Annotated in this window: 36 protein-coding genes (2 of these 36 running past the window's edge); 29 read left to right on the forward strand and 7 right to left on the reverse strand. The window is 42.6% G+C overall.

Features of this window, described 5'->3' with window-relative positions:
- The 10 genes from FXV77_RS01825 to FXV77_RS01870 all read left to right on the forward strand — a co-directional run.
- Window positions 1–441, forward strand: partial view of a TIM barrel protein gene (locus FXV77_RS01825; RefSeq protein ID WP_148917511.1) — the 3' portion only. 834 nt of this gene lie to the left of the window's left edge; 441 of the gene's 1,275 nt are visible here — the last part of the coding sequence; its start codon lies beyond the left edge, outside the window; it ends in the stop codon at window positions 439–441.
- Window positions 442–522: 81 nt separating this feature from the next.
- Entirely contained in the window at window positions 523–1,869 is a 1,347-nt protein-coding gene (locus FXV77_RS01830) for an FGGY-family carbohydrate kinase (protein WP_148917512.1), read from the forward strand.
- 65 nt (window positions 1,870–1,934) lie between these two features.
- Window positions 1,935–2,354: a glycoside hydrolase family protein gene (locus FXV77_RS01835; protein WP_187443973.1), complete on the forward strand. Its 420-nt coding sequence runs from the start codon at window positions 1,935–1,937 to the stop codon at window positions 2,352–2,354.
- 31 nt (window positions 2,355–2,385) lie between these two features.
- A complete protein-coding gene (locus FXV77_RS01840; protein ID WP_148917513.1) occupies window positions 2,386–3,951 on the forward strand; it encodes a rhamnogalacturonan lyase family protein in 1,566 nt (521 codons plus the stop codon).
- A gap of 121 nt (window positions 3,952–4,072) precedes the next feature.
- The gene (locus FXV77_RS01845) at window positions 4,073–4,612 is read left to right on the forward strand and encodes an RNA polymerase sigma-70 factor (protein ID WP_148917514.1); all 540 of its coding nucleotides are present in this window, start codon (window positions 4,073–4,075) and stop codon (window positions 4,610–4,612) included.
- A gap of 55 nt (window positions 4,613–4,667) precedes the next feature.
- Window positions 4,668–5,828 carry a FecR family protein gene (locus FXV77_RS01850; RefSeq protein ID WP_148917515.1) on the forward strand — a complete coding sequence of 387 codons (1,161 nt, stop codon included), beginning with the start codon at window positions 4,668–4,670 and terminating at the stop codon, window positions 5,826–5,828.
- A gap of 194 nt (window positions 5,829–6,022) precedes the next feature.
- A complete protein-coding gene (locus tag FXV77_RS01855; protein ID WP_246162158.1) occupies window positions 6,023–9,637 on the forward strand; it encodes a SusC/RagA family TonB-linked outer membrane protein in 3,615 nt (1,204 codons plus the stop codon).
- 24 nt (window positions 9,638–9,661) lie between these two features.
- Window positions 9,662–11,257, forward strand: a complete 1,596-nt coding sequence (locus FXV77_RS01860) for a RagB/SusD family nutrient uptake outer membrane protein (protein ID WP_148917516.1) — start codon at window positions 9,662–9,664, stop codon at window positions 11,255–11,257.
- Window positions 11,257–12,159: a zinc-binding metallopeptidase gene (locus tag FXV77_RS01865; RefSeq protein WP_246162160.1), complete on the forward strand. Its 903-nt coding sequence runs from the start codon at window positions 11,257–11,259 to the stop codon at window positions 12,157–12,159. The genes FXV77_RS01860 and FXV77_RS01865 overlap by 1 nt, the downstream gene beginning before the upstream one ends.
- A gap of 6 nt (window positions 12,160–12,165) precedes the next feature.
- On the forward strand, window positions 12,166–13,479 hold the full coding sequence (locus FXV77_RS01870) for a DUF4302 domain-containing protein (protein ID WP_148917517.1): 1,314 nt from the start codon (window positions 12,166–12,168) through the stop codon (window positions 13,477–13,479).
- An 865-nt stretch (window positions 13,480–14,344) separates the two neighbouring features.
- Here the strand turns inward: FXV77_RS01870 and FXV77_RS01875 are convergent.
- On the reverse strand, window positions 14,345–15,463 hold the full coding sequence (locus FXV77_RS01875; protein WP_148917518.1) for an ATP-binding protein: 1,119 nt from the start codon (window positions 15,461–15,463) through the stop codon (window positions 14,345–14,347).
- Between the two features lie 172 nt (window positions 15,464–15,635).
- Window positions 15,636–16,229, reverse strand: coding sequence for a hypothetical protein (locus tag FXV77_RS01880; RefSeq protein WP_148917519.1), 594 nt, complete (start codon window positions 16,227–16,229; stop codon window positions 15,636–15,638).
- A 610-nt stretch (window positions 16,230–16,839) separates the two neighbouring features.
- On the opposite strand from FXV77_RS01880, the gene FXV77_RS01885 reads away from it, so the two are divergent.
- From FXV77_RS01885 to FXV77_RS01910, 6 genes are all read left to right on the forward strand, one after another.
- Window positions 16,840–17,373, forward strand: a complete 534-nt coding sequence (locus FXV77_RS01885) for an RNA polymerase sigma factor (RefSeq protein ID WP_148917520.1) — start codon at window positions 16,840–16,842, stop codon at window positions 17,371–17,373.
- 47 nt (window positions 17,374–17,420) lie between these two features.
- Window positions 17,421–18,617, forward strand: a complete 1,197-nt coding sequence (locus FXV77_RS01890) for a FecR family protein (RefSeq protein ID WP_148917521.1) — start codon at window positions 17,421–17,423, stop codon at window positions 18,615–18,617.
- A 213-nt stretch (window positions 18,618–18,830) separates the two neighbouring features.
- Complete coding sequence (locus FXV77_RS01895) at window positions 18,831–22,469, forward strand: SusC/RagA family TonB-linked outer membrane protein (protein ID WP_222867683.1); 3,639 nt, start codon at window positions 18,831–18,833, stop codon at window positions 22,467–22,469.
- An 11-nt stretch (window positions 22,470–22,480) separates the two neighbouring features.
- Complete coding sequence (locus FXV77_RS01900; protein WP_148917522.1) at window positions 22,481–23,980, forward strand: RagB/SusD family nutrient uptake outer membrane protein; 1,500 nt, start codon at window positions 22,481–22,483, stop codon at window positions 23,978–23,980.
- Between the two features lie 17 nt (window positions 23,981–23,997).
- A complete protein-coding gene (locus FXV77_RS01905) occupies window positions 23,998–25,428 on the forward strand; it encodes a substrate import-associated zinc metallohydrolase lipoprotein (RefSeq protein WP_148917523.1) in 1,431 nt (476 codons plus the stop codon).
- Between the two features lies 1 nt (window position 25,429).
- On the forward strand, window positions 25,430–26,752 hold the full coding sequence (locus tag FXV77_RS01910; protein ID WP_148917524.1) for a DUF4302 domain-containing protein: 1,323 nt from the start codon (window positions 25,430–25,432) through the stop codon (window positions 26,750–26,752).
- Between the two features lie 187 nt (window positions 26,753–26,939).
- Here FXV77_RS01910 and FXV77_RS01915 read toward each other — a convergent pair whose 3' ends face one another.
- Window positions 26,940–27,125 (reverse strand): hypothetical protein, encoded by a 186-nt coding sequence (locus FXV77_RS01915; RefSeq protein ID WP_148917525.1) that lies wholly within the window; start codon window positions 27,123–27,125, stop codon window positions 26,940–26,942.
- 523 nt (window positions 27,126–27,648) lie between these two features.
- On the reverse strand, window positions 27,649–28,314 hold the full coding sequence (locus tag FXV77_RS01920) for a hypothetical protein (RefSeq protein WP_148917526.1): 666 nt from the start codon (window positions 28,312–28,314) through the stop codon (window positions 27,649–27,651).
- A 52-nt stretch (window positions 28,315–28,366) separates the two neighbouring features.
- Here FXV77_RS01920 and glk point away from each other — a divergent pair, with 52 nt between their 5' ends.
- Entirely contained in the window at window positions 28,367–29,410 is a 1,044-nt protein-coding gene (gene glk / locus FXV77_RS01925; RefSeq protein ID WP_148917527.1) for a glucokinase, read from the forward strand.
- A 7-nt stretch (window positions 29,411–29,417) separates the two neighbouring features.
- On the opposite strand, the gene FXV77_RS01930 is transcribed toward glk, so the two are convergent.
- Entirely contained in the window at window positions 29,418–30,482 is a 1,065-nt protein-coding gene (locus tag FXV77_RS01930) for an Mrp/NBP35 family ATP-binding protein (protein ID WP_148917528.1), read from the reverse strand.
- Window positions 30,483–30,615: 133 nt separating this feature from the next.
- On the opposite strand from FXV77_RS01930, the gene FXV77_RS01935 reads away from it, so the two are divergent.
- From FXV77_RS01935 to nagA, 11 genes are all read left to right on the forward strand, one after another.
- Complete coding sequence (locus FXV77_RS01935) at window positions 30,616–33,522, forward strand: two-component regulator propeller domain-containing protein (protein WP_148917529.1); 2,907 nt, start codon at window positions 30,616–30,618, stop codon at window positions 33,520–33,522.
- Between the two features lie 288 nt (window positions 33,523–33,810).
- Entirely contained in the window at window positions 33,811–36,870 is a 3,060-nt protein-coding gene (locus FXV77_RS01940; RefSeq protein ID WP_148917530.1) for a SusC/RagA family TonB-linked outer membrane protein, read from the forward strand.
- 25 nt (window positions 36,871–36,895) lie between these two features.
- Complete coding sequence (locus FXV77_RS01945) at window positions 36,896–38,446, forward strand: RagB/SusD family nutrient uptake outer membrane protein (protein WP_148917531.1); 1,551 nt, start codon at window positions 36,896–36,898, stop codon at window positions 38,444–38,446.
- Between the two features lie 22 nt (window positions 38,447–38,468).
- On the forward strand, window positions 38,469–40,517 hold the full coding sequence (locus FXV77_RS22295; protein WP_148917532.1) for a glycoside hydrolase family 16 protein: 2,049 nt from the start codon (window positions 38,469–38,471) through the stop codon (window positions 40,515–40,517).
- A 207-nt stretch (window positions 40,518–40,724) separates the two neighbouring features.
- Window positions 40,725–43,808, forward strand: a complete 3,084-nt coding sequence (locus FXV77_RS01955) for a SusC/RagA family TonB-linked outer membrane protein (RefSeq protein WP_148917533.1) — start codon at window positions 40,725–40,727, stop codon at window positions 43,806–43,808.
- A 13-nt stretch (window positions 43,809–43,821) separates the two neighbouring features.
- Complete coding sequence (locus tag FXV77_RS01960; protein ID WP_148917534.1) at window positions 43,822–45,363, forward strand: SusD/RagB family nutrient-binding outer membrane lipoprotein; 1,542 nt, start codon at window positions 43,822–43,824, stop codon at window positions 45,361–45,363.
- 44 nt (window positions 45,364–45,407) lie between these two features.
- On the forward strand, window positions 45,408–47,402 hold the full coding sequence (locus FXV77_RS01965) for an alpha/beta hydrolase family protein (RefSeq protein WP_187443975.1): 1,995 nt from the start codon (window positions 45,408–45,410) through the stop codon (window positions 47,400–47,402).
- A gap of 20 nt (window positions 47,403–47,422) precedes the next feature.
- Entirely contained in the window at window positions 47,423–48,850 is a 1,428-nt protein-coding gene (locus tag FXV77_RS01970) for a Gfo/Idh/MocA family protein (protein WP_148917536.1), read from the forward strand.
- 32 nt (window positions 48,851–48,882) lie between these two features.
- Window positions 48,883–49,614 (forward strand): glucosamine-6-phosphate deaminase, encoded by a 732-nt coding sequence (locus FXV77_RS01975; protein ID WP_148917537.1) that lies wholly within the window; start codon window positions 48,883–48,885, stop codon window positions 49,612–49,614.
- Between the two features lie 21 nt (window positions 49,615–49,635).
- Window positions 49,636–50,934, forward strand: a complete 1,299-nt coding sequence (locus FXV77_RS01980; RefSeq protein WP_148917538.1) for a sugar MFS transporter — start codon at window positions 49,636–49,638, stop codon at window positions 50,932–50,934.
- Window positions 50,935–50,950: 16 nt separating this feature from the next.
- Complete coding sequence (gene nagA, locus FXV77_RS01985; protein ID WP_148917539.1) at window positions 50,951–52,135, forward strand: N-acetylglucosamine-6-phosphate deacetylase; 1,185 nt, start codon at window positions 50,951–50,953, stop codon at window positions 52,133–52,135.
- On the opposite strand, the gene FXV77_RS01990 is transcribed toward nagA, so the two are convergent.
- The gene (locus tag FXV77_RS01990) at window positions 52,123–53,145 is read right to left on the reverse strand and encodes a LacI family DNA-binding transcriptional regulator (RefSeq protein WP_148917540.1); all 1,023 of its coding nucleotides are present in this window, start codon (window positions 53,143–53,145) and stop codon (window positions 52,123–52,125) included. The two genes, nagA and FXV77_RS01990, sit on opposite strands and share 13 nt — an antisense overlap.
- Window positions 53,146–53,216: 71 nt before the next feature.
- Here FXV77_RS01990 and FXV77_RS01995 point away from each other — a divergent pair, with 71 nt between their 5' ends.
- Window positions 53,217–55,289: a transglycosylase domain-containing protein gene (locus FXV77_RS01995; RefSeq protein ID WP_148917541.1), complete on the forward strand. Its 2,073-nt coding sequence runs from the start codon at window positions 53,217–53,219 to the stop codon at window positions 55,287–55,289.
- Here the strand turns inward: FXV77_RS01995 and FXV77_RS02000 are convergent, their stop codons facing one another.
- Window positions 55,290–57,671, reverse strand: partial view of a PD-(D/E)XK nuclease family protein gene (locus FXV77_RS02000; RefSeq protein WP_148917542.1) — the 3' portion only. 495 nt of this gene lie beyond the right edge of the window; 2,382 of the gene's 2,877 nt are visible here — the last part of the coding sequence; the start codon falls outside the window, past its right edge; its stop codon occupies window positions 55,290–55,292. It abuts the gene before it with no gap.

A 57,671-nucleotide genomic window follows, 5' to 3' on the forward strand; every position in this document is an offset into this window, starting at 1 on the left:
AGTAAATATGCCGATGATGATTTGACGGCGGGTAGCATCAAACCCTATCAATTGTTCCTGATTTTCAGCGAGCTGGTGGAAGGAATGGATGCTCGTGGAATCGACCATGCTTCTGGCTTGGGTTGGATGATAGACGCATCACATAACTTAAAAGATCCATTGGTAGACTTACTGCAATCTGTAGAGGCCATTAAAATCGCGTATGCACAAGCGTTGTTGGTAGATCGTAAAGCGTTGAAAGAGGCGCAGCAACAAAACAATATTGTGCGTGCACAGGAAATTTTGCAAGATGCATTTCGCACGGATGTGCGTCCATTGGTAGCAGAGGCGCGCTTGCGCCAAGGTGCAGCACTGAATCCTGTTGCGTTATTCCATGAATTGGAGATTCGAAATAAGTTAATTGAAGAACGGGGCAGCAATACTGTAGCGACGGGATTATAATCTGATCCCGATCAATAAATCACATTTTTTCAATAGATCCGCCTATTGGCGGATCATCTTTAGATAATTTAAATTTTCAAAATGCGTACACCTGTTGTCGCTATTTTCGATGTAGGGAAGACAAACAAAAAATTATTTTTGTTTGATGAACATTACGACATTGTTTTTGAGCGTTCAGCCAGATTTTTAGAGACAGTGGACGAAGACGGAGATCCATGTGAAAACCTGGAGAGCTTACGCCTTTCGGTGTTTGATTCCCTCCATGAAGTATTCCGTTTGGATGAGTTTGATATCAAAGCGATCAACTTCACTTCCTATGGTGCCAGTTTGGTGTATCTAGATGAAAGTGGACGACCACTGACACCTTTATATAATTACCTCAAAGCTTATCCAAAAGCATTGGAAGAGCGCTTGCATACTGCATATGGAGGTGTCGAGGAGTTTTCTCTTGCTACAGCTTCTCCGGCACTAGGAAGCTTGAATTCAGGATTACAACTCTATCGTTTGCAACAAGAGAAACCGGACGTATACGAAAAAATGAAATATGCCGTACATCTTCCGCAGTATCTCAGTTTTTTGGTTTCGGGACAGATATATTCGGATATGACGAGTATCGGTTGCCATACCGCGCTATGGGATTTTGCAAAGAATGGGTACCATCAATGGGTTAAAGATTCCGGTATTGAAAATAAATTAGCACCGGTTGTAAAAGGAGATGAAGTGTTTTCAGCCGCGTTTCCGGGAAGTACCTACAAAGTAGGGGTAGGATTGCACGATAGTTCCTCGGCGTTGATTCCGTATTTACTGAATTTTCACGAACCCTTTATTTTGATTTCTACCGGTACTTGGTGCATTTCGTTAAACCCGTTTAATGAGAAGGGTTTGACGAGAGAACAATTGGAAAAAGATTGTTTGTTTTATATGACCTATGCGGGTACACCAGTGAAAGCTTCCCGTTTGTTTGCAGGCTATGAACATGAAGTTCAGACAAAACGTATTGCAGAACATTTTCAGGTAACGACCGGTCGTTTTAAACATATAGAGATTGACTGGAAGATTATCGACAAGTTAAGTGGCGGCAAGGAGATCCCAGCTAACCTGGACGCTTTTGGGCAGGTAAATTTGAGTAGCTTTGTGGATTATGTGGAAGCCTATCATGCTTTTATGACATACTTGGTTGCAGCACAGATTGCATCTACCCGTCTTATTTTGGCAGAAAAGAGAATTAAGCGGATTTTCGTGGATGGTGGGTTTAGTAAAAACAGCATTTTTATGAATTTGCTTGCCAGAACGTTTGGTAATATCGAAATATACGCAGCTTCCATGGCACAGGCTACGGCTATCGGCGCTGCCTTGGTGATTCACGACCAATGGAATACGCAACCCGTGCCAAGTGATATTATCGAGTTACGCTATTACCGTGCTTAAATAAGATTTTTATTAGAGAACCTATGGTTTAACTCGATACCATATAAATGGAAAATAAAGGATATATGAAAAGTCGAATCTTCGTAATTGCCATGTTATCTGTATGTCTTATTTCGCTGAATGTAGTAAGTGGACAGGATCGTTTTCCGGATGGAACACCCATTTCTGACTGGTTCAAAAGGGTGGAACCTACTCGTATGGAGTCATTGGGGAAATCATTTCGTATTACGGATTTTGGTGTTGTGTCAGATAGCACCATACTTCAAACGCAAAAAATTCAGGCGATAATAGACAAAGCACATGAAGCCGGAGGAGGAGTAGTGGTTATACCGAAAGGAATATTTCTAAGTGGTTCTTTGTTCTTTAAACCTAAAACCCATCTGCATTTAGAAGAAGGCGCTGTGCTGAAAGGAAGTGACGATATCAGTCATTTTGAGCTGTTGATGACACGTATGGAAGGACAGACGGTTGTTAAAAACAGATGATGAAGCTGTTGCGTTTAATATATATCGTTCTGTGAATAACAAAGAAACGAAGCTGAATCAAAAACCTATAATAGCGACAACAGATTTTGTGGATACACATATCAAAGATCATCATGCTTCCTATTGGATAGAAGTCGTCAATGGTAAAGAGAAAAAACAAAGTGAAAAGAAATCCTTAACACAAGATGTTGCCGAAGAAGCCAATTATCACCTTATAAAACTGAAAGATCCAAATGTGACAGCTGGTCGGGTAGCTGTTGCCGACCTCAACGGTGATGGCAAGTATGATTATATTATTCGCCACCCACATAGTAATGTAGATCCTGGCGTTCCCAATCCCGATGATGGCACAACGTATAAGATAGAAGCCTATTTGCACGATGGAACGTATTTATGGACGAAAGACTTAGGACCGGGTATCGAACCCGGCGTATGGTATTCACCCTTTATCGTGTATGATTTTGATGGAGACGGAAAAGCAGAGGTGGCGTTAAAAACAGCCGGAGACGATTATCTAAAGAATGATGCTGCACGGATATACGGAGGTAGTGAATATTTATCGGTATTGGATGGTATGACTGGAGAAGAAATTGCCCGTGTGGACTGGCCGGAGCGGAATGATCGATATGGTAATGTAAACCGTCAAAATCGAAATCAAATTGGCATGGCCTATTTAGATGGAAAGACACCTTGTATTCTTGCCGCACGGGGTACCTATAAATTGATGGTGGTAGATGCATGGCAATTGCACAATGGTAAATTAGAAAAGCTGTGGCGATGGGATGGTGACGAAGAGAATCCCATTGTGCGAAGCCAGGGCGCTCATAATATGGTTTGTGGCGATGTGGATGGGGACGGAAAGGACGAGATTTTACTTGGCTCCTGTATGCTCAATAACAATGGAACGTTGAGGTGGTCAACCGGTCTTGGACACTCGGATAAAGCCTATCTGACGGATATCGATCCAAATCGGGAGGGAATGGAAGTGTTTTTGGCTATCGAACCTTGGATAGACAACGGTTATGGGGTGAGTATAGTGGATGCAAGTACCGGAGCACGGATCTGGGGTGTCGGACACAAAACGTTTCATGTGGGAGATGGGATGGTAGCAGATATAGATCCTGACAGTCCGGGATTGGAATGCTTCGCTGCGGAGGATAAAAAGGGAGGTTCTACTGATAAATATATGTTGAGCGCCGACGGAAAAAAATTAGCTTCCAATGCGGATGTGCCTCCTTGCAGAAATTGGATATGGTGGGATTCCGGAAATATCCGTCAATTGTTTTTTGGCGATGATAACCATTGGGGTGCAGAATCGATGTCAGGTGGAAGAAGTCAGTCGATAGGCTACTGGAAAGGTGAGAAAATTACAAAGGACATCTATGGAGATATCCTTATGATTGCAGACTTGTTCGGCGATTGGCGTGAGGAAGTGGTGACAGCGCTGCCTGGCGAATTACGAATTTACCACACGGATATCCCGGCAAGGGATCGCAAAGTGACCTTAATGCAAGATCCTATTTATAGGAGCTATGTACTTCAGCGTTCGCAAGGTTATCCGCAAGCACCAGTTCCGTCATATTACTTGGGTGATTAGAAATATAGCTATCCCATAGATATTTTTTTACAAAAATTAGGATAAGGCATATTATTTTGTATATTTAGCTTTGAATTGCAACTAACTTACTAACTTTTTTCAGTTGTTAAGCAACTTGTCTATGAAAGCGACAGATCAAGATAGACACCTTTTCAATAAGCATTACCGTGCATTATGCTATTTTGCCTGCCAAATGGTGCAGAATGAGCGGGTTGCTGAAGATTTGGCACAGGATGCTTTCGTTGCCTACTTAAACAACAAAACTGAACTGCCAGATGATGAAAATGCGATAAAATCTTTTCTGTATAGTTCGATAAAATATGCGGTATACAACTTAAGCCGCCACAACAAGGTTGTGCAAAAATTTTGGCGGCGTACATCTTTTACCGAGCTGGACGATATTGATTATGAGCACCAGATTATTCGGGCGGAATTTACAACAGCTATTCATGAAGCATTAGAAAAACTCCCCGAGGGTTGTCGAAAAATCATGACCATGAGTTATGTAGATGGTTACTCCAATGAAGAAATTGCACAGGAATTACAGGTTAGTATGAATACCATAAAAACACAAAAACGCCGCGGGCTCGGTGTATTGCGTGAAAAGCTGAATTTCGATTATTTCTCCCTGTTTATTCTCACTTTTTATATCAATTTTTAAAAAATTTCATTTTCTTGTCACCCCAAATCCTGATTTAGGTTTCTTAACTTAAATTATGGATACTAACCCATTCAATATCGCCCATATAATTACCAAGCGTTTCAAAAATGATCCGCTCGACAGCTATGAACAACAAATATTGGATGCATGGATACAGGCCCATCCCAAGAACAAAGTGTTGTTTGATGAACTAATGGCAAAAGACGTGTCCATGAAACTGGATTGGCTCGACAACCTGGATGAAGAATCTGCATGGCAGCGTATAGAACAGAAACAAGGCAAAAAACACAGTAATTATTTTTTATGGCGTGTGGCGGCAACTATTGCACTCATTTGCTCTTTAAGTTTATGTTTATGGTTTCTTAGGACGGATATCAACGATGAAAAAGAAGCTGCTGCTCCAGCGCTCCATATAGCGGCAGATGATGTAAGTCCAGCTCTTTTAGGAGCTAAAATCATCCTCGCAAATGGTAAAGAGGTGAAAGTAGACGATACGCTTAATATCGCTTCGAGTTCAGCTATTATAGAGAATGAATTAGACTTTTCTAATGAGTCTGTTACACGCGAACTCATTTTCCATACGTTGGTCGTTCCTGCAGCCAATTTCTTCAAGATAACCTTATCGGATGGAACAGCCGTGTGGGTCAATGCCGCGAGTGAACTCCGGTTTCCGGAGCATTTCGGAGCTGCTGAACGACGTGTATATCTAAAAGGCGAGGCCTATTTTGAAGTGGCAAAAGATACGGAAAGACCATTCTTTGTGGAAACGGAAGAAGTTGATATTCGTGTATTGGGAACACATTTTAACGTATCTGCTTATGGGAAGAATGTCAAAACTTCATTGGCAGAAGGGAGTGTGAAGGTAATTAATGAGGCACGATCTGTGGTCATTGCACCCGGACAAAGTGCGGAGTGGAGCGATGGAGATTTAAAGGTGAGAACAACTAACTTACAACGAGATCTTGCCTGGAAAAATAACGTTTTCTATTTTAAGAATGATCATATTGTCAATATTGCCAACCAGCTGAAACGCTGGTATAATATAGATATTTCTTTATCACAGGATGTGCCGTTGCAAAATACTTATTCCGGTGAAATCGGGCGGGATGTCAATTTATCTGAAGTATTAACCATGTTGGCATTTGTCAGCGATCTAAAATTTACACTAAACTCTAATAAATTATTAATCACTAAACAAGAACCAATGATGAAATAGAAATTTACGACAACAAACGAAACAAATGATGTTTAACAAAAACAGGGATGTTGCAGCACCCCTGTTGAAATCAAGTTAAATAAAGCAATGAACCTTACACATTAACTCAATTACTCAAATGTATGAATTACTTCTTATTTGACAAAAGGCGAAAAGAAGCATGGAAGCGGCCTATTGTCTTAATTCTCCGGACGATGAAAATTACAACTTTTCTCTTGCTGGTTTTCATGACCTGTGCCTATGCAGAAGGAACTGCACAGAAAGTATCTCTTTCTTTAAAGAATGCGAAGCTAGAAGATGCTTTTCAGCAGATTAGCAGACAGACAAACCTTAAGTTTTTGTACAACGACGATGTGATAGCCAAATCATCACGTGTTAACCTTAATGTACGCGCAACGGATGTAGGAGATGTGCTCCACATGATGCTGCCGGCAGCGAATTACTCTTTTAAGGTTCTCGCGGGTACGGTTAGCGTGCATTACCGGGAAACTGCTCCTGTGTTGAAAACGGCCGCCGTTAGCGAACAAAATACGATTACCGGTAGCGTGACTTCGATGAACGGAGAACCGCTAGCCGGTGTATCTATTGGTATAAAAGGAACCTCACAAGGTACTACAACGGATGAGAATGGTAACTTCTCAATCGCTGCTCCCAGTGGCAGTACCTTAACTTTCCGTTACGTAGGCTATTTGACCAGGGATATACGCATAGGTAATCAACGTACATTGAATGTGCAGCTAATGGCAGAAGACCAGGCGATTGAAGAAGTCGTGGTAACCGGGATGGGCCAACGGGTTGACCGTCGTTTATTTACCGGTGCAACATCACAAATTTCGGGTGAAGCGGCGCAAATTGGCGGACAGATTGACCCGAGCCGTGGTTTGGAAGGTCGTGTGGCAGGAGTTTCCGTACAAAACGTAACCGGTACATTCGGTACCGCTCCGAAAATCCGCGTGCGTGGAGCAACTTCCATCTATGGCGGATCAAAGCCGTTATGGGTTATTGATGGCGTTATTGTAGAAGATGTCGCAGATGTTAATGCAGATGCACTTTCTTCCGGAGATGCCTTAACGTTAATCAGTTCTGCCGTAGCCGGATTGAATGCACACGATATTGAATCGTTCCAGATTTTGAAAGACGGTTCAGCAACCTCCATATACGGCGCGAGAGCCATGGCAGGGGTAATCGTTATTACAACGAAAAAAGGAACAGCCGGACGTAGCTCGTTGAACTATACCGGCGAGTATACCTCTCGGGCAACACCACGTTATTCCGAATTTAACATTATGAACTCCCAAGAGCAGATGTCGGTTTACCAAGATATGTATGCGAAAGGTTACATCCGCTTTGGAGATATTCCGGTGGCCAATAATAGCGGCGTGTATGGTGATTTGTACAGACGCATTCAGTCGGGCGAGATTCCCAATGACCTGTTTACGAACAGGCACCACGTCAATAATTTTTTACGAGAAGCAGAATACCGGAATACCGATTGGTTTGGCGAATTGTTTCAACCCAGCCTACAGCATAACCATGCCCTCAGCATGTCGTCCGGTACGGAAAAATCACAGTACTATTCGTCAATCAGTGCGCTGGTGGATCCAGGATGGACCAAGAGAAGCGGTGTAAATCGTTACACTGGTAATCTGAATGCCAACTACAATATCTCGGATAACCTTCGGTTGAATATCATAACTAACGGATCGTACCGTCAACAACAGGCTCCCGGAACATTAGGACAAACTACAGATGTGGTATTTGGAGAAGTCAAGCGTGATTTTGATATAAATCCTTACGCCTACGCGATGAATACCTCGCGTGTATTAGATCCAAATGTATTCTATACGCGAAACTATGCGCCATTTAATATTCTGCACGAGTTGGAGAATAACTATATGGATGTAAGCGTAGCGGATTTACGTTTCCAGGGAGACTTGAAATGGAAAATCATACCAGAATTGGAAGTAGGTGCCTTTGGTTCAGTGCGGTACCAATCTACTGCCCAGCACCATTATGTAAAAGATCTTTCTAACCAAGCGATGGCTTATAGAGCGGGTATCAACCCGGAGAACACAACTATACGGGATAGAAATCCGTTCTTGTATACAGACCCGGACAATCCTTATGCAAGACCAGTTTCCGTATTGCCGGAAGGTGGTATTTATAACCGTACCGATTATACTATGTTCGAGCAATTGTTCCGTTTCACGGCACAATATAATAAGACCTTCAACTATGACCATACTGTGAGTGCTTTCGCCGGTTCGGAATTGACCGCATCGGATAGAAACAATACCTGGTTCAGGGGGTGGGGCTTGCAATATGAGTTAGGTGAAAGTCCGTTTACAGATTATCGTGTTTTCAAAAGAGGGCAGGAAGAAAATACACCCTATTTTCACGTAAACCGAAATAAAGATAACGATCCGACGACCACTAGGTACAAACAGGCGGCATTTTTCACCAACTTAACTTATGCGTACGCAGGAAAGTATATCTTAAATGGAACCTTCCGCTATGAAGGAGCGAATAAGCTAGGAGAAGCGACATCTGCGAGGTGGATGCCGAGCTTTAACGTGTCGGGAGCGTGGAATGCACATGAAGAAATTTTCTTTGAAAATCTTGCTCCAGCCCTATCGCACTTGACGTTAAAAGCTTCTTACAGTTTAACAGGAGATAGGGGACCAGCAAATGTAACGAACTCCCACGCAATTTATTCTGCGTATAATCCCTGGAGACCAACGGCTGGCGATACCGAATCGGGGTTGCAAATTCTCGACTTGGCAAACAGTGAATTGACGTATGAGAAAAAGCATGAACTGAATATCGGCGCGTCGATGGGTTTTGTGGATAACCGAATCAATGTAGAGTTTGATTGGTTTAAGCGGAATAATTTTGACCTGATTGGTGTGGTGAACACACAGGGACTAGGCGGTATTATCTCCAAAATGGGAAATGTTGCGGACATGAAATCGCAGGGTGCCGAACTAAGTCTGACTGGACACATCTTTCGGGATAATCCTTTCAAATGGACATCCAATCTGATTTACTCTAATGTAAAGACGGAAGTAACCCGCTTGGATACCCGGAGCCGTGTCATTGATTTGATTACAGGAACCGGTTTCGCACGAGAAGACGGACCGGTACGTGGTCTGTACTCTGTTCCTTTTGTCGGCTTAAACAATGAAGGGTTACCTATATTTATAGGGCCGAATAATGAAGAGACCACCACTGATATCTACTTTCAGGAGCGTGATAACATCGACTATCTAAAATACGAAGGACCGACAGATCCTGTCCATACTGGGGGTTGGGGTAACCAATTCAATTACAAAAACTTTGGTTTGAATGTCTTTATAACCTATTCCTTTGGTAACGTGGTACGTCTAGATCCAGTTTTTAAACATGAATACAATGACCTAACCGCGTCTACTAAAGAGTTTGCAGACCGCTGGATGGTGCCGGGGGATGAGGCGTATACGAATGTGCCAATTATCGCTTCGAAAGGACAGAACCGGGCTTACAGTAATAATCTTCAATATGCGTACAATACATATAATTATTCATCTGTACGTACAGCAAAAGGCGATTTTATTCGTATGAAAGATGTATCTCTTACGTATGAGCTACCCAAAGATTGGTTGAGTGCGTGGAAAGTGAACTCGTTGGGATTGCGTTTCAATGCGACGAATCTATTCTTGATTTATGCAGATAAGAAACTAAACGGACAGGATCCTGAGTTTGTGAATGCGGGTGGTGTGGCGGCACCGATTGCCAGGCAGTATACTTTGACATTGCGTTTAGGGTTGTAATGGGAACTTTAAGATAGGATTGAAATGAAAAGAAAGAACAAATTATATATAACAATAGCCTTGATAGGTGGTTTAAGCCTCTCTTCCTGTAATAAGTTTCTGGACGAGATGCCGGACAACAGGGCGAAACTGGATACCGAAGATAAAATCGATAAGATATTGGTATCTGCTTATCCAAGTGCGGCATACTTAGTATCTGCTGAAATGTCGTCAGATAATGTGGATGACTATGGTGTCAGTAACCCTAATAGTGAGCGTTATCTAGAACAATTGTTCCGTTGGAACGAGGTAACGGAAGACGCAAATGATAGTCCAAAACAAGTCTGGGAAGCATGTTATAGCGCAATTGGCAGTGCCAATGCGGCATTGGCAGCGATTGAGGAAATGGGGAATCCAGAGAATCTAAACGCTCAACGTGGAGAAGCATTAGCCGCAAGAGCCTATGCACACTTTATTGTTGTTAATCTGTTTGCACAGCATTACCATAAGGATTATGCCTCAACGGACTTGGGGATCACCTATATGCTAGCACCAGAAGACGAGCTAGATCCGAAATATGAACGGAATTCCGTACAGGAAGTTTACGACTATATGATGCAAGATCTGGAAGAAGCACTCCCATTAATTGATGATGCCTCGTATGGCTCTACGCCGAAATATCACTTGAACACACGTGCTGTCAATGGATTGTTGGCTCGGATAGCCTTGTATATGCAAGATTGGGAAAAAGCAATTAGCTATGCTAATGCGGCTATTGGCGTTAACCCTTCAAGCTTATTAAGGGATAACGAGGCTATTGCTGCAGCTGCTGTTGGAACTAGAGGATTTCCTAATGGTGCGATTTATTACAACCGGAGTGATATCAAAGCAAATCTTATGCTCAGCGCAATTGGAACAGATCATGGAACCTATTTTGGACCGTATAATTCGGGTTCGAGATTTGCACACGGTGCATTGATTTCGGAAACGGAAACTGCACTAGCAAACGGACCCTATGGTGCACGCGCTTCCAATGGGTATGTTCTGCGGTTGTTTGTCTACTCCGGAACAAATTTAGATAAACAGTTATGGCCGCGTGTTTCGTACCAGTTTGAATATACAGATGTGGTCGCAGGAATCGGCTATAGTCGAGGTGTGTTTGCACCCTTCACGACAGAGGAAACACTGTTGGTACGCGCAGAGGCTCTTATTCACCTGAAACGCTATGAGGACGCATTGGTAGACATGAGACGTTGGCTAGATAATACCTTGGTAAATCCGCCGACTACTTTCACTGTGGAGAGTATCAATACATGGGCAGATGGCTTGGCATATTTTGAAGCCGATAAACCTACTCCTAAGAAAAGACTTGATCCCGATATGATCCCATTTGAGGCAGGTACGCAGGAAAACATGCTCCATGCTTTGTTGTTTATCAGAAGGATAGAAACGCTGCACATGGGACTACGTTGGTTTGATATCAAACGCTACGGTATAGAAATTGAACGCCGCATGATTGAATCAGGAACAACCGTATCTTCCGTTGAAAGCAGTACTAAATTGACCTCACGTGATAACAGAAAGGCCTTGCAGCTACCAATAGATGTTATTTCTGCAGGTTTAACCCCTAATCCTAGATAATGATGAAAATATTAAAAAAAATAAATATCCTGTTATTGTCTTCGTTATTGTTATTCGCTTGTAAAGAAGACAACTTAGATCCGAACAGTGTCCTCGTGGATCTGGAAGTGGACCAAAATGAATTGGACAACTATATAGGAGAGCACTTCACGAAAGATTACAATATTGCTATTGTATATAAATATGTAGAAGCCGAATCGGATATGGACTATAATTTAAGTCCGGCACGTTACGAAAGCGCTGTGCGTATGACCAAGTTGTTACAATATCTAGGTATAGAACCTTACGACAAGGTAATGGGCAATAAGGATTTTATGCGAACATATTTCCCCAAACTCTTAAATTATATTGGTTCGCCGGCCTATCGTAATAACGGTACATTTGTGCTCGGTACAGCTGAGGGTGGGATTAAAATTACGCTCTACGCGCTGAATGAACTTACTGCAGAAACAAGTACAAATATTGCTTTTCTGAATGAGTACTATTTCCATACGATGCACCATGAATTTGCGCATATTCTTCATCAAACGAAGGATTATCCGGCATCTTTTGCTGAAATAGCAGGTTCGAGTTATGTTTCTGATTCTTGGAACGATATCTACGATGATAGAAATGAACTAGCCGCTGTGATTAGTGATGGATTTATATCAGCGTATGCTTCCAAGGAGCCCAATGAAGATTTCGTAGAAATGTATTCGCATTATATAACCATGTCGTCTGACCAGTGGGAATCTCGCATTAATGCGGGTGACCAGATAGGTAAAGAAATGATAGAGGCTAAATTGGATATTGTGAAAACTTATTTCCAAAATACATGGGCGATCGATCTAGATGTATTACGTCAGGAGATTATGACTAGACAAGCGAATTTGCCCGATTTTGATCAAACATCTTTAAATTAGGATATTATGAAATTGAAATATATCATATTTACATTTCTGCTTCCAGCTTTACTTATGACGTCATGTAAGCGGGAGGAAGATCGTATCTTCGAAGAAAATGCCTCCCTGCGCATGACGGAAGCGATTGCCAATGCATATGGCGTCTTGCAAGGCAATGAAGCTGGTTGGGAGATGAAATACTACCCAAGTCAGAACCAGGAGTTTGGTGGATATACCATTTTTGCCAAATTTATCTCCAATGCACAGGTAACAGTTGCTTCGGATGCGATAGAGAATTCGCAAACAAGTAGTTATGCCGTGATTCATGAGTCTGGTCCAGTACTAACGTTTAACGGTTACAATAAGTCTATTCATTGGTACACGGAACCGGGAATGGATAATGGAGGTATTGGTGCAGATGATACCGGGATGAAAGGTGACTTTGAGTTTATCGTGTTGAAAGCGACAGCAGATTCGGTGGTGCTTAAAAGTAAGAAAAGTGGAACAGAAGTCGTGATGTTGCCTTTAAACGCGAATGAATTTGAGCAAAAAGCAGAAGCATATCAGGAAGCTGCTGCTCAGTTTAGTCAATTTGGTGTTTTTAAGCTGGAAGATGCTTCTGGAGATCTATTGGATATACCCTATTCTTCTCCAATACGCATTTTCCGTAATCCGAAAGATGACAGTGGAAAGCAGATGTCTTTTCGTGTGATCCCAAGCGGACTGGAGTTTTACGCCGAACAGGAAATGGAAGGCGTGAGGTTTAAGACCCTAAAATACGTCGAACCTACAGCTGCTTACCCTTATGGCTATTATACTAATGATAATACAACTTTTAAAATAGTTCCGGATGTGACGCCATTGAATTTGTGGTTTACGCAAAATTTGTGGTCAATGTCTTACAGCAATATTGGTCCTTTGACTGCCTCCTATTGGGATGTTGCCCGAGGTAAATTGGCTGCAGCAAACTTTACAATGTCCAATCTATATGTTGGAAATGTTTCTCTTGTAGCATCCGGCTTCGGTGGAGGAGTGTTGTTTGCATTGAATGATTGGGTGGCAGTAGGTGCGGGATCGTACACCATTACACCGGTCCAGGGCACCATAGATGAGGTCAGATTCACGTTTTTAGGAGGGTATGGATTGAACGCCGGATTCACGGGAACGCACTACAATGCGGGGCCGACTGATATTCTGGTACCTTTTAATGGTCGGACGTTTAAAATAACATCAGAAGAAGGACTGGAGAAACCAAGTATAATAATGCTGACTGACAATCAACTTCCTGATAATTTTATGAGAGTTTTCTTGGAAGAAATAAATGACCCTTTAAATAACTAATTTGTGTATATAAATATAGGAGGGCTGTCATAGCTCTCCTATGTTTATTCAAAATAGAAAGTATATGAAAAAGCAGATTTTAAGTTTATTTTTACTAATCTCATCATCGATACTAATCGTTTCGTGTAATCAAGAAAGTGGTAATATTGTAGAGATAGAAGATCTATCTACATTAACCTAGAGGATACTCCACCTGAGGTGTTGGAATACCAATTATCAGTAAATACTTGTGCAACAGATTATATGACCTCCGTGAATGCGGATGGAGGCTATACAAGCGAATCAACAAACAAATTCAAACGTTGTTTGCGGAATATACCAGCTCCACCATCTGTTGGATCTACAGGAGGAGGTAGCGGACCCGGCGGATCTCAGGGAAATCATGAACATTTTTATGACCAATTCCTTAAGCCCCGAACGCTCCAGGATCTCATGGAACACGCAGGAGTGAGATCGGAGACAACTACTCAAGATAGTGTTGATAAATTCTGCAATTTTTATAATGTAGCAAACTATATAGTGAATAATGCTGGGAGTGGAAGAACTGGAATATCTTTGATTCTTTCTCAACAGTTATCAAATTTATCGTGGCTAATTGATTAATTATAAAAACATAGGGGAGTTGACAAGACTCTCCTATGTTTAATGAATTATATAGCTATGTAAACTTATTTTTATGAGAAAAATTATTGTTTTATCTAAATTAGTAATATCGGTTTTTATGATATTTTCATCTTGTCAATCCGTGATTGAAAATAGAGAGTTACTAATTTGACGATAACATAATAGGAAGCTCAACAATCAAGGCATGTTTCTCCATTTAAACCCTAAGAAACATGTCTTTATATTTTACACTATAGAGCCTTCAAAGCAAAAACTCCTCTATATTACTTAGAGATATAACCTTAAATTCAGTGCCAGGATAACTTGATGCAAATGTTGATGGAAATTTTGCCTTCGTTGTCGGTGACCACTTAAATTCGTAAGCATAAAGCCGCTCATCTGTATCTTCTATATAATCTATTTCCTGTTGTTGGGTGGTGCGCCAGAAATAGTGTTCCGCATCCATATTATGATATGCTCTGTATTTCAACCGTTCGGCAATAACAAAATTTTCCCACAAAGCACCCACATCTGTTCTCGCGCTAAGGGACTTGAAATTTCCGATAACGGCATTCCGGATACCACAGTCATAGAAATAGACCTTTTTGCCCTTTTTTATTTCATTGCGTACATTTCTGCTAAAAGCCGGTAAACGAAACACAACAAATGTTTTTTCCAGTAAGTCTATGTATTTATCAACTGTTTTGGGGTCACTTCCGACCATCTGTGCAATTTCCTGATAATTTACTTCACTCCCCAATTGCAACGCCAGCGCTTTCAAGAGTTTTGATAGGATTAAAGGTTTTTTTATCTGCTCCAGCATCAAGAGGTCTTTATAGAGATAACTGTTCGCCAGTAATTTAAGCAACTCGGTTTCCTCTCCAGCTTTTGATACTATTTCCGGATAATAACCATAGATAAGACGGTGTTCTATCAATCGTCTTTCTTGGATTAAACCATGATGCTGTACCATTTCGCCGAAACTTAAGGGATAAAGCATAAATTCATATTTCCGCCCTGTTAGCGGTTCATTAACTTGACTGGACAATTCAAAAGCAGATGATCCTGTAGCAATGACCTGTACGGATTTTATTTGATCGGTAAATAATTTTAGCGTCAATCCAATATTGGGAATGCGTTGTGCCTCATCAATAAATATTATTTTATTGTTCCCAATCTCTGCTTTAAGTTTAGTCGCTGTGGTATTGGTTAATATATCACGCGTATCCGCATCATCACCATTTAAATATAAGTGATCTTTATCTTGTAAAAGATCTTCCACAAGTGTTGACTTCCCTGCCTGTCGTGGACCAAAAATAAGCAGTGCTTTTCCTTTGAAAAGACGGTCTTGGATTTTTTTTCGGAGTGCACGCTTTACCATAAAATTAAATATTATTCCCGTATTATTATGATATTTAAGGATTGTAATCCTGTGTTATTATGATAATACAGGATTACAATCCTGTAAAGTTATGGTATTTATTGGTTAATTCCCAGATATTCCTACAGATTTTCTATTACTAAACTGACAAATACCTCTTTTTACATTCCCTCTACTTTTCACTCCTCAACTTTTCCAAGCCCTTAATAAAACGAAGTTCCCGATACTTCTCCGGCATGGCGTCAATAACCGATTTGAATGACTGGTAAAGTTCTTGGCTAGTTATGCGGTTATGCAGTATAAATGGAACAATAATATCGTTAGCATGTGCTATTAAAAACTGTTTTTCTTCGTTTTCGTATTGGGGTAAAACCACGGTTTCCCACAAGTTCTTGATTTGTAGGTTTATCGCTGCAGCTTGCTGTAAATCACCCTTATCATTATAGGCATAAAGCAATTTTTTCAAACTGTCCCTTTGGCTGTGGTATTGTTGTCTGAACTGATGCCAAATGGATTCATATGCTTCGTATAGTTGTGCTTGCTTTCCCTCGACTTCAATGGATGGCGTAAAAGTGCGTTCGTTGGATAGCAGTTGCTCTTCGAGCATTTCTTTCGTTACACCATCCGGTGTATATAAGCGCATTGTTTCCCCTTGTTTAGGGTCAATAAAAATGCGTTTTTGCAGGGAATAATACGCTGGATCGTCCAAGGTGTGAGGCCGCAAGCTTTTAAATTCATCGGGACTAATAACATCCCGATTCCACATTACGGTAAGTAAATGGATGCCATATGATAGAGAATCTAATATGAGTTTACCACGTAAGGTGTCTTCATGAACCTGCGTACCATTCGAAAGGTTGAATATGGAGATGATTTTTCACCTTCCACTGGAATATCAATTAGTAAGTTAACGTTTTTATTTTTTGAAGTACAGGATAAGCAAGCATATACAAAAATTACACAGGCATATAGTGTTAGATTTTTCACTGTTTAAGGTCAATTTTAAAATGTATTACCTAGTTTTTTAGTCGTTTTTTATACGGCTAAGATAAAAATATAAAGATACGATATAAAGAACGACTTTAATTCTAGATCATGATGAAAATTTCCCATTTCGTGTTTTGTTTGAAAAAAATAATTTTTCATGATTAAAAAAAGGTGAATGGATTGAGTGTTATGTAGTATTCGTATATAATATTTAGGTTTTAGGATGATATTTTTATTGTTTTTTAATAAAAAAGGAAGGTTATTTTTATTTGTTTATGTTTTTTTGAAAAAATATATTAAAAAATTCTGTTTTTAGATGTATTTTTATTTTACTTGATTGTTTGTTAGTGCTTCACGACGATGTTAGGTACTAAGGAAAGCTGTAGAATATGCGAAAACAAACGGTAGAAGAACTTCTATTTAAAAAGTATTATAAAAGCCTATGTCATTTTGCATGGGAAATGACTGGAGACATGTCGATAGCTGAGGATGTCGTCTCGGATGCTTTTTTAATTTACTTCAAACAAAAAGACCGTATTTCCGAAGATGAATCTGCTATTAAAAACTTTTTGTATTCAACCGTGCGCTTTTCTTGTTACAATTTGACACGTCAACAAAAGATCGTCAATCGGTATTGGGAAAAAACGAAGTATTTGGATCATTACGATAGTGAAATTGAAACCAATATCATCCGTTCGGAGGTACTCGCGGAGATCCTGTCTATTGTTGCAACGTTGCCCAGCTCTTGCCAACAGGTTTTTAGAAAAGGATATTTGGAAGGCCTGTCTAATGCGGAGATCGCAGAAGAAATGGGTATACGTGTTAACACAGTGAAAACTCAAAAACAGCGTGGAATGGAAGTGCTTATCCGAAAATTGAATCCCGAATTTTTAGCTCTTTTCATTTTTTTTATAAAAAATTAATTTTTTTGTGGTCCTAACGTCTTCTGAATGTTTCTATATATTGTAATATGGAAACTAATCACGACCGCATCGTAAAATTATTGATCGGATATTTAAAAAACAGCCTATCCAAAGAAGAAGAAGCTGAATTTTTGGCCTGGTTGGAGGAAGACGGTCGAAACAAAGCCTTATTAAAGGAATTTGAAGTAACTTCTGATGTAGAAAAGAAACTCAAAGCTATGGCCGCCTTGGACGAAGACGTGGCATGGGAAAATTTTCGTCAACAGGTTGAAGACTCGGAGTTCATGGTAACAGGAGCTAGGCGTACTCGTAGGAACGGATTGATGACCGTCTTTTCAGCAGCTTCCATCATACTTCTTTTAACATTTTCATGGTTGTTCTTTTGGAAATCTTCTGAAAAGGCACCCCATGTAAAGCAAGAAATACCGCAAGAAGTCGATATAAAGCCGGCAAGTAGTGGGGCGCAACTCATCTTTGCCGATGGACAAGCCATATCGTTGGAAGCTGAAGCTCGGATGGAGGAAAGAAATGGTGTCAGACTCGTGCATGATGGACAGGAAATGCATTACACTACGGAGGCTGCTCTGTCAGACCAAAAAACACAGGAAGGGAAATATAATACATTAGTCGTCCCTAGGGCATCCTTCTTTCGCATGGTTTTGGGAGATGGTACCAAGGTGTGGGTCAATGCCATGTCAAAGCTTCGTTTTCCAGTCGTCTTTTCAGACCAGGAAAGACGGGTGTTTCTGGAAGGTGAAGCCTACTTCGAAGTGGCACACGAGGCAGACCGACCTTTTTTTGTTGATGTGAAGGAGGGTAGAAGTGTCAAGGTCTTGGGTACGCATTTTAATGTCAATACATACCACGGCCGATTGTACACAACACTGGCAGAGGGAAAGGTAGAGGTTTTTGCAGGAAATAAAAGTAGGGTGTTAAAGCCGGGTCAGATAGCTTCTGTGATCCGTGATGAACTCAAGGTGAGAAATACAGATCTAAAAAGAGACTTGGCCTGGAAGAATGGCGAGTTTTATTTTAAAGACGATAATATCGTACAGATTGCGCATCAACTTTCCCTTTGGTATGATTTAGATATTCGCGTTGGATCGTCAGTTTCAACAACAAAAACTTATGCCGGATCAATTGGTAGGGATGTCAACCTGTCTGAAGTACTAGACTTACTTACTTATGCAACAAAGCTGACCCTCAAATTAGAAGGACGAAAACTAACAATATCAGAGACTTAAAAAAAAGAATATGAAGAAAAAGCTATTGGAGTAAAAAACTGAAAAAAGCAGGGATGTTGGCCGCATCCCCGCGAGATTTGTTTGAGCTCGCTCAATTTGATTTGATTAAAAAAATTATTCACCCAAACAACCAAATGTATGAATAACTTTTCACTTGGGAAAGCGCGTCGTGCCCTACGAAGGCATTTGTTTCCCCAGTATCTGTACTTAAAGATGAAGACAACCTTATTTTTAATATTTGTAATAGTAACCGCTGTTCAAGCCAATAGTTTAGCACAGCGCGTATCGTTGTCTGCTCCTCACATGAAAATGGAAGATTTTTTCGCAGAAATATCCCGACAGACCAAACATCGGTTTTTCTATAGTAGTGAAGTAGCTCGCACGGTCGGGGATGTTCAAGTAGATCTACATGATGCGTCTTTGGAAGATGCCTTGAAGAGTGTGCTCGATCCGGCTAAATTTGAATTTAAAGTGATTGCCGGCACGGTGACCATCAATCTCAAAGATGAAAATACGAAAACAAAAGAAACGAAGGTAGGCAAACTGCAAAACCGTGTGACAGGAACCGTTCGAAGCCGTGATGGAGACCCACTCATTGGTGCATCCGTTTCTGTTAGAGGAACTACGATAGGTGTACAGACCGATGTCAACGGCGCATTTTCCATCGTTGCTGGCGCCGATGCCGTGCTAGAGGTTCGTTATATTGGGTATCAGGTAAGGGAGATTGCTGTTGACAATCAACAAGCTGTTACTATAGTGCTGGACGCTGATGAACGAGCGTTAGAATCGGTAGAAGTTGTCGCAACAGGATATCAGCATTTAGATAGAAAATTGTTTACTGGAGCCACCTCGCGTATTGACGCAAAAGATGCTGAGCGCCCTGGAGTTCCGGATATTTCCCGGATGTTGGAAGGGCAGGCAGCAGGGGTATCTGTACAAAATGTTTCCGGGACATTCGGTGCTGCGCCAAAGATCCGTGTGCGTGGAGCGACATCCCTATCGGGAGACAATAAACCTTTATGGGTAATTGATGGAATTATTCTCGAAGATATGGTAAACATATCCAATGAAGCTTTGTCAACAGGTGATGCAAATACCTTATTGGGGTCTTCCGTCGCAGGTTTAAATCCAAATGATATCGAGTCTCTTACAATTTTAAAAGACGCTGCAGCTACTGCTATGTACGGTGCACGAGCGATGAATGGCGTAATTGTCGTCACGACCAAACGAGGTGTTAATACAGAAGGACGGGCAAATGTAAACTATTCCGGTACGTTTACGACTTATCTCAAACCAAACTATAATCAGTTTGACATCATGAATTCAGCAGAACAGATGTCTGTATTGCTAGAGTTGGAAAATAAGGGGTTTTTAAGCCATGCTGCGGTATCAAACAATAGAGCAGGCGGTATTTTTACAAAGATGTATGATCTGATGTATGTATATGATGAAGATACGGATTCCTTTGCATTAAAGAATACGCCTGCAGACCGGTTGAATTTTCTCGAACGCTACACCAAAGCCAATACGGACTGGTTTGACATCCTGTTTAACAACTCTTTATTACAAGAACATTCTATTAGCATATCAACGGGCACAGATAAGGCTCAGACCTATATTTCCACGAGTTATACAGGCGATAATGGTCAGACGATGGGTGATAATGTTAAACGTTTTACGGGAAACATCAGACAGAATGTACGGTTCAATGATAAACTGAGCGCAGAAATGTTGATTAACGGTTCCATACGGGATCAACGGGCCCCGGGAACATTAACTCGGCAGTCGGATCCCGTTTATGGATCCTATTCCAGAGATTTTGATATCAATCCTTATTCGTATGCACTCAATACAAGCCGATTAATTACACCTTATGATGAAAATGGTGACTTGGAATATTTTAATCGGAATTACGCACCATTTAATATTATTAATGAGTTGGAGACCAATTATCTTACGTTGAAGATGATCGATCTTAAGATACAAGGAGGTATCCGGTACAAAATTTTGGATGAGTTGACTTATTCGGTAGATGGAGCATATCGTTATGCACTTTCTCAACGGAATCACCATGCATTGGATAACTCTAATATGGCAGGAGCGTTTAGGGCAAATCCCAATGCAATTGTAAATGACGATAATATTTTTCTATATAAAGATCCGTATTTTCCGAATGAACCGGCGGTTGTGGTTCTTCCCGAAGGAGGTTTTTACAATACCACGATAAACGATATTAAAAATTATTATTTTCGACAAAATTTAGAATATAATGCCACTTTTGCGGATATCCATTCCGTGAATCTATTCGGTTCAATGGAAGTTCGGATGGCGGACCGTGTTAATTCCGATTACGACGGTGTCGGTTATCAATATGGCAACAGCGGGCTTGTTAATCCCAATTACCGATATTTTAAGAAAATTATAGAAGGAGGGGACCCCTATTTTGGAATGAACTACGGTAAAGACCGTAATGCTGCGTTTATGTTTAGAGGAGCATATAATTTTGCGGAGCGATATTCTATCAATGGTACATTCCGATACGATGGTTCCAATAGGATGGGTATGTCGAGATCTGTTCGCTGGTTGCCTACATGGAATATTTCCGGTGCTTGGGATCTGGATCGCGAATCGTTTTATCCGGAAAATGATTACCTCAGTTCTGCAAGAATTAGAGGTACTTATGGCTTGGTCGCTAATATGGGAGAAGCGAGCAATTCAGCTACCTTATATTATAACAGGTTGACCTATCGTCCATATGAAAATGAAAAGGAAACGGCGGTATATATTTCAAGTCTTGCCAATAGTGAATTGACTTGGGAAAAACTCTATGAATTTAATTTAGGAGCGGACTTGGGCCTGTTTAATGACGAGGTAAGCTTGACAGTAGATTATTATAACCGGGATATCTTTGACTTATTAGGTGCGGTGAAGACTTCGGGAGTAGGGGGGCAATCCACTAAAGTGGCAAATTACGGGACGATGAAGTCTAAAGGTGTGGAATTTACTGTCGCAGGTTATCCTATCCGTCGAACAGACGGGTTTCAGTGGAGAACACAGTTTAATATTGCCTACAATAAGAATGAGATCACGGAATTGGAGGTGAATCCGAATATTTGGTCCTTGGTTCGGGCAGAAGGTGCCCCTATGGAAGGTCGTGCGCATCGGGGACTATATTCGGTGATGTTCGATGGACTGCATCCGCAATATGGTTATCCTACATATATTGGTACAGATGGAACGCGTAATGAACCTTACGTTTATCTGCAAAACACAACAGATATGGCGTATCTAAAATATCATGGACCAGTTGACCCCACGACGACAGGTGGTTTTTACAATCAATTTATTTATAAAGGATTTACTTTATCGTCGCTTTTTACGTTCGGTGTTGGTAATTATATTCGCTTGCAACCCACATTTTCTGCCATTTATAACGACATGAGCTCGATGTCTAAAGATATGGTGAACCGATGGTTAATGACTGGAGATGAGCAATATACGAATGTGCCGGCGATTATTGATCCGTTTATAGCAGACAACAATATTGTCCGGCCGAACGGTACGACCACCAACGCTTTATATCCGTATAACGTGTACAATTACTCAGACCAGCGAGTTGCCAAAGGAGATTTCATTCGGTTCAAGACGCTTTCGCTATCTTATATGTGGCCGCGAGAACTGACTTCCAAATGGAGTATCAGCTCGATGCAGTTGTCGTTAGTTGGAAACAATATCTCCCTGTTATATTCCGACGACAAGCTCAATGGGTCTGATCCGGAATTCTTTAATAACGGAGGAGTGGCAATGCCGATTCCAAAACAATACACATTATCAGTTAAAGTTGGATTTTAATGAAAAACTTCATGAAAAATAAATCAATAAAATTATGGACAATATTTCTCCTGTTGTTGTCCAATACGAGCTGTGAAAAGTTTCTGGATGAAAACCCGGATATGCGAACAGATATCGATACCAGGGAAAAATTAGGACAGTTGTTGGTGTCGGCTTACCCAGATAGGAATTACTTTACGTTTGCTGAAACCGCATCTGACAACGCGGAAGATAAAAGTGCCCAATTGGCGGGACATAACAATGAGCCTTTTATCAGCCTATACAATTGGAATGTTGTACAGGAAACCGGAAACGGAACACCAACGGAATATTGGAATGCTTGTTATCGTGCTATCGCGGCTGCTAATCAGGCATTGGTGTCCTTCGAAACAGCTGACTTCGGCGATGGAGCATTGCAATATAAGGGCGAGGCTTTAGTTGCCCGGGCTTACGCGGCATTTATGTTGTCTGTATTTTTCAGTGAAGCCTATGATCCAGAAGGAGCCAACGCAGGGATGGGAATTCCTTATCCGTTGGAGCCTGAGACAGTTACCCGGCCTTTATATGACAGAGGTACCGTGGCTTCTGTATATGAACAGATCGAGAAAGATCTGACTGTAGGTCTACCGCTTTTAAGAGGTGCGTTCTATAATGTGCCTAGCTATCATTTCACGGAACAAGCAGCGCACGCGTTTGCGACAAGGTTTTATCTTTTTAAAGGTGAATGGGATAAAGTCATTGAACATGCTGCCGAAATTTATCCGGATGGTAATTTTAGACGAAGGATTAGGCAATACACCGGCGAGCTTTTTCCGTTGTCGTACGCTGAGCATCGGGTAGAATATACAAAAGCGGAGAAACCATGGAATATATTGCTCGCCAATACGTATTCTGTATTCCAACGTAGCGCCGGTGCAGGCAATGCCCGGTATAGCTTCGGCGAAATGGTAAAAGATTACTATAATGGCCAAACGGTTTTTGGAGCTGCATTTCGGAACCGGTTTGGTATATACACCGCACCCAATTACACGACGAATAAATTTAATGAATATTTTCATTATACCAATGTGCAGTCTGGAACAGGCTATCCGTATATTATGTCTCCCGTATTGACAGCTGACGAGGTATTGCTTAACCGTGCGGAAGCATATATACATCAAGAGAATTATGCTGCAGCGATTAGGGACCTCGATGACTTTGCGTCTACGCGGATTGTTGATTATAATGCCTCAACTCACGGATTGACAATTGCTAAAGCAAAAGCTTACTTCAATATAACAAGTGAAGGTGAGGAAGTAAACGTTGATAAACCGGCAATGATGGAAGCTGTACTACAGACGAGAAGAATAGCGTTTATGCAGGAAGGTATCCGCTGGATGGATATTTTACGGCATAAGCTGACTGTAAGACATAATTTTATTGCAACAGACGGTACAGAAACCTTTCAAACCTTGGCGCCCGGCGATCCAAGAAGAGTCTTTCAGATTCCCCAAGATGCAATTAATGCAGGTATCCCTGCTAATCCTAGGTAACATTAATTAATAAAGACATGAACAAAATATTTATTCTTTATATAATCGGTTTCTTTGTTGTCTCAGCTTGCACGAGGGATAACGACAATTTAGATGTTGATATGGATAGTTATAATACAGATCAAATCGTGCCGAATGAAATCGATAAGTGGATTATGAGTAACCTCACAAATCCCTATAATATTGAAGTTATATATCGTTACAGCCGGAATTTAGCGGATGTTTCCAAAGACATTGCACCAGCAAAGCTGGATAAAGTACAACCCATGATGGAAGCGGTTCTCCGCCTCTATCTAGAACCGTATGAAAGAGTCGCGGGCGCCAAATTCATTAAAACATTTACACCTAAACAATATGTGCTGTATGGTTCGGTTTCCTACAATTCCAATGGCTCGGTTACCTTGGGGACTGCTGATGGTGGGAGAAAAGTGACCTTGTTTGACGTTAATAACTTTCGGAAAGAAGAAGTCGATGGAGATCGTGGAGTACGCCGTAAACTAAGGACAATTCACCATGAATTTACACATATTTTAAATCAGAACGTGATCATTTTACCAGAATTTGCCGAGGTGACAAAAGCAGATTATTATTCTGACTGGACGAACGCGGCAAATACGGCGGAGCTTGCAAAATCTATGGGCTTTGTGAGTCGATATGCCCGAATGGTATATACAGAAGATTTTGCCGAAATGGTGGCACACTTGCTGGTGGAAGGTCAAGTATGGTTTGATAATTATGTTATGTCGGCACCCCAAAGTGCGCAAGCAAAATTGAGAAGGAAAGAAGAGCTCGTGGTACAGTACTTTAAAGATGCTTTCGATATCGATTTTCGGGTACTGCAGAATGAGGTGCAAGAGTCGTTTAAGAATTTGTATAATGCACAGGATCCAGCGGATTTGACACAAACGTTAGGCGCCTGGTTGATGGATGATAAAATCAGTAGTATAATCTATACACCTGGTGCTTCACATTATACTGAATATGGTATTTCTACGACATTCAGCAATTTGTGGAAGACCTTTTACGATGCGGTAGCGACGCAAACACCTACCGGAAACCGTCGGTATTTGAAAAATATGGAACTGCAGTTTACGTCAAGCACTACCATGATGCTTCAGTTTGGGTATTCTTCAAGTGCTACCGACCCAGCCATAGGATTTTATGCGGCTTATAACTTTACGTTTGAAATTGATCCGGCTACTTCGGAAATCAAATTTTCGAAAGTTCTGCCGGAACCAACTGGTGGTAGTCATGGCAATGGCAGCCACGCTCGGTTCAAGCCATATTTTGAACAGTATATGCTGCCTTACTTTACTAATAGAGTATTTGTAGCGGATTGGTTGCCGTCAAGTATTGCGGAAGATGATCCGTTGTATAGAACATTTGGCGGCTTTTATGAAAAAGAGAATCCTTCAAATTATTTTTATGGACCAGTTGAATTGAAATAATATGAGAACATCATTAATATTTATAACTATATTAATAGGTCTGTCTTCCTGTGATAAGAAAGTAGAAGCAGATCTGAATTTTTACGGTTCACCGGAACAGCGGATGTCAGATAGTTTGGAGTTTGTTCGTAATAGGCTGGTGGGGGCTCCTAACGGCTGGAAGGGTGGTTTTGCAACCGGATTGAAAGGAGGCTATGGTTTTTATTTCACATTTAAGGAAAACCAGGAAGTGGAGATGCTAAGTGATTTCTCTAATGAAACTGCGCAGGTACCAAGTCTTTCAACATATCGTGTCTCACCACTGTTTAGTCCGACACTCGTGTTTGATACCTATAACTATATTTCCCTGATGTACGATCCTGTTCCTGGTGTAGCCAATGGTAAGGCGGGTGAGGGTTTCCAGAGCGATATTGAATTTTTGTATGAACGGAGCAATCGGGATACCTTATTTTTTAAAGGAAAGAAATATGAGCATCCGTTTTTCTTGGTCGAAGCAACGGCACAAGAGAAACAGCTATTTGTGAACGATGGGATAAACGCTTTCAAGAATGCATTTGCAGCGGACTATAATGATGCTTTTGTCTTTCCGTATATCGGAGATCCCATCAATAGACTTAGTATTTCCATAGACAACGGAACTAAAAATGTCAGTTTCAGTTATATTGATGGAACGGGGGATATCGATTCTAGTACGACTTCTTCATTCTTCTACACCCCGTCTGAAGTACATTTGGCGAATTTTGTCCCTTTTAATGGCAAATCGATAAAAAGCTTTATTTTGTTCGATGGTAAGGTGAAACTAATCTATACAGACGGCAGTCTCGAAGATCTTCTTACGCAGTCTACCCCATTGTTTAGTATTGAAAGCGCTTTTGCCTATAATAAAACATATAAGCGAATAACAGGTGATGACGCGATACCGGGTGTGACGGCAGATGTGCATATTTTCGATAGAGTTGGGGAATTATTTACCGCATCAGGAAGAAATATTACATCGATGTATTTTGGATTTACGAATAGTACAACGGCGACATTTTATATCGACTATACGTCAGGCTCAACGAGGTATATAGCTTCCGCCACATATGACTATAGAAGAGAAGGAAACACTCTTTTTGTGAAACGGGCATCAAACAATGGAAACTGGTCAAGCAGGAGCACGCAAGTGAAGCCAGTCAACGATATTCTGGGTGATGGTAGCGATGAGAGAGAACTCGTTATTGATTGGGTATCCAGTGCGGATAACTCGGTTAAATTTCCGATCATCGGTATAAGTCCGGTGCATGACAGAGGAAATTTGATATATGGTAGGTTAGGTGAGTAGCTTTCCGGAATTTTGTTTTTATAGTTCTATGAAAAAAATAGAAATAAACGAAGATGTAATTAATGTGCTGTTTGTCATGGGGTATATATGATAGGACTGATAGTTTATTCAGTCTAGGGTAAGCATAAGGATGCGAATAAGCAAGGAGTGCTTCTTGGCTTGCGCCGAGAGACACTCCTTTTAATTTTTATTCCGTAGCTTCGAATTTAGTGCCGTCTCTTTTCGCATTCTTCAACTTCGCCAGTCCCTGAATGAAATTTAGCTCCCGATACTTCTCCGGCATGGCTTCGGTAACCGGTTTAAAAGACTGATAAAGCTCTTGGTTAGTTACCCGGTACTGCAAGTATAAAAGGAACAATAATATGATCAGCATGGCTTATTAAAAACCGTTTTTCTTCCGCTTCGTATTGGGGTAATATTTCGTCTTTCCATAGCATCTTATGCCGTTGGCTGACCGCCGCGGCTTGTTGCAAATCCCCCTTTGTCATTGTAGCCGTAAAGTAAATTGCTCAAGCTATCTCATTGCTGTTGAAACTGTTGCCTAAACTTATATAAAATAGCTTCATATAAATCTGCGTACCATTGGAAAGGTTGAATATGGAAGCGATTTTGTCACCTTCCACTGGAATATCAATTAGTAAGCTTACGTTTTTATTTTTTGAAGTGCATGATAAGCAAGCATATACAAATTAAAATGTATTACCTAGTTTTTTAGTCGTTTTGCACATGTACATAGACCCCTCGACCATGTACATAGACCCGCCGGTCATTTACATAACGGCTATGTACAGTGACATAACGAACAAGATACTGCACAAGTCGACATGGACACGGTACAAAATCGACTTGTTGCCTGACAGAGCGAACCAGTCCCCCAACAGGTCGATTACAGGAGGCTACATAAGCGTATTGTATCCTGTAGGTATCCAGATGTCACTTGCATGAACGAATATGTTCCTGTACTTAGCGGTAAAGTCACGTGACATGTTGATGCTGACGTTGTACAAAGCAAATATGTTCCGTGCAGGCATTCGCATGTACATGTACATAATTGCAAAGAAATATCTTTTTGCTGTTTTCCCGTACGCCGACGTGATGTCGTCGTACGACTTGAACGGTATGCCGGGCAACGACACGATTTCGTCGTACGGGGATGTCGTTAATCCATCCGGGGAGGTGATAAAGACGGTCTTTCCGCTTATTTCCCTGTGCAGGGAAACTGTTCTTCCATCCATCGATAGGATACTTTCGTCCTTCTTGCGAATATCCCCGTACGCCGGGAAGTAACTTCTGTGCATCAAAACGTTCACGGTATACGGCAATACATACATGTTGGGCACCGGAATGGTCATCCCGTACACCGATGCGAACAAGATGGTCGGAAGTTTCATCAAGTAGGGCAACGACACGATGTCGGCGGACGCCGACGTAACCCTTCCGCCCAACGACATGACATTTCCGTCCGTCGACATCACTTTTCCGTACTTCGACGTGGCATTTCCGTCCGGGTTGCCGCGCCGAAAATTGGATACTAAACTTGTTTTTGATAAGATAGATAACACGGTTGCATACTCTTGAAAATATTCGTATTATAGCGTATCAATTGCAGTAACGATGTCATATAGATTTTATTTGCCACGGAAAGAAGGAGGAGACCAAACCGGAAAGAAGATTTTGGCGGTCGATATCGGAGGAACTAAAACGAGTTTTGGTGTTTTTGAAGTGAACGACAATAAGCTTTCGCTCATCCGGGAAGAAACATTCGGGTCTCGTTCGCTAGGTACGTTTGAGGAAATTTTACAAAAATTTCTGACAACGGGTAATCAAGGTATGCCTGATGTACTGTCGATTGGCGTGGCTGGACCAGTATTGGAAAATAAGGTCACATTAACCAATCTTTCCTGGGAATTGGATGCTACATCGTTAAAAACCGAATTTGATATAGAAAAAGTATCTATTATCAATGATTTAGAAGCTACTGCGTATGGTTTAGTAGGATTAAGTGCGGAAGATACCGTACCCTTATTTGAAAGTGCAGAAACGATCCGTGGTAATATGGTGGTATTGGCGCCGGGGACCGGATTGGGCGAAGCGGGGATATTTTGGGACGGAGAATATCATCGCCCGTTTGCAACCGAAGGTGGACATAGCGAATTTGCGCCACGTACAGAACTCGATGTAGAATTATTGAAGTATCTACAACAGGAAGACGAAATTATAAGTTGGGAACATGTCGTATCGGGGCCGGGTATATATAGGATATATAAATTCCTTCGGGATGTCAAAGGAAATAAAGAACCTACTTGGCTAAAGGAGAATTTCAAAAACAATGACAATCCGGCGGCAGTAATCAGCCATGCTGCTATGCGGGAGCTAGACGCTACCTGTAGTCTAGCTATGGACTTATTTGTAAGCTATATGGCACGTGAGTCGGCGAGTTTAGTGCTGAAACATAAAGCTGTAGGAGGCTTATGGCTAGGAGGAGGGATTCCGCCAAGGATATTTCCATTGCTGAAAAAAGATCTTTTCCGCCAGCAGTTTATCCAGAACGCACATATGAAGCATCTATTAGAGAAAGTATCTATCCGTGTGATTTTAAATAGCCAAGCCGCATTGATCGGCGCCGGTTATTACGGTGCTTTCGGTGCAGATAAGTAAGCCCTCCCTAGCGGGAGACTTTATTTGCTAATATGCTTAATTCCTGTGCAGCGCGACCGGCTATTTCTTTATAAGCAGTGGCAACAGGCTCGTCCGCATCCAAAAGAATAGGAAAACCGTTGTCACCTGCATCGGCAACAGCTTTTACCAGCGGTATTTCGCCCAAGAATGGAACATTGTTGTCTTCCGCAAGCCGTTTTCCCCCACCTTTACCAAAAATATAATACTTGTTGTCCGGTAACTCGGCAGGTGTGAAATAGGACATGTTTTCTACGATGCCAATAATCGGGATATTAATGCCTTCCATGCAGAACATCGCCATGCCTTTCATCGTATCTGCCAAAGCGACCTGTTGGGGTGTGGTCACGATAACGGCACCCGAAATAGGATAAGATTGGGCCACTGTGATATGAATATCGCCGGTTCCTGGAGGCATATCGACAACCAGATAATCCAATTCACCCCAATGTGCATCGCCAAAAAGCTGTTTGATAGCTGATGTTGCCATCGGTCCACGCCAAGGGATAGGTTGGTTGGGGTCGGTGAAAAAACCAATAGATAATAACTTTAATCCAAATTTCTCTACAGGTGCTATTTTCTGTTTCCCATTCATTTGAATGGATTCGGGGCGCGTGCCTTCTAATCCGAACATGAGTGGTAACGAAGGGCCGTAAATATCAGCATCCAATAAACCGGTTTTTGCACCGCTCTCCGCTAATGCCAACGCTAGATTACTCGCGACGGTCGACTTGCCCACACCGCCTTTGCCAGATGAAACTAGAATAATGTTTTTAATACCATCCAATTGCGCCGCGTCTACGCCCATTACCCTCGAAGTCATATTGATATTTACTTCTACCTCTTTGCTTACAAAAAGACCGATAGCATTCCGACAAGCATGCTCGATATGTCCCTTTAACGGGCATGCAGGGGTTGTCAATACGACATCAAACTTAATCTTATCGGGCAGGATTTCTATATTTTGAATCATGTTTAAGGTCACCAGATCTTTTTTGAGATCCGGCTCTTCTACATGACTTAATGCGTGCAATACTTGTTCTTTTGTAATCATGGCAATGATTTGTTCCGTTACAAATTTACACATTGAAAAAGACAATCCTGTCATAGGTTTGTTGTTAAGCTAAATTGTCTTCTTTTGGGTATTTTGCTATCTTCGTCCATAAGCGCTAATCAAAGCTAGCAATATGAGGATAAGCAAATATATTTTTCTTCTTTCACTGTCCTTTTTAATATTTGGTGGAAAAATCTACGCACAGCGTACGATTGCGATCCCACAGATCGTAAATTATTCTAGCAAATTGTATCAAGGAGGCGTCCAAAACTGGAGTATAACACAAGATAGGCAGGGTATCATGTATTTTGGGAACAATGAGGGGCTCCTTTCTTTTGATGGACGGTATTGGCATGTGTACCCGTTACCTAATTCCACTATTGTGCGCTCTGTTTGTTATGACGGGAATGAAAGAATTTATGTGGGAGGACAAGATGAAATAGGCTATTTTGAAGCCGATGATAAGCGTACTTTGGTTTACCATTCCCTAGTGGATAAGATACCGGCGGGGGAAAGAAAATTTGCTGATGTATGGCATATCGCCATATCCGGTGAGCATGTCTTTTTTCAAGCTAATCATCATATTTTCCATTACAATCAAGATAATATTAATGTAGATCGATCGCATAGCAGTTGGCAGTACATAACGTCCGTGGAGGATAGCGTGTATGTACAGGATATGGAGAAGGGGATTATGCATTACGAAAATGGATTTTGGAAATCAATCATGGGAGAAAGTTCCCTAAAAAAAGGAGTGAGCATCACAGGCATCGTACCTTACGCGAATGATACTTTGCTGGTTGCGACGATGAAAGATGGTCTTTTTTATTTAACGAAAGGAAATTTTGTTCCGAAAACGACGGCTATGGCGGAGCAATTTATGACAAACCGAATTTCAAGTATCCGATTTTTAGGCAATGACCTGTTTGCAGTGAGTATGTATCCAGGCGGCATGTTGATTATGGATAAGAAGGGAGAGATTGTTCAGCGATACAGTTATGGAGAGGGTTTGCAGACAAATAATATACGAGATATATTTAAAGACAGAAATGGCAATCTATGGCTAGCTTTGGATGATGGGATAGACTACATCGCTGTCAACAGTGCGATAAAATATATTTATCCCGACCAAAATACAAAGTTGGGAACATATAGTATTCGTATCTTCAACAAGAAGCTATATCTCGGAACATCCAACGGTTTGTATGTAACCCCGTATCAAGGCAATGTTTTGGACGATATCGGGATGTCGGAGGCGCGGTTTGAAAAGCTGCCCCATAGTGATGGGCAGATATGGTCAATACAGGAGGTTAATGGTCGACTATTGATCGGACATGAAGAAGGGAGCTTTGAAGTAGGTGATCATGGGGTAACGCCTATTCATACTGCCACTGGAATTTGGACTTACCAAGCGGCTTCGCGGGTTTTACCATCGCGCAATATGGTGGTTGGTTCCTATCTGGGATTACGTCATCTCTTATTCGATGGTCAAAATTTTATAGACAATGGTCATATAGACGGTTCCGACGAATCGTTAAGGTTTGTATATTATGATGATAAAAATCATGTCGTGTGGGTTTCACATCCTTATCGAGGCGTTTTTAAGTTATCCTTGTCCGCAGACTTTAAGAGAATAATCCAACATAAGCGATATAGTGTATCCGAGGGGTTACCCACTCCATTGCACAATTATGTTTTTTACATACGAAACGATATTCTTGTTTCAACACCCAAAGGGGTATATATATATGATGCCGGACATGACACTTTTATACCTGCAAAACAATATCGGGCGCTTGTTGATATACCTATTCAATATATGACGGAAGATAAGATGGGAAACGTATGGTTTGCGAGCAATAAAAGATTAGGCTTATTAGATTTTTCCCGTGCTTTAGAAGAATATCCCTATACCGTTTCTTATTTTCCGGAATTGAACGGAGAAATATTGGGCGGCTTTGAATCGGTTTATGTACACGACGCTGAAAATGTATTTATCAGTGGGCAAAAGGGAGGGATTTTACTTAATAATAAAGCTTATCAGGAGCATTCATCTAAACCCAATATGCTGCTACGCGCGGTGAAAGCGTTTGATAGCGATAAAAAGGAGCAGTTATTGTTTGGGGGCTATCGGGATCAAGATATCGCTAGTACAACACTGCGCTACGCCTTTAACTCCCTTCAATTTAACTTCAGTTCCACGATGTATGATCAACAGGAGCAAGTGGAGTTCAGCTATATGCTGGAGGGGTTGGAAACAAAGTGGTCTGCGTGGAGCAATAGGAGCGAAAAAGAGTATACAAATTTGCCGGCAGGAGCGTATGTTTTTAGAGTGAAATCGCGGAATGGGATGGGTAACGAATCCGAGGAAAAGACGTTTCCCTTTCGCGTAGCACCGCCGTGGTATGCACACCCGATTAGCTATATGTTATACGGTGGATTGCTCCTCGTATTTATTTTCTGGCTGCTGAGCATACAACGAAAAAAACTGAAGGAAAGACATCAGGATGAACTTCACGTAAGACAGTTAGAGATTGAGAAGAAGGAGAAAGAGGTAATCAGACTCCGTAATGAAAAACTGGAGGCAGAACTTGGCTTCAAGGACAAAGAGTTGGCAAATTTGACGATGAATATCATCCAAAGAGGTGAGGTGTTGCGTAAGATTAAAGATAACGTTTCGCAAACAATGAGCCGCTTGGAAGATAAGGATGCTCAACAAAATTTCAGACAGCTCATTCGACTTTTACGATCGGCAGAAAAAGCAAATGACGATTGGGAAAAATTTAACACACATATTCATCATGCTAATGAAGATTTTTTTCTAAGGCTTAAGCGGCAACATCCTGATCTGACGGCAAATGAATTGAAGTTATGTGCCCTATTGCGGATGAATCTGCTCTCCAAAGAAATTGCGCAACTAATGCATGTCACCGTCAAAGCTGTTGAAGTAAGCCGTTATCGCTTGCGGAAGAAACTAAAAATCGATTCAGAAGTAAATCTTTATGATTATTTGATGCGGTATACTGTTGCTGAATCATAGTCTCCGAGTGCTTAAAAAAAACAAACTAGCCAATCGATAGAGAAGATCCAAGAATATAGATGTTAGGTCGATTGTTTTGATAATCAGTGTTTTGTGTTTTTTTTGTAGGCTTATTGTAGGGGCATTTTGATGCTTTTTTCGGCTTCAAATGATTATTGTAGTGGTAATTGTAGTCTCGAAAAAAATATACTTTTCCAACTTGAAGCTTACTTTTGAGTCATCGTTCTCCTCACTAGGGAGAACAACAGCGAACTAAAATTTATAAACCATGTTAAACAAATTCAACTTATGAGGATTAGAATTTTACATGCATGCATATTGCTGTGTATTTGCTTTTCGGCTACGGAACTTGCAGCACAGACAATGCACGTACGGGGACGGGTTACGTCCGCCGTTAATCAAGAACCCTTAGCAGGTGTTACGGTAACTGTACAAGGTAGTAACAAAGCAACGAGTACAGATCAATCTGGGCAGTATGCCTTGGAGATAGATGGGAATAGGACGACGTTAATATTCACGCAGCTGGGCATGTTGACTGCCGAGATTGTGGTATCAGAGGCCGGCGTATACGATATTCAGCTACAGGAAGGCTCGGACGAGCTGGAAGAAGTCATTGTCGTGGGATATGGTACGCAACGTAAAGGCGATTTGACGGCACCTATTGCCACCGTGGATATGGAAGAAATGGGCAAACGTACAGTATCAAGTCCGATGGAGGCACTGCAGGGTGCCGTGACGGGGGTGCAGGTAGTCAGTTCCGGTACACCGGGGACATCGCCTACTGTACGGATAAGGGGGGTAGGATCGTTCAATAATGAAAGTCCACTTTACGTAGTAGACGGGATGTTTATGGATAATATAGATTTCTTAAATCCGAACGATATTGCCGAAATGTCTGTGTTGAAAGATGCGTCCGGTGCAGCTATATATGGTGTGCGTGCGGCGAACGGTGTGGTTTTGGTAACCACTAAGAAAGGGACGTTGAATATGAAACCGCGGGTAACATATAACGGCTATGTAGGGTTCCAATCGCCGACCAATGTGCTGAAGATGGCTAATGCACAAGAACATGCTGCTTATGCTATTGCAACCGGCAACGAAACTTTTGTGAACAATTCGGTAACGAAATTTGGTGGTACAGCTGAAAATCCAGATATGGATACCGACTGGTACCAAGAATTGTTACGTTCTAGGGCTTTACTGACTAATCATAACCTTGATATACAAGGTGGTGCCGAAAAAATTACGTACACATTCGGGGTGAACTATCTTGATCAGGATGGGATTATGGACGCTAAAAACGATCATCGTAAGTACAATATTCGGATGCAGACCGAGGCACGTGTGACGGATTGGCTGAAACTTGGTTTTACGGCACATTTCAATAATTTCCGGAATTATTCGCCGAATAATGCGGCTTTTCGCCAGGCTTATTTTGCCTCACCACTTTACCCGGTTTATGATCCATCATTAGAACTGGCCCAACCTGAGAAATTTGGATCGAGCACAGCGATTGGTATGCCTTCCAGCTTTTGGTTTGCAAACCCCATTGCGACAGCTTTTTATAACAACAACCAGACGAAAGGTTTCCAGATATTGCCAAGTGCATATGCGGAAATTCAATTGTGGAAGGATAAGTTAACTTTTCGGACCCAATGGAGCCAACGTTATCAATCTACGCACAACATCGAGTATCAGCCAGTATATTATATTGACAACGACCAGCGTAACAATAACTCTTTTCTGCGATCCGCTCAGGCACGTAATACAAACTTCATCTTCGATAATTTGCTGACCTATAAAGATGGTAAGGATAAGCACCATTGGTCAGTGCTTTTGGGACAGTCGACACGGGAGGATCGTTGGCGGGAAACCTGGGTACAGGCTAATGATGTTCCTGAATCCGAAGAGTTCTGGTATATTGGCGTAGGGGCACAGGGTACGGCTTCTGCGACCGGCTATGGCGAGGATGGCTTTCGGAACGCAGGAATTTCTTACTTTACGCGTGGTACATATGACTATGACAATAAATATTTGCTGACAGCTACCTTCCGTGCTGATGGAAGCTCGAAGTATCAAACGAAATGGGGCTATTTCCCTTCTGTAGGCTTGGGTTGGGTATTGAGTCGGGAAAAATTCATGGAGGACCAAACGCTTTTCAATCAACTGAAAATTCGCGGTAGCTGGGGTAAATTGGGTAATGATGGTATTCAGCCAAATGCCGGATATGCAACGGTCTATTCAGGAAATAACTATTCGGGGATATTTGGAAGTATAGGCACCACAGACGGTAGTCGTATTCCAGGATATCGTATCAGTAAATTCTTTACGCATGTAAGATGGGAAGTGGTAGAAGAATGGGACGGAGGATTGGATTTTGCGTTATTGAACAACCGTCTGAGCGGAACGGTGGATTACTATCACCGGAAAACAAATGATTTAGCATTCGACCGCCCGATTCCTTTCTCTTGGGATCGCGTATACGGCAACTGGGGAAGTGTGACCAACAGCGGATGGGAAATCGGCTTGCAATGGAAAGATCGAAAGGGTGATTTCGGCTATGCTATAGGCGGAAATTTAACCACGTTGAAAAATCGGGTTAACGACCTCGGTGGGCTGGAGAGCATCTTAAACGGCTTTCCGGAATGGTCGGCTGAATTTCCTTCACGTATTGAGCTCAACCAACCGATTAATTTCTACTATGGTTATGAGGTAGAGGGCGTTTATCAAAACCAAGCGCAGATTGAAGCAGATCCGATAGCAAAGACATACAACACGCAAAATCCGGATAATCCCATTCTGCCGGGTTATCTGAAATATAAGGATCAGAATCAAAATGGTCAGCTAGATGAAGAAGACCGTGTGAACTTAGGAAACTATTTACCAAAATTGACCTATGGCTTCAACATTGCATTGGATTATAAAAAGTTCGATTTCAGTATTGCATTTCAAGGCGTGGCCGGTAATAAAATCCATAACCTGAACAGGGCCATGCGCCGGAAATATAGCCAGATGAACGCGGATGCTGCCTTTATCAATGATTTGTGGACGGGTGAGGGAACAAGCAATTCTTCTCCTTCGGCAGCAGGTTCGGTAGCACCGTGGAACTTGCAGGCGAGCTCTTTCTTTGTGGAAAGTGGCGCATATCTGCGCATACAGAATATGCAGGTAGGATATAATGTGGATTTGGCAAAAGGTATCCCTGCCCGGATATATGTGACGGCAGACCGGCCCTTTATCTTTACCAAGTACAACGGGTTTACCCCGGAAGTCGCTGGAATGGGCTTCGATGCCAATGTTTATCCAATCGCATCTTCTTATAGCTTAGGTGTAAATGTATCTTTCTAATTTATAAATAATTAAAAATACAGACATGAAAATAGTACCATATATCTTGTTGGGAGCTTGTATAACCGGTAGTGTTATGTTGTCCGGCTGCAGCAAATTTCTAGATAAACCTCTAGAGAACCAACAACGTTCGGAAGAAATTGACTATGCGAACACTTCGCAGATGTACGCTCCTGTCTCAGGCGTGTACCGTTCGGCAGCAGACGATAATCTTGTCCATTGGATAGATCTTTCTATACGTTGTGTGCGGGACGACGACTTTCAGCAGGGAGCCCCAACTCCAAATGACAACCCGGAGCTCATGGCGATCAAAAATTTTCAGCGTGATGTGACTGTACAATCCTACTGGGGACTAAACCAATCCTGGAATAGCTACTACGGGTTGGTTATTGCAGCCAATAACGCTTTGGTTGAACTGGATCAGTTTGCGGAGCATATTCCGGAGGGAAATGCCGGGGATATGGCTCTAAATAGACAGTATAAAGCCGAAGTCCGTTTCTTGAGAGCCTACGCTCACCTGATGGCTTCCCGTCTTTTTGGCGATGTACCTATTTTGATTGATAGTGAAGATATCGGCAGTTTGGCGACCATCAATAAAAGTACAAAGGATGCCGTTCGGGAGTTTATCATTGCTGAAATGAATGCATGTGTGCCAGATTTGGAAGATGCCCGTCCAAACCAATCGGAACACATCGGTGCCGTTACGCGCTATTCGGCGTTACTGCTCAAAGCGAAGGCGGCTGCTGACTTGGCAGGGAATGATAACAGCAGCTCCTATTGGGATGACGTGCTTGATGCGACGAACCAGATTATCAGCAGTAATAAATTTTCGCTGCATGCAGATCTCTACGATTTGTTTAAGATTCCAGGTAAACTGGCCGATGAATCTTTGTTTGAGCTACAATACTCTGACTTCGGGCTCGGAACAGGTGATATTGTACGTCCAGGGGTAGATTGGGGAACGTTTTTCAGATGGCAGGGCCCTCCGGGAGACCAGAAAGGCAGCCCAATTTCCGGTGCTGGGTGGGTGCCTCCTTCACAGGACATAGTGGATTTCTTGACTGCTCGAGGTGATGCGGAACGGTTGAAAGCAACCATTCAGTATTGCGGTGAGGATGGAAATCCTGCTACTTTTGTCACTACACCAAGCGGAGATCAGGTGTATGGTAATGAGTTTGGCGTAAAATATTTTAATGGAAAGGCGTACCTGCCGAAATCCCAAATGACAGCCGGCCGTATGGAATATGGGGCGAACAATAATGTACGTATCCTGCGCTATGCTGATGTGCTGTTATTGAATGCGGAAGCAAAAGTGCGGAAGGGACAGAATGGTGATGAACCTTTTCGCCTGATTCGTGAGCGTGCTAAGTTAACACCTATTTCCAATGTGACAATCGATCAGATTATTGACGAAAGACGAGCAGAATTTGCCTGCGAATGGTGGGGCGAGCGTTTCAATGATTTGGTGCGTACCGGTAAAGCTACGGAGGTGTTCGGATCTAAATTTGTTCCCGGTCAAAGCGAATTTATTCCTATTCCGCAGACACAGATAGATGCTAATCCTAATTTAAGATAAAACGTTTAAATCTAGATGCCTCATGATGCTATTCAGAATATTATTATATGTGATATTACCTTTTTTTCTGGAAATTCCGATGGTTTCCGCACAGAAAAATAAACCTATCAAGACGACGATTGTACAAGACAAGGGAAACTATACTCTAATGAGAGGAGGAAAGCCCTACTTTATAAAGGGTGCGGGTGGGAGTCAGTATTTGGAGCAATTAAAGGCTTACGGCGGAAATTCTATAAGGACGTGGAGTCCCCACGATGCGGGTCGAATTCTTGATGAGGCATATGATTTAGGACTGACTGTCACATTAGGACTTTCCATACAAACGGAACGCCACGGGTTTGATTATAATAATGTGGAAGCCGTGGCGAAACAATTGGAAGCAACACGTGAAGTCATCTTGAGGTATAAGGATCATCCTGCACTTCTGGCTTGGGGTATTGGCAATGAACTGAACTTGCACTATACCAATCCGAAAGTTTGGGATGCGGTCAACGACATCGCGAACATGATTCATCAAATGGATGGAAATCACTTGGTGACAACCATGTTAGCCGGCGTTAATAAAAAGGAAATCGATTACATTAAGGAACGATGCCCAGCACTGGATTTGATTGCCGTACAGGTATACGGTGGTCTTGCTTCTGTCCCCCAACAGATCAAAGATGCTGGATGGAACAAAGCATATATCGTTACGGAATGGGGACCTACCGGACATTGGGAAGTTGTTTCGACACCCTGGGGGGCACCGATAGAGGAAACAAGTAGAGAGAAAGCAATGGTATACAAAAAGCGTTATCAGGCTTCCATCGCGAATGACAAATATTGCTTAGGTTCTTATGTCTTTCTCTGGGGACAAAAACAGGAACGAACCCCCACTTGGTATGGGCTTTTTACGGAAGATGGCGAGGAGAATGAAGTCGTCGATGTGATGCAGTACCTTTGGTCGGGTAAATGGCCTGAAAACAGAGCTCCCCTTTTGGAAGAATTGACATTAGATGGTAAGCAAGCATCAGATTTTCCCGTCGTTGAACCTAACGAAAGCTACGCTATCTTCGTTACCGCAACCGATCCAGAAGATGATCAACTTGTGACACGTTGGGAACTTTTGGAAGAAAGCACGGATTTGAAAGAAGGAGGGGATCGTGAAGAGCGCCCGACTACACTTCCAGGTTTGGTGAAAGTGGAAAATACGATGCAAGCACAATTGACAGCCCCTAAGCAAAAAGGAGCCTATCGCCTTTTTGTATATGTGACCGATGGCAACAATAATGTGGCAACGGCCAATATCCCTTTCTATGTCGAATCCGCTATAGATACATTCTCTACAACGACATACCGCTTTACAGAAAATCCAGTATGGGCAGACGAGTTTGAATATGAAGGACTTCCTGATACCGAAAAATGGAGCTACGATATAGGAGGCAGTGGTTGGGGTAATAATGAATTACAATATTATAGGGAAGCGCGACCCGAAAACGTACAGGTGGCTGACGGCCTGCTGACGATTACTGCCCGTAAAGAAACGCACGAAGGTAGCGAATATACGTCCACACGCTTGATCAGCAAAGGTAAGGGCGATTTTCTCTATGGCCGGTTTGAAGTGAAAGCCAAAGTGCCGCAAGGTCGAGGAACCTGGCCCGCCGCTTGGATGTTACCTAGCGACTGGGCTTATGGAGACTGGCCAGCATCGGGAGAGATTGATATTCTGGAACATGTAGGATATGATCAAGATATGGTCCATATCAGCGTACATACCGAAGACTACAATCATTCCATCGGGACACAGAAAACCGCTTTTAAGAAAATAGAAAATGCAACCACCGAATTTCACACCTTTCGCGTGGACTGGACACCTCAATATATCCGAGGCTTTGTAGATGATGTCCAATTGTTCAACTTTCCGAATGAAGGCGCAGGATATAAAGTCTGGCCTTTTGATCAGAAGTTTCACTGGTTGTTGAACCTTGCCGTCGGTGGAGATTGGGGCGGGCAGCAGGGAATAGATGAGGAAGCCTTCCCCGCACAACTACAAATAGATTATGTACGCGTTTATGATTTGTTAAATCCGTAAGGATACCGGTCGATTTTTAGTAAATTTTTTTGCCCCTTTTTCAAGTGAGAAAAAGGGGCTTTTTTTGTCCTGTTCGTTATACATTTCCGATAACGCTACCGGTATTTTAGTTGCTGAAATAGTTGGAATATAAGCGTATATACTATTTCTTTGGGTTGTGAAGTTTTGATAATACACACAAAGTCAAAATAAATAAACCACACTATTATGACAAGCAAAAATAACCTCAAACAAAGATTTCTATGTGGAATAGTGTTTATTTACTTATGTCTCGGGACAACGGGGGTCTGGGCGCAACAGGCAATCTCAAAGGTAATCACTGTAAAAGACGGACGTAGTCACGCTCCCTTACCGGGTGCTACAGTGGTTAATCTAACAACCAAACTATCCACGGCAACGAACGAAACCGGAATTGCTAATCTGGAGGCATCCACCGGAGATCGTCTTCAAGTGACATTATTGGGCTATGTGGCACAAACAACCGTTGTGGGGAACGAAAGTAATGTCGAGATTATCTTGGAACCGGATGAACAAACTATCGGTGAAGTCGTTGTGACGGCCTTAGGGATCAAGCGGGAAACAAGAGGACTAACGTATGCTACACAGCAAATATCTGCAGAGTCAGTAAATGACGCGCGCGATAATAGTGGTAATATTATGAGCAGCTTGACTGGTAAAGTTGCAGGAGCGGTCGTTACCACGAGTTCGTCAGGTCCCGGTGCGGCGGCACGTGTGGTGTTGAGGGGTAATAAATCTATTTCAGGCAATAACAACGCATTGGTCGTTGTCGATGGGGTTCCCTACGATAATACACCGGGAACACAGGCTACCGGTACAACGCCTAATTACGGTACAGGTGATGGTGCCGCAAATATCAACCCGGACGACATTGAATCCATCAATATTCTAAAAGGTCCTTCCGCGGCAGCATTGTATGGAACCCGTGCAGCAAATGGTGCTATTGTCATCACAACAAAGCAAGGTCGCGAAGGTCGTTATAGTATTGACTATAATGGTAGCGCGGCTATTGATCAAGTGAATATGCTGACCGATTTCCAAAACACTTATGGTCGGGGAAATGGCGGTGTAGCGGGAACCAATGTGGGAGAAAGCTGGGGAGAGCCGGGTACAACTTATAGCAATAACGTGCGTGATTTTTTCCGAAACTCCTCGACGTTCAATAACAGTATAAGTACCTATGGCGGAACCGAAAAAGTACAGGGCTATATGTCCTATTCCAATAATAAGATAGGGGGTATTTTTCAAGGCAATGATCTCAAACGGAATAGTTTGAATCTGCGGTTAAATACGGAGCTCATTCCCGGATTAAAAACGGATGTAAAGTTGAATTATGTGAACCAACAGGTGGATAATCGACCTCGGCTGGGAGATATGGGTATTCCCGTAGAGGCTTATATCATGCCAAGAGATATGGACGAGGCGGAATTGAGAGACTTTGAGACGATCGACCCTGCGGATGGAAAACCGCTACGTAAATATTGGTCCGGTTCCACGTTGTACGATAATCCTTACTGGAGTTTGAATCGCACATCCGTAAACCAGGCGCGTGACAGAATAACCGCCTTGGGTTCGGTATCCTATCAACTTACCGATTGGCTTGATGTTTTAGGTCGTTATTCTTTTGACAAGTATAAAGATGTTGTAGATGGCTCTTTTTATCACAGTACGGTTTCTTTAGGGGATGTTCGCTATGGCGGTAAATATTATGAAACCCATACCGAATATTCGGAACAAAACTTTGATTTCTTGTTGAATGGAAAAAATAAACTAAGTGACAATATCCAACTGAACTACAATGTGGGGACGAGCTTTTTGAAAAGAAAATATGATACCTTTCAAAATATGGCGAACGGGCTATCGATACCCAATAATTTTTCCTTTATAATGGCCACTACACCAGAATTTAAGGATGTGAAGCGTTATGAACGGCAGCTAAATTCTGTCTATGCCAGTACCCAGCTTGGATTTTATAATAACATCTTCCTGGATTTGACAGCACGAAATGACTGGTCATCTACCCTGCCCTCGCCGCATGGCTTTTTCTATCCCTCCGTGGGGCTGTCGGTGGTGTTCAACGAATGGTTGAATATGCCCAATTGGGTAACCTTCGGTAAAGCGAGAGCGTCTTATACAGAGGTGGGTAATGATGCAGAACCATTTTTATTAGATCAACTTTACCAATTTGGCTTAGGGGCAGGTCAGGGGTTTGTGTCACGTAATGCGACAAAAGCCATCCCGGACCTAGAACCTGAGCGAACGAAATCATTTGAAGCCGGCTTGGATATGCGATTTTTTAATGATCGGTTGACATTCGATGCAACCTATTACAAAAGCAATACGATTAATCAGTTGATGTACTTAACGTTACCGATGGCTAGTGGGTTTAGCCGGGAATATATCAATGCCGGAAAGATTGAGAATAAAGGGTTTGAACTTCAATTGACGGCTATTCCGGTAAGGAATGACCAGTTCAGTTGGAATACCGGTGTGAACTTCGCTACCAATACAAACACGATTGTAGAATTACATGAGAAAACGAAACGTGCTAATGTAACCGAGAGTACCAATTATGCAACGGTGGTTGTCAATGAAGGAGGGAAATATGGAGATCTCTATGGACATGTGTGGAAAAAAGATGCCGGCGGGCAGTATGTCGTGGATGCAAATGGACTACCTGTAGTGGAATCGAATCAAAAACTGGGGAACTTTAATCCGAAAGCGCTATTGGGCTGGTCTAATACGTTTACCTATGGAAATGTATCCTTACATACCCTTATCGACGCGCGTATAGGAGGTGAAATTGTATCCGGAACGGCGGCCTATCTGGCTGCATTTGGTGTGGCCGATTTTACAGAAGATCATCGGGAGGGCGATTGGGTCATACCCGGGGTGCATGAAGATGGTACAGCAAATAGTACACCGATAACTGCGCAACAGTTTTGGACAACGGTTTCACAAAATGGGCGTAATGCCTGGGGCGAATTTTTTACGTATGACATGTCCAATGTCCGTTTCCGTGAACTGGCGGTGAGCTACAAGTTCAATGTGGAAGGTTGGAAAGGCATTCAGGCAGCTCAGATTTCCTTAACAGGACGGAATCTGTTTTTCTTTTATCGGGGGAAATCAAAAATGGATATACCGGGATTAGGTAAAATCAAGAATCCGATAGATCCCGAAGGCGCTTTAGGAGCGGGCAACTACCAGGGAGTAGAAGTTGGATTGCCACCAACAGTGCGCACATATGGTTTGAACGTAAAGGTTACATTTTAAAATTTCAGAAAACATGAAAAGATCATTGATATATAGCGCTGTTATTGTTGTAGGGTTAATGTCGTGTACAAAAGATTTCGAAAAGTTCAACACGGATCCTGATAACCTGACAGAAGTCGGGGCGCAGGAAAGACCGTTTATGTTTGCAAAAGCGCAATCTTCCTCGGCGATGAACCGATCATTTTATCAAACCGTGCAAAATCTAGGGCCGGATCTTTATGCACAATATTTCGCATTGACAACAACCTCGTTTAGAACAGATAGATATGCGTTGACTCCGGATTGGCAGCGGCGATTCTGGTCAGTTGTATATGTAGATACCGCACCGCAGCTGAAAAGTATTCTGGATAATGTGGAGGAAGATAGCGGAGAAAGTGCTTTAGCCAATATCGTTTGGGTGTATGCCTTTCATCGTTTGACCGATCAGTTTGGTCCCATTCCCTATTTTGACGCCGCAGAACCTAAAGATGTCATCCCTTATGATCCGATGGATAAAATCTATGACGATTTCTTTGTTCGGTTAGCAAAAGCGGTGGATGCTTTAAAAGCACTCCCCACGGGAACGAAAGTATATGAAGGATATGATTTAATGTACGATGGAAATATCGATAACTGGATACGGTTTGCTAATTCTCTTCGTTTGAGGCTGGCTTTGCGGATTTCGAAAGTCGATCCTACGAGAGCAAGGACAGAAGCAGAAGCGGCCGTTGCGTCCGGTGTGATGGAGGAAAACGGACAAAATGCTTTATTGCTCAAATCCCTGGACGGAAATGATACGAACGGTTTGGCGCAAGTCGCCGAGTGGAATGAATTTGCCATGAGTTCGACGATTGCATCTTATCTCAAAGGTTATGAAGACCCTCGTCTGGGAATTTATTTTCAACCGAGTTTGAATGGCGAACAATTTAATAGTCTGCGTAATGGTGCCACAGCCACAGATTTGGGAGTAGCACGAAATCAAGCCGCTTCCAACTCGAATGTGGGAACGTATTGGGTAGCGTATAGTGGTAACGTGATTACTGGAAATTTGGAACAACGCCAGCACGTGATGAGTGCAGCGGAATCTTATTTTTTACGGGCAGAAGGAGCTTTGAATGGGTGGAGTATGGGTGCTGATGCTAAAAGCCTGTACGAAGAGGGGATAAAAACCAGCTTGGCACAATGGGGGGTGGGCAGTGATGCTCCCGCTTATCTGGCTTCAACGAAGTTGCCAGTGGCACCGGGAGATTATCATAATTCTCCGGCGGTGGCAGGTACGCCTATCGCTTGGGCTACGACAGAAACAGCGCAACGGGAGCAGATCGGTGTGCAGAAATGGTTGGCGATATTTCCGGATGGGATGGAGGCCTGGGCAGAATTTAGACGTTCGGGTTTCCCTGAAATGTATAATTTAATACAATCGGAAAATCCAGATTTGTCGGGGGGAACCTTTATTAAGAGGATGCCTTATCCTTTGACAGAAGAAACAAATAATTTGGAAGAATTAACGAAAGGTCGTGCTTTGTTGGGAGGACCGGACAACGCGGCAACAACGTTATGGTGGGATATCGATTAATGTATTATACCTATTTTACTGTTATCATCATTCTCTGCCTATTTATGACAGGATCAGCTCATGCACAGCAAGTTAACCCGTTGCCAAAGGTGTTAGGGATTCCGATAGCGTTGGATGGAACGGGAAGCTGGGTTAGAGAGAAAGTTCGAGATGTAGCAATAGCGAGGTGTACTAGCGGAGAGCAACAGCCCGATATACCAGCCTGGATTCGAAAAAATCTGCATTTGGATGCTACTCGTTTCGGCGATCTGGATATGCAAATTGTCAAAACCATGGAGTTTGATGATTTGGTCGTGCATAATATATTGTTTCAAAGCCAACTGGGCGTATACGTGCCGGCAAACCTATATGTGCCGAAAGGCAAGGGGCCTTTTCCCGCCGTCATTAATAGTCACGGTCATTGGCCCGATGCAAAAAGAGGGCAAATTGTGCAACAAACAGCACAACTGTTGGCCCGAAATGGTTATGTATGTTTAAATATGGATGCTTGGGGAGCAGGAGAAAGGGGATCTAATCACACACATGAATATCATGGCGCAAGTCTTGGATCATCACTTTTGGATGCAGGTATCCCATTGATGGGGATGCAGTTGATCGATAACCAAAGGGCAATCGATTTATTGCAATCGCTTCCCTATGTTGATCCCAATAGAATTGGTGCAACGGGCGCGAGCGGTGGTGGAAACCAAACTTGGTGGTTGACCGCACTGGATGAACGGATAAAAGCGGCAGTCCCTGTAGTAAGCGTGGGGACGTTTGAGTCTTATATCATGAACAGCAATTGCGTGTGTGAACTTCATCCTAGCGGCCTTGTCAGCATGGAGAAAGCTGATATCATGGCATCGATAGCACCGCGAGCTGTCAAAATAGTCACGGCACTACAAGATGGAAATGCGGCCTTTAATGTGCAGGAGATGCTAAAGACCTATGATAAAGCCAAAAAGCGCTATAATGCAATGGCGTGTAGTGATCATTTTGTATATGAGTTGTTTGATGAAAAGCATGATTACACAAAAGAGATGCAACTTAGCATGCTGCATTGGTTTAATCAATATTTGAAGGAAGAAGCGACGGATTCCACTGATATGACTTTTTATCCACTAGATGAAAAGGCACTGACGGTAGGAGTCTCCCCAGAGCTTAAAGATAAAATTACCACGACGGTCTCCTACGTAAGCGCACGGGAGAAACGTATGCAAGAAGCCCTATCGGAAGCAAATACCATCAACCGTGATGCAAAAATCCGAGAACTAAAAAATCTCTTGTTAAATTATCAGGAATTAGCTGTCCAACGCGTTGAAAAACTTCCCATGCAATCGGATTATGACCGTATCGTTCTGACGTCAACCGATCAGAGACTTATTCCGCTTTTGATGAAAGACGCCCCAGTTGGAAAGAAAACATTGCATGTTGTATTCCCTTCGAAAGGCGTGGCTTCTATTGCAGTAGACAGTGTTGTAAGATGGTGTGCCAATGGGGATGGTATCGTGATGGTGGATTTATTTGGATTGGGGGAGCGAAGCTCAAAACAAGGCGACGCTATCGACGGGCGTTTACCTCGTTTCCACACGCTATCGAGATCGCTGTTATGGATGGGAGAAAGTATGATGGCTACCTGGGCCTCCGAAATAGGGTTGGTCATGACATTTTTGAAAGAACGATTCCCTGATCGAGAGATTCGCGTCGTTGCCGATAGAGAAACCGCTATAGCTGGTCTAATTTATAGCGTACTGAATCAATACCATGCGCCCTTTTTATTAACGGATATGCCCGTAAGTTATGTGCCGGACTATGACACGAATAGGGATGAAAATGGCGTAAACATGGCGGTGCATGTACCTGGGATTATTCCTTGGGGCGACATTACAGGTTTAGTCGGTCTTAGTCCTGCAGAAGTCACGATAGCGAATGCTACGGGAATGTCGGGGAGGAAGGTTGAGAAGTCAAACATGATGGAGTTTGCTAAAAAAATGGAGCAAATGAGGGCAAAGCTTGGGAATACAAGTAAAATTCATTTTAACACAGAACAACAACTTTAACACATCAATATATAAAACATATGACAACAAACAGAAGATCATTCTTGAAATTGTCGGGGTTGGCTGGGATGGGCTGGCTGGCAGGGTGTAAACCTTCCAGTGAAAAGAAGGCGTCAACCGAATTGGATCATATCGTCAAGCAGGTTGAAAAATCATATCAGCCTATATTCAATATGTCGGGCTATGCTGCACCGGCTTTGGAAACCGTCCGGCTGGGCTTCATCGGGGTTGGTAATCGGGGATCGGCGGCGGTAGAACGGATGAGCAGAATAGAGGGCGTTGCGATCCAGGGAATCTGTGACGTTAGAGAAGAGAAAGCAACAGCGGCGAAAGGAAGGATAACCTCTTCTGGACATGAAGCAAGGATCTACGCTGGAGATGAGGAAATCTGGAAAAAGATGTGTGAGCGGGAGGACATTGATCTGATCTATATCGCTACGCATTGGGCAACGCATGCGGAGATGGCTATCTATGCGATGGAGCATGGTAAGCATGTGGCTTTGGAGATTCCAGCGGCGACAACGGTGGAGGACTGCTGGCGGCTGGTCATGACCTCGGAGAAAACAAAGAAACATTGTGTAATCCTGGAAAATTGTTGTTACGACTTTTTTGAGCTGCTAACGCTGAACCTGGCAAGACAGGGTTTTTTCGGCGATATTGTGCACTGTGAAGGGGCCTATATACATGATATATTGGATAGTTTCTTTGAAGAAGAAAAGCGCTATGATTTTTGGCGATTGAAGGAAAATGCTGCCCGTAACGGTAACCTTTATCCTACACATGGACTGGGGCCGGTTTGCCAGATATTAAATGTAAATAGAGGAAATAAATTGGAATATATGACTTCGATGGCATCCGCAGATTTTTCACTCCAGGCAAAAGCAAAGGAACTCGGTCGGACAGACAAGCGTTTTGAGGCGTATACCGACAAGCCGATGCGCGGAAACATGAACGTTTCCAGTATCATGACAAACAGCGGTAGCACGATTATGTTACAGCATGATGTCAGCACGCCTAGGCCCTATTCCAGATTACATCTGATAAGCGGGACAAAGGCTTTTGCACAGAAATATCCACTGCCCGGAAAAATAGCGGTCGGTCACGACGATTTTTTGGACAAAGCAGAAATGGAACAGTTAGAAAGCAAATATACGCCGGGAATCGTCAAGCATATTGGCGAATTGGCGAAAAGCGTCGGTGGGCACGGTGGTATGGACTTTATGATGGATTGGCGGTTGATCGACTGTCTGCGGAACGGGTTGCCGGTGGATATGGACGTATATGATGCGGCAGCGTGGAGTATCGTAGGCCCGCTCAGCGAGTGGTCGGTAGCCAATGGGTCACAACCTATTGCCATCCCAGACTTTACGATGGGAAGATGGAAAGAAAACAAATTGCATGAGATACACCTGGAATCGGGTGGAAATACAAATGTTATAAAGGGTTGATAAAATTTAATACACATAAATAATTAATGCTAATGAAAATTGAGAAGTATTCGACTCCTTTGGAGCTAGGGAAAGCAGCGGGAACATTAGGTGCTGAATGGATTAAAGAAGCCATTGCTAAAAAAGGTGAAGCTAATATCATTCTTGCCACTGGCCAGAGTCAGTTTGAGACGATTGAGACGCTGGTACAGGACGACAGTATTGATTGGTCCAAAGTGAGGATGTTCCATTTGGATGAATATATTGGTCTGCCGTTGGAGCATAAAGCTAGTTTTAGGAAGTACCTAACGGAAAGATTTATTGACAAGGTGAACGGATTGAAGGAAGCCGTGCTCATCAATGGTGAAAATGACCCGGAAGAGGAGCGCAAGCGCTTGGAAGAGAAAATCGGGCGACATCCCATTGACGTGGCTTTTGTAGGAATAGGGGAGAACGGTCATCTGGCGTTCAACGATCCACCGGCAGATTTTGATGTAGAAGACGCGTACCTAATAGTCAATCTTGACTTGCAGTGTCGCCAGCAGCAATTGGGAGAGGGGTGGTTCAACAATGTGGAGGAAGTGCCATTGCAAGCGATTTCGATGTCGATCAAGCAGATCATGAAATCGGACCGTATTATCTGTGCTGCACCAGACAGGAGAAAAGCACGGGCGATAAAAGACTGTCTGACACTACCGGTAACCAATATGCACCCGGCAAGTATCCTGCAGGAGCATCCTGAATGTGTCTGTTTTCTAGATGAGGGATCTGCTTCATTATTGTAATTTAGCGTACTGTATTTTATCATGACGACATCAACATATGCACTAGATAAAAAGGGAACGGTCATATCAATAGGGATTATTGGTATGATGTTCTTTGTTTTTGGATTTGTTTCGTGGGTTAATGCAATATTGATCCCTTATTTTAAGATAGCATGCGAATTGACCAACTTTCAGTCCTATCTAGTGGCTTTTGCCTTCTATATATCCTATCTGGTGATGTCCATGCCTTCTTCCTACTTGTTGAAACGTGTAGGCTATAAAAAAGGGATCGTCATCGGGTTCTGGATCATGGCGTTGGGCGCCTTATTGTTCGTTCCCGCGGCATATGGACGTACGTATATGATTTTTTTAGCGGGACTTTTTACATTGGGAACAGGGCTGGCAGTCCTTCAGACGGTAGCCAATCTGTATATCACCTTAATCGGTGATAAAGAACGTGCCGCCCAACGGATAAGTATGATGGGAATATGCAACAAAGGAGCAGGGATTCTGGCTCCTTTGGCATTCTCCTGGGCAGTCCTGCGACCTACGGATAATGAACTGTTCAAACAGATACCCCTGATGGATGTAGTACAGCGCACCGCAGTACTGGATGAGCTGATACTCCGGGTGGTGGCGCCATATACCGTGGTAGCTATCGTACTGTTCCTGATTGGCCTGTTGGTAAATTATTCGCCCCTCCCGGAAATAGAAAATCCGGATACGGATGATGGCGGGGAACAGAAGAAAGGTGTGTTGCAGTTTCCGCATCTGGTGTTGGGTGCGATAGCTATCTTTCTGCATGTCGGTACACAGGTTATTGCGATCGATACAGTAATTAATTATGCGGATTCCATGGGGTTATCGTTGGTAGAGGCAAAAGCACTTCCCTCGTACACGTTAACGGCCACGATCATCGGGTATTTATTAGGGATCACCCTCATACCACGGTTTATCAGCCAAAAACGGATGTTTCAAATCTGTGCTTTGCTGGGGTTAAGCCTCTCCGTCTTGGTCTGCGTGGTCCACGGACAGGTAGCCTGGTTTAACATGCACCTGGATGTATCCCTTTGGTTCCTCGTATTTATTGGCCTGCCAAATGCCTTGATATGGGCTGGTATATGGCCATTGGCCATTGCAGGCTTAGGGAAGTACGCTAAATCGGGATCGGCCCTTCTTATCATGGGGCTTTGCGGGAACGCGATATTACCGATGATCTACGGCGCGCTCGCAGATATACTTGATGTCAAGCAGGCCTATTGGGTATTGGTGCCGTGTTTTCTTTATATTGTGTATTATGCCTTTTGGGGGCATCGGGTTAAATCTTGGTCGGTTAAATAATACAAAACAATAGAAAATGTCTAAGATTAAAATTGTAAATGCGAAGATAATTACGCCTGATCGTATCATGGACAATGGTATACTGTTGGTTCAGGATGGCGTGATAAGCGGTATTCGAGAAGAAGACGAGGAGGGATGGAACGGAGAGGTGTTGGATGCAGAAGGAGCATACGTTTCGCCGGGCTTTATCGATATCCATGTACACGGTGGCGGTGGCGCTGATTTTATGGACAATGATGTGGATGCATTTTTACATATCGCAGAGACGCATGCCCGGTTCGGCACGACGGGCATGCTGCCAACCACACTAACCAGTGATCAGGCATCGCTTCTGGAAACATTTAGGGTATATGAGAAAACGATTGGCATCCATCACGATGGTGCCCGTTTCTATGGATTACATCTGGAAGGACCTTATTTTGCCATGAACCAACGGGGAGCACAAGATCCTCGGTTTATCCGAAACCCCGATCCGGCGGAATATGAACCTATCCTGAAGCAATATAAACACCTTATCGCGCGGTGGAGTGCGGCACCTGAGCTACCGGGAGCACTTGACTTTGGTCGACGGGTACAGGAAGAGGGTATATTGGTTGCTTTGGCCCATACGGACGCGGTATACGAGGATATTCTTCAAGGTCTGGACTGCGGATACCGCCTCGCGACCCATCTCTATTCGGGGATGTCGGGAATGACCCGAAAAAATGCCCATCGTTATGCCGGCGCTATAGAGTCCTGTTTATTGCTGGATGAAATTGATGTGGAGATCATTGCCGATGGCGTACACCTTCCTGAACCGTTTTTGAAATTGATATGCAAAATCAAACACAAAGATAAAATCATACTGATTACGGATGCCATGCGTGCTGCGGGTACGGCTGATACGGTCAGTGTATTAGGAGGTAAGACACACGGACTGGATGTTATTGTAGAAGGAGGTGTTGCTAAGTTGCCAGACCGTACTTCCTTTGCTGGTAGCGTGGCGACAGCCGACAGATTGATACGCGTCATGGTTTATGAAGCAGGTGTAGCATTAACTGATGCTGTTCAGATGATGACTTCAAATCCGGCGAGGATAATTGGAGTAGACCACCATGTTGGCTCTATTGAGCTGGGAAAAGATGCTGACCTCGTTATTTTTGACGACAACATTCATATCAAAAAGACGATGATAAAAGGACGCGTGGTCTATGAATCTTGAGATAGCTTAACGGATTGCCGGATAACGAGCTTTCCGGGTAGCAATATATCGTGAGGCTCGTGATTTTTATTCTTAATATGTTTAATCAGAAGGCTACAGCTTTGCTTGCCAATTTCAAATGCCGGTTCTTCCACAGTGGTTAAGTTAGGTTCTATCACCGTAGCAATAGGATCATTGGTGAAACCTATAACACCAAATTCTAGTCCGACTTGAACATGGTTTGCTTTTAGTGCCTGAATGGAGCCAACGGCTTTCCGATCATTGACGGCAAAAATGGCATCTGGTTTTTCTGGTAAAGATAGCAATGTTACCGTATCTGTATATCCGTTTGCTTGGGAAAAACCAGAAAAAATAATGTAATCATCATTTCTCGGCAAATTTGCATTTTCTAGTGCTGCTAAATACCCATTCATCCGCTCTTGTGTGAAATTTAATTCTTTAGGCCCTGCGATATGGGCAATTTTCTTATATCCGTTATCAATAAGATGGCTCGTGGCCATAAAAGCACCATCAAAGTCGCTCTGCATAATCTTTGAAACATGGATATGATGGGGTACCCGGTCAAAAAAGACCATAGGAACACCCTCTTCCATGAGTTGTTCGAAGTGATCCTGCGTGTCTGAATTGGAGGAAATAGAGATCAATAATCCGTCTAGGCTTGTCGTCGCAATATTCCTTAATAATGTTTTTTCCCGGTCAAGATCATCATTAGTAACAAAGAGTATGATATTATATCCTTGTTTATAGGCTTCTTCCTGTATTCCCGAGATAACCGTAGAAAAATAATAGTTAGTAATAAAAGGAATGACGACACCGATATTCTTCGTGCTGCCGGATGCCAATGCGGCGGCATTTTTATTAGGTTTGAAATTTAGTTTCTCCGTTAATTCTAAAACTTTCTTTCGGGTCTCCGGATTAACATCATAGGCATCTCGTAAGGCTCTAGATACCGTGGAAACGGAAATATTCAACATTTTTGCAATATCTTTGATTCCGTATTGTTGCTTCATACGCTAAGTTAATCAAAAACAGCTTACTCTTTCAGAAAAATATTCTATTTTTAAAAACGAAATAGGATAGTATGAACATATTCGAAAAATTGCCTCCTTTCACACGGAAGCAAAAGAAAATCGCCCTCCTAACGGGTGGGGTTTTTGTTTTGGTGTTGACTATTGGTCTTATCATTGCGCTTTCTGTTCGTACGCGAATGCTGGATGAGGCTATGACGAAAGTGGAAAACACGTTGTATGAGCGATATCATATCGATTTTAACGTGCGTGCGTATTCTTTTACAGGTTTAGCCACGGTAACTTTCGAGGATATTGAAGTCATACCGCAAGAGCGGGACACGCTGGCAAAAATTGAACGAATGGCGGTGTCGGTTCGTTTACTTTCCTTGCTATTCGGAGATGTGAAAATTGGGAATTTGGCGTTACAAAATGCAGATGTCACCCTTTTAAAGCGTGATTCTATCAGTAATTATGATTTTCTATTTAGAAAACAAACGAAAGATACGACGGTTAGCGTAGAAAAGGATGTAGAAACTAATTACGCTGCCTTGATTGATGGTGTACTAAAACAGGTTTTCTTTAAGATTCCCCGCAACATGGAATTAGAAAATTTTCAGCTTTCTTACCAAGATGATAGTGTTCATCAACGGATTCGATTGCCTGAAGCTGTGATGGATGGTGGCGATTTCGAGACAAGCCTTTTTCTAAATGATCACGATGCGCAATGGAACTTGAGTGGACGAGTAAATCCCGATAAACAGCAATTGCGCGTAGAGGTGTCATCCGAGGAGGAAAATGTGGAACTCCCTTTTCTACGTCGAAAATTTGGTCTGCGGGTGAGTTTTGATAAGATCATGTTTGACTTGGCACAAGTGAAACGCATCACGGCAGATTCTTTAACACTTGGTGGTAAATGGTCTTTCGACAATCTGCAGGTGAATCATCGTCGTTTGTCGGAAGATGAGGTTGTTATTCCTGAAGCTATTGGAGAAGGACAGCTTAATATCGGCAAAGCCGCTATTGAAATTGATCCAGCGAGTAAAATCCGAGTGAAGGAATTTGAATTTCAACCTTATATTAAGTTTATTCCGAAGCCGGATAAAGTAGTTAGTTTATCTGTTCATACGGGCAAGTTTGAAGCACAAAAATTATTTGATGCTATTCCGCAGGGATTGTTTGAAACACTGGATGGTATTCAGGTTGAAGGAAAGATCGCCTATGATCTCGATTTTTTGATCAATTTTGCGGAGCCGGATAGTCTCGCCTTTCATTCTAAAATCGATGACAAGGAGCTGAAAATAATCCAATGGGGAAATGCAGCTGTCAATCAACTAAATGAACCATTTACGTACAGGGCTTATGAGGATACCGTATTGATGCGGGAGATTGTGGTGGGGACACAAAATCCAACATTCACACCGTTAAATGAAGTGGCATCTATCTTGAAGAAAACGGTCTTGAATACCGAAGATCCATATTTTTATCAACATAACGGGTTTGAAGAGGAAGCTTTTAAATTGTCTATCGCTACGAATGTGAAGGAACGTGCATTCAAACGTGGAGCGAGTACAATCTCCATGCAATTGGTGAAAAATGTATTCTTGAACCGTAACAAAACGATGATGCGTAAATTTGAAGAGATCTTGTTGGTATGGTTGATGGAGAGCTCCGGGCAGGTGAACAAAGACCGTATGTTTGAGGTGTATCTAAATGTGATTGAGTGGGGCAAAAATGTATACGGTATCCAGGAAGCATCTTCCTATTATTTTGGCAAAACACCTGCTCAGCTGAGTATTGGGGAGAGTTTGTTTCTTTCCAGTATTATTCCACGACCAAAGACAGGTCTTTCGTCTTTTGACTATACAGGGCATCTAAAACCTTGGGTACAGCGGCATTTTAACACGTATGGTTATATTATGAATAAACTGGGGCAGCTGCAAGATGAACAGGTGCCGGAAGCGTACGGGTTTTATGGTGTTGTTCTGGAGCCTGGGCTACGACCGCCAAGGCCGAAAGGATTGATCGATACCACGTTCAGGGAAATCGATCCGGAGCAAGAAGCCATTATGCAGGAGATGGAACGGGACGAAGCGAGACGTAGAAGCCTGTTGGAAAAGCTGTTTGGTAAAGAAGCGGAAGAGTAATCACTCCTCCACATCTTCCGTTGCATTCCGATAAAATAAGGTATAGGGATCGGACGGGTACACCTTACTTTCCGGAGTATGTTTAAAAGGGATATCCGGATTAAAAATCTCTTCTAATGTAGCCCGGAGAAACGCTATAAAGTCCTCTTTTATGCTGTGTAATCTTTCCTCTTCCAATGTTTCGGTCCGTACTCGGAATAAAGTGCCGTCTTCGCGCATGCGGCGTGCAACGTATAAATGAGGTTCCAATTGTTTTCGACCTGTTACTTGTTCAAATACATACGCATAAAATAATGTTTGCACCAGCGCTTTGTTTTCCGTGTTGGCAGCAAATACTTTTTCGATCGTTTTAAATTCGACGCTGTCGCCGCCTGTTTTATAGTCGACAATACGTGTTTTTACTTGACCGTCATGGGTGAGTACTTCGTCCACACGGTCAATGATACCAAATAAGCGGATAGTTTCTTCTTTTCCATGGATTAGAATCGGAAAGTCTACTGTATAGTCTTCGGTGTTCTCCAATTCGATGATGCGGAAGGCTTTATAATGCTCCATGTCGTATTGCAGATATACGCAGATATATGCTGAAGCAATTTTGTGCATAATACGTTGCATACTGTTTAATGCATCGACAGCGGTTATTTCCGAGTGATATTGCATGCCGATTTCCCGAACGACCAGCCCCTCAACGTCCTGCAGTTTTGCTTCCAATGCCTTCGTCGGCGTGAAATCAGCCAGCCCTTTGTATGGCTTTAAGATCGTTTCCATCACATTGTGGATAACCGTACCCAGTCTGTTCATTTCAAACTCATGCGAAATAGTAGGCGGTTCTTTTATTTCGGCAACATACTTCAAAAAAAACTGTAATGGCGATTGCAGATAGGTGGTTAACCCTGTCGCGGCCAGTTTTTTCTTTTCTATAATAAACATATTCCATAGTCGATCCCATATAGCCCCTTCTTTCGGGATGATCAATTCTTCTCTATTTTCCTGGAGGCGTATGGACTGTTGTTGCGTGTGGACAATGAAATTAAAATTACTCTCGAACTGCAATTGTTTAATAAAACGGCTTTCCTCCCCGGTGCTGCTCTCGTCAACTAAGCTGTTGTAAAACACGTGAAGCCCGTTACTATACTGAAAATGACGATAAAACAAATAGGCGGAGAGGGCATCCTGGTTTTCCAAAACGGGGAGGTCATATGCCTGACGTAAACTGTTTGGTAAGAAAGTAGGGGAATCCGATGTTTTGGGTAAAACACCCTCATTTGCGCCAAGTATATACACCTGGTCGAAATTCAGACAACGACTTTCCAGCAAGCCCATAATTTGTAGGCCGTTTAAAGGATCTCCCTCTATAGCGGAATTGATAGGGGCTATGGCCTTTCGGATTAATCCGATTTGGAACGCAATGGAAGTCGGAGCGATGTTTTCTATTCCCTGTTTTAGCTGATTTAGGACTTTTTTTGTCTCGATAATCAAGTTACTATCAATTTGACGGATACGATCGCGTGCCGCTATAGAGACAAGCAAGTCATCTAATAAGTGTATAAGTGTCGGTATAAACGCAGATGGGCTAGACAATGGCTTGAAAAATCGAGGAAATACGCTGCTGTCAATGGTGATTATATGGATGCCAACTTCTAACAACTGCTTTTCCGTTATTTCATTTAGCAAGATTTCCCTTTCGGAAGAGGAAACGTTTGTTAATGGGTGGTTAACAAAGGTCTCTATATATTGAAAGGGGACTTTGAGTCTATGGTGATGGGAAATTTCTTCCTGTACATCCATCCAAAGATTCAAAAGCCCAAATATCGGCGATTGTGTAAGCGGATAACCCGTTGTGATATTCGGCTTTACATCCGGTAGGCTTTGTAGTAATGGGACGAGCAGGCTTTCGTCGGCGAGCAAGATGGCTGTACTTTGCCCCGATGATGTGGAAGCTTGTAATACATCGTGTAAAATCTTGGTTTGGCTATTCTTACCGGTACAAGCATAAAGCTGAACTGTTGTCGTTCTATTCCCTAATATAGGCGAACTTTCGCCAAGTGCGTTTGCCAGTCCATAACGCTTCATATTACGTCGGATAAATAGGCCGGCTTCTTGTTGCGTGTCGTCTATGTAATAAGCATCGGTATCGAAATAGAACAATACACGTTGTTCTTCTTGCCACTTTTGAAATAAATATACCTCTGCTTTGCTGAGGGCATTGAAACCTACAAACAATACCTTTTTATAACGTTGTATAAAATGGGGGCGGGCAACATCGCCCTCGACCAGATTACGGTACAGCGTAGGATAATTTAATTGCTTTTCTTGGGCTAATTTTCGCTTGAAAGCTTTATATAGTTTAGGAAGTCGTTTCCATAGTCTGAGAAAGCGTTG

It is taken from the genome of Sphingobacterium phlebotomi, assembly GCF_008180195.1.
GTDB classification, from domain to species: Bacteria; Bacteroidota; Bacteroidia; order Sphingobacteriales; family Sphingobacteriaceae; genus Sphingobacterium; species Sphingobacterium phlebotomi.

Coding starts and splice junctions, on each gene's coding strand:
- FXV77_RS01890 (WP_148917521.1), top strand. CDS start 17,421: ATGGAAACTAATCACGACCGCATCGTAAAATTATTGATCGGATATTTA.
- FXV77_RS01835 (WP_187443973.1), top strand. CDS start 1,935: ATGAAAAGTCGAATCTTCGTAATTGCCATGTTATCTGTATGTCTTATT.
- FXV77_RS01860 (WP_148917516.1), top strand. CDS start 9,662: ATGAAAAGAAAGAACAAATTATATATAACAATAGCCTTGATAGGTGGT.
- FXV77_RS01895 (WP_222867683.1), top strand. CDS start 18,831: ATGAAGACAACCTTATTTTTAATATTTGTAATAGTAACCGCTGTTCAA.
- FXV77_RS01940 (WP_148917530.1), top strand. CDS start 33,811: ATGAGGATTAGAATTTTACATGCATGCATATTGCTGTGTATTTGCTTT.
- FXV77_RS01850 (WP_148917515.1), top strand. CDS start 4,668: ATGGATACTAACCCATTCAATATCGCCCATATAATTACCAAGCGTTTC.
- FXV77_RS01880 (WP_148917519.1), bottom strand. CDS start 16,229: ATGTGGAATCGGGATGTTATTAGTCCCGATGAATTTAAAAGCTTGCGG.
- nagA (WP_148917539.1), top strand. CDS start 50,951: ATGTCTAAGATTAAAATTGTAAATGCGAAGATAATTACGCCTGATCGT.
- FXV77_RS01970 (WP_148917536.1), top strand. CDS start 47,423: ATGACAACAAACAGAAGATCATTCTTGAAATTGTCGGGGTTGGCTGGG.
- FXV77_RS01855 (WP_246162158.1), top strand. CDS start 6,023: ATGAAAATTACAACTTTTCTCTTGCTGGTTTTCATGACCTGTGCCTAT.
- FXV77_RS01875 (WP_148917518.1), bottom strand. CDS start 15,463: ATGGTAAAGCGTGCACTCCGAAAAAAAATCCAAGACCGTCTTTTCAAA.
- FXV77_RS01955 (WP_148917533.1), top strand. CDS start 40,725: ATGACAAGCAAAAATAACCTCAAACAAAGATTTCTATGTGGAATAGTG.
- FXV77_RS22295 (WP_148917532.1), top strand. CDS start 38,469: ATGATGCTATTCAGAATATTATTATATGTGATATTACCTTTTTTTCTG.
- FXV77_RS01965 (WP_187443975.1), top strand. CDS start 45,408: ATGACAGGATCAGCTCATGCACAGCAAGTTAACCCGTTGCCAAAGGTG.
- FXV77_RS01830 (WP_148917512.1), top strand. CDS start 523: ATGCGTACACCTGTTGTCGCTATTTTCGATGTAGGGAAGACAAACAAA.
- FXV77_RS01885 (WP_148917520.1), top strand. CDS start 16,840: ATGCGAAAACAAACGGTAGAAGAACTTCTATTTAAAAAGTATTATAAA.
- FXV77_RS01995 (WP_148917541.1), top strand. CDS start 53,217: ATGAACATATTCGAAAAATTGCCTCCTTTCACACGGAAGCAAAAGAAA.
- FXV77_RS01975 (WP_148917537.1), top strand. CDS start 48,883: ATGAAAATTGAGAAGTATTCGACTCCTTTGGAGCTAGGGAAAGCAGCG.
- glk (WP_148917527.1), top strand. CDS start 28,367: ATGTCATATAGATTTTATTTGCCACGGAAAGAAGGAGGAGACCAAACC.
- FXV77_RS01845 (WP_148917514.1), top strand. CDS start 4,073: ATGAAAGCGACAGATCAAGATAGACACCTTTTCAATAAGCATTACCGT.
- FXV77_RS01960 (WP_148917534.1), top strand. CDS start 43,822: ATGAAAAGATCATTGATATATAGCGCTGTTATTGTTGTAGGGTTAATG.
- FXV77_RS01865 (WP_246162160.1), top strand. CDS start 11,257: ATGATGAAAATATTAAAAAAAATAAATATCCTGTTATTGTCTTCGTTA.
- FXV77_RS01905 (WP_148917523.1), top strand. CDS start 23,998: ATGAACAAAATATTTATTCTTTATATAATCGGTTTCTTTGTTGTCTCA.
- FXV77_RS01930 (WP_148917528.1), bottom strand. CDS start 30,482: ATGATTACAAAAGAACAAGTATTGCACGCATTAAGTCATGTAGAAGAG.
- FXV77_RS01910 (WP_148917524.1), top strand. CDS start 25,430: ATGAGAACATCATTAATATTTATAACTATATTAATAGGTCTGTCTTCC.
- FXV77_RS01980 (WP_148917538.1), top strand. CDS start 49,636: ATGACGACATCAACATATGCACTAGATAAAAAGGGAACGGTCATATCA.
- FXV77_RS01900 (WP_148917522.1), top strand. CDS start 22,481: ATGAAAAATAAATCAATAAAATTATGGACAATATTTCTCCTGTTGTTG.
- FXV77_RS01935 (WP_148917529.1), top strand. CDS start 30,616: ATGAGGATAAGCAAATATATTTTTCTTCTTTCACTGTCCTTTTTAATA.
- FXV77_RS01870 (WP_148917517.1), top strand. CDS start 12,166: ATGAAATTGAAATATATCATATTTACATTTCTGCTTCCAGCTTTACTT.
- FXV77_RS01990 (WP_148917540.1), bottom strand. CDS start 53,145: ATGAAGCAACAATACGGAATCAAAGATATTGCAAAAATGTTGAATATT.
- FXV77_RS01945 (WP_148917531.1), top strand. CDS start 36,896: ATGAAAATAGTACCATATATCTTGTTGGGAGCTTGTATAACCGGTAGT.
- FXV77_RS01915 (WP_148917525.1), bottom strand. CDS start 27,125: ATGCTGATCATATTATTGTTCCTTTTATACTTGCAGTACCGGGTAACT.